The organism is Paraburkholderia sp. A1BS-2L (assembly GCF_051125205.1).
Lineage (GTDB): Bacteria > Pseudomonadota > Gammaproteobacteria > Burkholderiales > Burkholderiaceae > Paraburkholderia.
On the sequence record NZ_CP120430.1, the window covers coordinates 1 to 56108 of the forward strand.

The window sequence follows — 56108 nt, forward strand, 5'->3', positions numbered from 1 at the left end:
CCGGGCCGGAAGCTATGTCGTGCGCATCACGCGGCCCGGAAATTCATATCCGTTTGATATTCGATAAATTTTTTCTAGCTATCCCAGTCCCGAATGGGAAGACGCCATACGCGTCACTCACGCGTACGAAGGAAACGGCGATAAGCCTCGCCGAACGCTGTAGCGTGCATCGGCTCGCTGTCGCGGCTCACGTCGCCATCGTCGAAGCCGATCTGGTCGGTATTCGCCTGCGCCGTTATGAGATGATTCTCCTTTGTTTCCATTGTCTGGAATGCATTGATGCAGGCGTTCTCCCATGACGACCCACTTGATTGACAGCATTGAAAGCGAGGCCAGAAACCCGCAGCGGTTGCGCTTCGGCATCGTGCTGTTGCCCAACTTCACCTTGACGGCTTTTTCCGGTTTCGTGGACCTCCTGAGGCTCGCGAGCGACGAGGGCGACATGAGCCGGCCGGTGCGCTGCTCTTGGACCATCGTCGGAGAAAACCTCGTTCCCGTGCGCGCCAGTTGCGGGATTCAGATCACGCCGTGGACGACCTTCGCCGAAGCCGGGGAATTCGATTACGTGGTGATCGTGGGCGGGCTGCTGCATTCCGGACCCTCGGCCAGCGACGCGACGCTCGCCTTCATCCGCGCCATGGCCGATACGCCGGCCACCCTCGTGGGCGTTTGCACGGGTGCGTTCGCGCTCGTGCGGGCCGGCGTGATGAGCGGTTACCGGGTTTGCGTGAGCTGGTTTCACTACTGGGATTTCGTCGAGCGCTTTCCGCACGTGGACGAGCGCGATCTCGTTGCCGACCGGCTCTTCGTGATCGACCGGCGGCGCATCACGTGCTCGGGCGGCCGGGCATCGATCGACGTGGCGGCGGCCATCCTGTTGCGCCATGTGGAGGCCACGATCGTGCGCAAGGCGCTGCGCATTCTGCTCGTGGACGATGCACAGAAAGGCAACGCGCCCCAGCCGCATCCGCCGGGCCTCGAGCCCGCCACGCATCCCAAGGTCCGGCGCGCCATCTTGCTGATGGAGCAGCATATTGGCCAGCCGCTGAGCTTGCCGGAGCTTGCGCGCCGGCTCGAAGTGTCGGTTCGGCAACTCGAACGGCTGTTCACCTCGGAGACGGGCCGCTCCCCCGGCACCTACGCAAGGCAGATTCGCATCCGCATGGCCTCGTGGCTGTTGACGAGTTCGGATCGCACGGTGGCCGATATTGCATCGTCGTGCGGATTCTCCGATGCTTCGCACCTGGGCCGCGAGTTTCGCAAGGAGTTTGGCGAATCGCCCAACGAATACCGCACGACGCGGCTGCCGGACACGCCCGACGTGCCGCCCGTGCTGCCCGAGGTACATTGATTTCGCTGGCGCGCATGGGCCCGCGTGGCTATTCGGTCCTCATGTCAACGGGTGGACGGCGAGTCCCGGTTTGACGTATCGATGCGCCCATTTCCGCGCGTATCCTCTAAAATTCGAGGGCACGCTGCAACAAGGAGTGGACATGAACAGGGACAGAGCCGAACACATTCTGATCGAGGCTGATTCGGTTGCCGAGCTGGTGCTAGGCGGCTTCGATATGACGATTGACACTTCGGAAGGGCGCGCGTTGTACGAGCGCGCATTCACGGCTTACGTTCGCAGTGAGATTGGCGATTTGCCGATGGCGTCGCTGTATGATGCGCTGAAGGGCTCGGCGGGAACCTTGCCGTCGTAGTGCAGGCGCGGTATGGCGAGCCCGCTTCATGCGCTCGCCGCCCGCGATCACACGGGCGATTTCACGCCGCCGCTTCGGATTCCATCCGCTCGAGATAGCGCAGCAGCTTGCTCACCATCACGACGACCGTGAGCGCGAGGATCACGAAGAACACCGCAAGCGGCGTGAGCACGTGCACGGAAACAAAGCCCGCGAACCCCATCATCGCCGAAGACACGAGCAGCAGCGCGCATCCGAGTATCGCGCTCGTCAAGCCCGCAATGTGCGGAAACAGTGAATTGCCCTTGGCCATCAGCGTGGGATACATCGCGCCCGCGCACAAGCCCATCACGAGCACGGGCGCTGCGAGCGTCCAGACTTGCAGGCCCACCGTAAGCGAGAGCGCCAGCATCGTGATCGCCGCGCCCGCCATCACGCGCGAACCGAACCGCAGCCGCCACTCGGGGCTCGGCAGGCGCGGACCGTGCAGCCGGTTCGACAGGCCGCCGAGGAAATACATCATGCCGATGCCGAGCGCGAGATAGCCGAAATAGGTCGGCGGCTTGTGCAGCGTGTTCAGCACCATGAACGGCCCGACGATATTGAACACGAGCAGGATGCTGTAGCACAGTCCCTGTGCGAGAAAACAGCTCTGGAACACCGGGCTCGCCAGCACCTTGCCCGCGTTCGCCATGAGCGTGCGCGGCTCCAGATGCACGGGCTGCGGCAGCGTCTCGCGATAGCGCCAAAGCACCGCCCACATTCCGAGCGAATAGAGGAGCAGGAACACGAGGCAGGCCTGCCAGCCGAACCACGTTTGCAGGTGCGCGCCAATCACGGGCGCGACGATGGGCGCGAGCCCCCACGTGATCGACATATAGGTGTACGCGTGCATCAGCGCCTTGCCGCTGAACGAGTCGGTGATGATGGCCTTGGCGAGCAGGTTGGTCGTGGCGATGCCGAAGCCCTGCAGACAGCGGGCCAGCACGAAGGTCTCCAGATTGGGCGCGGCGAGCGACAGCACGCAGCCGATCGTGTAGATCACGAGCCCGAACGCGAGCACGCGCTTGCGCCCATATGCATCGGCGACGGGGCCGAAGACGAGCTGGCCGATCGCGTAAGCGGCCATGTAGCCCGAGACGCTCGACTGGATCGCCTGCGGCGTGGTCGCGAAATAGCGCGCCATCGCGGGCAGCGCGGGGACGTAGATGTCGATGGCGAGCTGGCCCGCGGATGCGTACAGGCAGATCATCGCCAGCAGGAAGCGCGGTGAGTTGGTTGCGCGCGCAAGCGTCGTTGCGCGCTTGGAGGAAGAGGCGGACATGAGGGAAGTAATGGGTGCGTAGCGGGCGTTTCCGGGTATTTCGATAGCGTCCCGCACGATTTCGCCATGACCAAAGCCATCGGCGGGCCATATACTAACATTCCCCCGTGGTTCGAGTTTGCCGCGCATGAATTGCAGCGCAAGGTGCGGAGTTCATTGCGGCTGTCGCGCCGGTAGACTGGATTCGTTCGATTTTCCACTGGAAACAAGATATGGCCGATGCAGAACTGGTTGCGCGAAGGGGCTGCGGCACGAATTGGGCCACGAAATGGGCTACGAATTGGACCACAAGCGGTGACGCGATCTGGGCAGACGCAATCGAGTCGCTCGACCGTTATGGCAACGCGGTGCTGCCGTCCGTGCTCCGGGTGCAACAATGCGAGCAGCTTGCTGCACTGTATTCGCGCGACGACTGCTTTCGTTCGCGCATCGTGATGGCGCGCCACAATTTCGGACGCGGCGAATACAAGTACTTCGCCTATCCGCTGCCGCCGCTGCTCGAACGGCTGCGCCACGCGCTGTACCGCCGCCTTGCGCCGCTTGCCAATCGGTGGAACCGGCAGATGGGATTCGACGTGCAGTATCCCGACGAGCTCGACGCGTTTCTCGCGCGCTGCCACGCAGCCGGACAGACGCGTCCCACGCCGCTCATGCTGCGCTATCGCGAGGGCGACTACAACTGTCTGCATCAGGACCTTTACGGTGAGCATGTATTTCCGCTTCAGGTGGCGATTCTGCTTTCGGCGCCGGGCACCGATTTCACGGGCGGCGAATTCGTCATGACCGAAACGGGAAGCCGTGATCAGCACGCTGACGTTGTCGCGCTGGAGCAGGGCGATGCCGTAGTGTTCGCCGTCAATCAGCGGCCGGACACGACGGCGAGCGCGCGTGGGCGCGCAAGCGTGCGCCGCGTGGCGATGCGTCATGGCGTGAGCGTCGTGCGCAGCGGCACCCGGCACACGCTCGGGCTGATCTTTCACGATGCGCGCGCGGCATCGACATCGGAGCCGGCATGAATGCGCACGCCATGATCGAACGTTTCGATGTTGATGCCGTGGGCGCGCAACTGGACGCCGAAGGTTACGCGGTGTTGCCACACTGTTTCGATCCGCGCGAAGCACGCGCGCTCGCGCGCTTGCTGGAGGATGGACTGCTTTCGTCCGTGCCGTCGGAACCCGGCAACGGCGAACGGTTCGACTTCAATGAGGGCCTGCCGCCGCTCTTGCATGCGTGGCGCGAAGCGCTCTATCGATGGCTGGCGCCCATGGCGAACCGCTGGCATGCGCTGGCGGGTCTCGAACCCTGCTTTCCCGCCGAATTCGAGGCCTTTTCCGAAGCTAACCGGCGCGCCGGACAGCATCGGCCGCAATCGCATCTGAGCCGGTTGCGCGCAGGCGATCGCCTCGCGCTGCATCGCCACGACGAGGGTGAGCAAGTATTTCCGTTTCAGGTGATCGCGCTGCTAAGCGCGCCGCAGCGCGATTTCACGGGCGGCGAATTCGTGATGACCGAGCAGCGCCCGCGAATGCAGTCGCGGCCCATGGTCGTGCCGCTCGCACTCGGCGACGCCGCCATCATCGCGACCGCGCAGCGCCCCGTCGAAGGCGCGCAAGGCCATTACCGCGTCAAGCTCAAGCACGCGATCAGCCGCGTGCGAGGCGGCGAGCGCTTTGGCATGGAGTTGATTTTTCACGATGCGCGTTGAAAAAGGCACGCGATTCGGTAAAAACGTTATGCCCATAAAGCCAATAAGTGGGCCGCCGCGTATTTCTGGCACTCGCCGCCGAAAATGAATATAAATGAGAATGTGCTCGTGAAAACGTTGCTGATAAAATTTAAAAAATAAATAAAAATAAATGGCCGTTGTGACCTTGCGTCGAAATTACATATGCGGCGGAACATAGGGGGTTTTCGGTGCAACGAGACGGGTTTGTATCAAACGGGGCGGGATAAATCCAATAACTGCCAACGTCAAGCGCTCCAATATATTCGGGTGGTTTGCGCTATTTGTCCCTTTATCTATCCGAATGCGGGCTCGCCGCTCATCGCAATAATATTCACATCTGGTTACAAGGCCGGACTTTACCCTGCAATCGGCCTTCCCCTATGCTCGACGCATACAAATCGCCCGCTCAGCTATCGGCTGCGAAGGCTATCTGGGAAGTCAGTCGATGGGTGACGGGTTGGCATGCCACCGCCGCCGTGATTGCAGCGGATTCCACGTCTTCCCGAGGTTAACCGGAGCGTCAGATGTTGCATGCCTTCTTTTTCGATGCAGCCGCGAGTCAACCGCATATGCCGGCGTTGTGGGCACGCGGGTGCACTTACCACTACGGCGAGATTCAAGCATGGGCTCGTCGCGTGTCGTCGGGACTGCACGCGGCCGGCGGGACCAACGACGTGCGACGGTGCTTGCTCTTCGGGCATCGCAGCGCCGCCGCCTATGCGGGGATACTGGGCATTCTCGACGCCGGGTTGGCCTATGTGCCGCTTAGCACGAGGATGCCGGCAAGGCGCATTGCCGCGATCATCGAAGAGTCCGGTGCGCCGTTGATGCTGGTCGACCGGCATGGCGCCCGGGCGCTCGAGGAGGTGTTGCCGCTGCTTGCGCAGCCGCCACGGATATTCCTGCTCGACGAAGATGCGCACGACCTCTCTTTGCCGTTGCTGCCGAGCGCGCCCTATGTGCAGCGCAAGAGCGCGGAGAGCGATGTTGCCTATGTGCTCTTCACCTCCGGTTCGACGGGGACGCCGAAGGGCGTGCCGATCACGCATGCGAACGTCAGTGCCTATATCAACGGGCAGTTGCGCATACATGGAAAATCGGATGACGCACGATATATACAGTTATGCGAACTAGTATTCGATCCGTCCGTGCATGACATGTTCGTCTGCTGGGCGAATGGCGCTTGCCTTTACGTGCCTGAGACCGTCGATCCGCTCTATAACGCGGACTTCATCAAGCGTCACGGGATCACGCACTGGAATAGCGTGTCGTCGGTGGCGGGATTCATGCAGCAGATGCGCAAGCTGACGGCGGACGCCTTTCCGAGCCTTCGGGTATCCCTGTTCGGTGGCGAGCCGCTGGCCCGCTCTCTGGCGCAAGACTGGATGCGCGCGGCACCCCATAGCCGGTTGCTGCATATGTACGGCCCCACCGAGGCGACGATCGCCTGCACGTATTTCGAGGTCGATGCCGGATTCGTCGAGGATCGGCGCCACGCTGTCGTACCGCTTGGCGGCGCGCTGCCGGACGTGGAGTGGGTGATTGTCGACGATGAACTCGACCCCGTCGCGAACGGACAGAAGGGGGAACTGCTGGTGGCGGGCCCGCAGATTGCCGAGGGCTATCTATCGCCCGACGAGGCCGGCAATAGTCGTTTCGTGGTCGGGCGCTATCCCGGCCGGCGCGCGCAACGCTGGTATCGAACCGGCGACGCCGTTCGCATAACTGAGCAATATGGCCTGGTGTTCGAGGGACGTCTGGATTCGCAGGTCAAGATTCGCGGCAACCGGATCGAACTGGAGGAAGTCGAGCGTGTCGTTCAAACGTGTAGTCAGGCTGCGCAGTGCGCGGTGATTCCATGGCCGGTGGACGAAGCTGGCCAAGCCGCAGGGCTGGTGGCCTTCGTGACCGACGCCAGCGGCGAGCCCGGGCAGATTCAGCGGGCGTGCCGCGAGCGCTTGCCGCTACACGCCGTTCCGCAACGGATCGAGGTTCTTGACGCGCTTCCGCTCAACGTGAACGGGAAAATCGACCGATCCGCGCTTGCGAGGCAATACGCGGGCGACACGATGGCCGTCTGATGCCCGTGCTCGTTCGAGGCAACGCATAGCGAGCCGTCGTCGTGCGGGAACGCGCGCACGGGATGTTGGAAAGAATGTCAGTAAGAGGGGGAATCAATGAAAGCCGCATTGCGCCGCATTATTTCGGAAACCGCATGCCTCGACGTGCCGGTCGAAACCTTGAGCGATGCCGACGATCTATACGCGGCCGGACTGTCGTCACTTGGCACGATTCGCGTGATGCTGGCTGTCGAGGAGGCGTTCGGCATCGAGATGCCGGCTGAGTTGATTACGTTCAATTTGTTCACGAGCATCGACGCGCTCGCCGGAACGCTCGCACCGTTCGTGCGTGATGGGCAGGCCGCGCGTGTGCCCGTCGCAGCCTTGCCGCGACAGCCATGAGAATGAAGCCAACCATGAGGCCCGTCACCCTGGGCGGCTGCTATGGGTCGCTGCATCTGCCTGCGGGCGGCGAGGCAGGCACTGGCGTGGTGCTGTGCAATCCGTTCGGCTATGACGCACTATGCGCATATCGCGGCTGGCGCGAGTTGGCAGAGCGCCTCGCGCACGGCGGCGTATCCGTTCTACGCTTCGATTATCCAGGCGCCGGTGATTCGACCGGCAACGAGGAAGATCCGCAGCGTTTTCGTGCATGGATCGACAGCATCAAGATGGCGACGCGCTATCTGCGCGCAGTCAGCGGCGCAACGCGCGTGATCCTGTGCGGATTGCGCTTGGGCGCGATGCTTGCGGCGCTGGCCGCCGAAGAAATGGGCGACGTGGACGGGCTCGTATTAATGGCGCCCGTAATAGCCGGGAAGCGCTATATCCGCGAACTGCGCATGCAGCATGAGAGCTGGCTCAAGACCTCCAACGGCAGCGCGACCGCCGATGAGGTGCGCGAGGCCGTGGGGGCATTCGGGTTTCAAGTGCATGCGGACACGCTCGAGCCACTCGCCGCGGTCAACCTCGCGCGACGCGAGCGTCGTCCCGCACGCCGCGTGCTGATTCAGGACGTCTGCAACAACGCATCGCTGCACGAACTCGCGGCGCGCTATCGCGATTGGGGCGTGCGCACGGACGTGGAAATTTTTCCCGAATACGACAAGTTCCTGGTCGACCCCCGGTCCAGCGTAGCGCCGCAACGCGCCTTCGACGGCGTACTGGCGTGGCTGGGATTGCAGCCCGGTATGCCTGCGCGGCCAGCGGCTCAATTGCTTGCGCCAGCCGCCGACGCCCGCATCGATTTTGCGGCGGGTAACGAGAAGCCGGTGGTATTCGGGGGCAAACGCTATGCAGGCGTATTTTGCCGGCCATGTCACGCGAATCGCCGCGCGCCCGCCGTGCTGATCGTCAATACAGGAGGCGTTCACCGCGTCGGCGACGCAAGGCTTGCCGTGCTGATGGCGCGAAGGCTGGCGGCGCAAGGCATCGCCTCGTTGCGCATGGATCTGGGCGGCCTGGGAGATAGTTTGGACCACCAAGATTCACCGACACTCGATGACACCTATGCGCGGCATGCGGTCGACGACGCAGGCGCCGGCGTGGATTGGCTCGTCGCGGCCGGATACCGGGAGGTGGTGACGTTTGGCGTCTGCTCGGGGGCGTGGGTCAGCATGCATGCGGCTTTGGTCCATCCTGACGTGGTGGGCTGCATGTCGGTCAATCTGCCTTTTTTCTTTTGGGGTGGACCGCAAACGAAACCGGGTGCCCGGCGTATCGAATCCAGCCAGGTGTATCGGCGCTCGGTCCGCAACCCGCGCAAATGGCTCCGCTTGCTGACCGGCCGCGCGAACGGACTGGCGATCGCCGCGGAGTTGGCGCGCCGCTGGTCCGTGCGCCTGACGTCGCTCGCCGGCAGTCCGTTCGAGGGACGGTTCGGCTTCAACACCTCCACGGGCGCGACCCGCAGGCTCTTGACGGATCTCGAGCGCAAAGGCGTAAAGACATCGCTGATCTACGGCTCGCTCGATGCAGGGCTCGATGAACTGGAGATGCGTTTTGGACGAAACGGAAGCGAACTCCGCACGCTGACTCATGTCACGACCGAGGTGATCGAGAGGGTGGATCACTCGTTGTTCTCGCGCACCGCGCGTGAAATAGTGATGGCGCGTTTCGAAGCATTCTTGCTCGCGATGGCACTCGACGCCGGGCACGCAGACGTTCCTGATTGCAGGGATTCGCACCTGCGTGTGTTGTGCAGGATGTAGACGATGATGATCACGATGACACGCGGTGAAGCGCGCGCGTCTGTGCGCACGGAACTGGATCGGGAAGTCCGGAAGATAGAGCGGTCGGCCTGCCTGTCGACGCAGATCGCTTGCGTCCCGGACGCCTTCACCAGAAAGACATTCGAAACGGGCCTTTGCTGGCTCGAGGACTTCATCATGAAGCCTCATGCCGACCTTGGCCGACGCGGCGCGGTTTGCCCTTTTGCGAAGCCTGTTCATCACGAAGAGTCACTGGTTTTTTGCCTGTGGGACGCGTCCGATCTGCACTACAGGGACTATTTGTCGATACTGGGCAAGTTCCCGGACCTGTACCTCAGGCTGCTTGACTCAGCGAAAGCAGATTCTCGGCTCTTTTCATTATGTGTATTCGTTCGTGGCCTGGAAGAAGCGCAGTTTTATCAATACATAGACGAAGCCCATGCATTGTTGAAACCCGCGTTTATGGACGCGGGATTGATGCTTGGCGAATTTCATCCGTTGAGCGTGACAAAAGGCGCTCATTCAGAAACGTTCCGGCCCATGCGCAGCAGTCAGCCTGCATTTGTTGTGCGCGCCATGTCGTCCCACGACGCACTCTTCATCGATCGCGAGGGTAGCGCGGACGAGGTCCGTCTTCGCGAACTGCGGAACTATCGTTCATGGGTGGGTGAAAACCTGCCGGAAGCGGAGGTCGCGCGTATCGAAAAACGGATCGCGGAACTCGGAGCGGCGGGATCGGCATGACGGTGGCGCGCGTGATTCGTGAAGGCTTTTTGCTCCGATCCCAATCGGCTGGCGGCGCGCTCAATGCCGATAAATATCTGCCATCTCACCTGCGGAATTGGGCTGTGTCGCAGCGCCAACAGCCTCGAAATCATTGCGCGTTCATGCAAAGTTATTTCTCGGAAGGAACACTGAAGCGGAAAAGCTCTGCAGCGGAGGTCGTCATCACTTTTGCTCTCGCCCGAAAGTCGGGAATCCAGTCTTCCAATGCTTCCACGGTACCGCGGTAGTCGATCAGATGACGATGCTGCGTATGCGGCCAGTCGCTGCCCCACACGAGACGTTCAGGGCCAAACGATTCGAGCAGAGCGGCGGCGAGGGCGCGCCCGTGCTCAGTGCCGTCTGAGCGGTCGGCGCTGCGATAGGCGGCAGACAGCTTGACCCACACGCTGCCGCAGGAGGCTGTGGATTGCAGATAACGAAAGCCGGCATCGCCGGGACCGAGATGCGCATCGGGCCGTCCGAAATGATCGACGACCACCGTGCAACCGTGGCCAAGCAGGGCATTGAGCACGACAGGGAGATCGGCCGCATTCGCCTGAACTTCGACATGCCAGTGCAGGGCGTTCAAGCGCGCGAGGAGCGCGGACCATCGGCGATCGCGAAACTCCGGCAGTGCAAGTCCGATCAGATTCAGTCGTGCGCCTACGATGTGCGCGGCGTTCAGCGCTTCCAGTTCGGCGTCCGTGATCTCTGGCGCGACAACGGCCACGCCACGCAAGCGTCGCGGATAGCGCTCGCATACCGCACGCAGAAACGCATTGTCGGTGCCAAGAAAGCTGGGCTGCACCAGAACGCCTTGCGACATGCCATGCGCTGCGAGTTGCGCAATGTACTGCTCGAGCGTCGCATCATAGTCCGGCGCATGACGGCGTTGTGAGGCGAGCGGAAGTCCTTGCACAAAGATGTGCGCGTGCGTATCGATGCCCGTGATGGACGTCGTGGCCCCGTCGAGCCATGTCAGGGATGCCGACGAAAGGCCATCGAACGGATCGGCCGGTAGTGCGGGCTGGAAGCGGTCCATCGTTTGTAGTGCCTGAAATTCGGTTGACATTGAGCGATGCGTCAATGCACGAGCGCGCTCAGTGGCGCGACACGGCTGGCGCGTCGTTGCGCGCGCCGCTCGGGTGCTGCGACGGGACGAGCCGGCCCCGCGTGCTGGGCAGCATCAACGCGGCGACGACGACGAGACCATAGGCAACGCCCGCGTCGATGCCCAGTGCCGCGCCCAGCGACATCGACCCGCTCATATGGCCAATGAGCACCGGAAATGCGGCCGATACGATGCGGCCGAAGTTGTAGCAAAAGCCGACGCCGGTTCCGCGCACCCCTTGCGGATACAGCTCGTTGAACAGCGCGCCAAGCGTTGCCGGAATGCCCGCCGAAAAGAGGCCGAGCGGAAAGCTCAGGATCAGCATGGTAGTGTCGCTGATCGGCAGGAACGTGTAGATGTTCACCATCACCGCGCAGCAGATGGCGAAGAGGATCACGTTCCAGCGTCGTCCGATACGGTCCTGCAACCATGCGCTCAAGAAACAGCCGACGATGAATGCCACGATGACGACTGCGAGATAACCGCCGGTTCCCAGCACCGAGAGATGGCGCTCAGTCTTCAGATACGTCGGCAGCCAGGTGGTGATTGCGTGGTAGCCGCCATGCGCGCCCAGTCCGATCAGGCCGCCGACGATGGTGGTGCGGATCACGGCAGGATCGAAAATTCCCGCGGCGATGCCGAATATGCTGCGTTGCGCGGAATCGTCGTGCGAGATCTGCGGTTCGCGCGGCGGCTCGACCACATTGCGGCGCACGTAGAGAACGAGGAGCGCGGGGACGAGGCCGATCGCGAACAGAACGCGCCAGGCCCATTGCGGCGAAACGAACGAGAACACCGCCATATAGAGCAGCACAGCGGCGCCCCAGCCGAATCCCCACGCGCTCTGCACGATGCCCATGGCCTTGCCGCGATGCCTGGGGTTCATCGTTTCGCTGAGCAGGACGGCACCAGCCGTCCATTCGCCGCCGAAGCCGATGCCTTGCAGCGCCTTCAGCACAAGCAACTGCTCGAAGCTTTGGGCGAATGCACTCAGAAACGTGAAGAGCGAGAACCAGATCACGGTGATCTGCAGCGCGCGCACCCGGCCGACGCGGTCGGACAGGATGCCCGCGAGCAATCCGCCGAGCGCGCCGGCCACCAGCGTGGCGCCGCCGATCAGTCCCGCCTGGCCTTTGCTGATGCTCCAGGTGGCGAGAAGCGAAGGAATGACAAGGGAAAAGACCTGCGTATCGACGGCGTCGAGCGCCCAACCGCCGAAGCAGCCCCACAGTGTTCGTTTCTCGATGGGCGTGATTTCGCGATACCAGCGCATGGTCGTCGTCTCCTGGTGCGTGCCGCGTGCGAAGTTCGGCGGGCGGCCGCTGTTAGTGGATTTGACGGGATTCTAGGTAAGCCTGAAACGCGTGCATACTATGGAAATGTTGTTCATTCATAGCATCTTGATATGGAAAGGCGACCATGGAGTCGATCCGCACGTTGAAGTATTTTCTCGCCATCGTCGATGCGGGAAGCGTCACCGGCGCGGCCGCCCAGCTCGGGATGGCCCAGCCAGCGCTCAGCCAGGCGATTACCCGGCTGGAGAAGGATCTGGGCGTGAAGCTGCTGGCGCGCACGCGCCGCGGCGCCGCCCTGACACCTGCCGGCGAAGCGATCGCCGAGGATATTCGTCTTAGCGTTTCGCGGATCGAAGCGGCCGAAAAGCGGGCGCGCGATATCGGCGCACAACGCGGCGGCAGGCTGACCATCGGCTTCGCGTCCGCGGCGCTGTTTGAGGTCATGCCCAGGGCGATAGCGGCGTTGCGCGCGGCGGTCCCTCATGTCGAGCTGACATTGCGCGAAATGAGCAACGCGGAACAAGCCAGCGCGCTCGAATCCGGCGAGATCGACATTGGGCTGCTGCATACGCCGGTTGCGGTGGGCGGCAGAATGCGCGAAAAGCTGATCGTGCGCGAGCGCTTGCAGGCAGTCGTGCAGGCGTCGCATCCGCTGGGCGAGGATGGCAAGCTCGGCCTCGCGGAACTGGCACGCATGGGGCTGGTGTGGTTTCCGCACGGACACTTGCCGGTGGTGCGAGCGGGCATCCTCAGCGCGTTTCGCAAGTTCGGTTGCGAAGCCAATATCGTTCAGGATGCCAATCGATCGCTGACAGTGCTCGCCTGCGTTGCCGCGGGTTGCGGCGCTTCGCTGTTGCCGCAATCCGTCAAGGCGATCCAGTTCGAAGGCGTGCGCGTATGCGAGGTGCGGGAAGGCGACGCGCTGCCGCTATTCGAACTCAGTGCGATCTGGCCGCATCGTTCACGTCCTACGCTGGCCGACAAATTTGCAGCGCTGTTAAGCACGTGTTGATTCGTGCGTCGGACTTCGAGTTGCACTTTGGACACGACTGAGTAGCCGGATAGAAACCGGTCCGGTGATGGAGCCAGGCACGGAGGTGTGGCCCAAGCTCGCAGCGCCGGTTCGCTGACAGACATACGGGCGCGGCGCATTCGAACAGAATGCGGCCCATACCCAATACAGACCCGCCTGCCAATGCGCAAGTCGGGCGCTATCAGCACACTCGGGGAAAGCACATGCACACCACTCGTTTTCGGCCATCTACTCTGGGTGGTCTGTTGGCGGCGCTCACATTTGCTGCTGCACCCGCAGCTTCAGCCCATACCAGCGCGCCAGGCAGCGAGCCCACCGTGACGGCCATCTATGGCATCGCCCTGTACAAACCCTTCACCGCGATGCCGGAGTGCCCCTTCAAGCCGAACAGCTATCCGGGCGTCCACAACTCCTACACCGACGAAACCCCGCACCCGTGCTTTGAACACGCCGACCGCTCGCTGATTGGCACGGCCCCAACAGGTACGGAGACACTCGACGTCATGTACCCCGTGGACAAGTATCCCGAGATGTACACCAGTTTGCGCATCAGCCTCATCAAGGGCGTCGTGCACGGCGTCTACCTGTTGAGGCCGGGCGTCGACACGCAGGTACATGACTATGCATTCCTGGAGTACAAGTTCGGCAAGCCCCAGGTCAAACGCTCCGTCACCGTACAAGACCGGATGCGCGGCACCTACGAGGTCATCGAGGCGCGCTGGCAACGACCGGGCGGCGTCTCACTGTCGTTCACCGGCGCGGCCGACGCGCCTAACGCCGGAGAATTCACGGCAACGACGCCGCAGGAAGGTGCGCGGCAGCAGGCCCAGGACGGCCAGCGGCAAGGCCTGCCAAAGCTGTAACGCTTTGACCAGGTTATCCATGGTCCGGCTGATATTGTCGAGTCAGAAGGCCCTGCTTCTCTGGCCCTGTCTGTCCGCGTGTTTCCGCGTGTTTCGCGGCGCAATTTGAAAGGATGTGCGGCTTTTGGCGAGCGTTTCAATCGGCTTACCTGTTTGCACCGTAAGCCTTTTGTTCTTTGCAAAAAAAGGGCCGCGCCGCATGAGCGCAGCCCGCAAATCACACACGCAGCGAGAATTTTCAGTGCCGCTAGGTCAGGATAATCTTCTGACGAAGGAAATCACTCAGGCGTTTCCCCTACAAAATGTAAGCCAACAACGATGACAACCCGGTTCGGTGCGAGTGATGGTCACAGCATCGGCGCGCTCCACCCGTACTTCTCAGACACGGACGCGCTCACTCGTAGCCCGTGTCTGCACCCAACGTGATGATCTGGGTGCGGCGCAGGTAATCGCCGGCGGAAAAAGCACCCAGCCTGCGCGTGGATTTATTCGCATATACAAGGCCGCTTTCGGGTCACGACGACGCGTCTTCAGTTTCAGGCGCCGACGCGGCCCCGGTTTCCACAGCAAAGGCTGCGCCCGGGATCAACAGGACTGGGCACGACGACATGCGCACGAAGCGCTCAGCGACACTGCCGAGCATGAGCCGCTTCACGCCGCGCCGCCCATGCGTGCCCATGACGACAAGGTCGCAATGCGTCGCGCGCGCTACTTCGAGAATGCGCTCGGGAACACTGCCCCCGGGCGCGTCGACTTCGACGACGCGCGGGGTGCCTCGTACACCGTTGAACTGCATGGCCGCAAGCGCTTCGTCCTTCAGGCGCCGGCCTTCCTTTAGCAGCGCTTCGTGCACGTGCATCGGATTGCCGCCGGGCATCTCATAGGCCGAGATCGGCACCTCGACCACAAAGAGCGGGATGAGCTCTGCCCCGCTCTCGCGCGCGATCGACAGTGCGAATTTGAACGCGCTCTGCGACGTTGCGCTGCCGTCTATCGGCGCCAGGATTCGTTCGTACATGGTCACACCTCGTTGCTGCTCTAACGTAACGTTCAATCTAGGCGTGGCCCCGGTTTTCTGACTGATGTGGATCAATCAACGCCAGGCACCCGGCCGTGCTTCACGGAAGTCGAATGGAGCGCATGGAGAAGCAGGCATGTTCGCTAGCGCAGCGACTCCTGTGTGAAGCGAGAATTTTTACGCTTGATTGGCGGGTGTTGCGTCAACCGGACTCGACCGCGGCGCGGCGCATAAGCGCCACGCGTTTCTATGACTGAGCACCTTCGAGCGCGGCACACTGTGCGTTTTCCCCATTTCGCAAGCTTTCCTTCGCTGTGCGGGACCGTGCGGCATGCTACGATCGGTCACGCGATTCCACTTCGATCTGGGCGGGCCATGGCGACGTTGTATGACTTCCTGGGCGTGCATGACGACGCGAGTGATGAGGAAATCAAGCGGGCCTACCGCAGGGCCGCGATGAAAGCGCATCCTGACCGCAATATGGGACGCGAAGCATCCGCACATGCGCAGTTTCAGGAGATCAAGGAGGCTTACGCGATCCTCTCAGATCCCGCGCAGCGTCGCGTTTATGATGCGGTTTATGCCGAGGAAATGGGGCGTCTGGCCCGTGAGCAGGAAGAAGAAGCGCGTTTGCAAGAGGCGGCACGCCAGGCGGCGTATGCGCGTTATGTAGCTGTGGCGATGCGCTTCGCAGAACAGGGCCACAACCGCGACGTCGTGTTCGGCGTGCTACTTGGTCGCGAATGTGAGCCACAAATGGCGGAGCGAATCGCAGTTGGCGCGGTCGAGTTGCATTTGTCGCGCCAGAACCGTACCTCCCGTCGCCAGCAATCTGACGATTCCACATCGCCCAACTCGAAAGAGCCACGCAGCGCAATGCCAGAATCTGCGCCAGAGAGCGAGTGCAAAAGAGAGCCGCTTGATGGCCGCTCGCACGAGAACTTCTTTAATGCGATCTGGCGCGGAATGTTCGGGTTCGTCGTGCCGGGCGATCCCCCTTCGCGTGAGGAACGCTGATGCCTGGCTGCCGGCGCTGTCCGACGGTCTCGCCGTGACAGACTGCCGGAATCGATCGCAGGCCCGTAACTAGCGAACGGCCGCCTCAAAGCGCTCCTGCTTGTTGGGTGCAAAGATCCAGCTTCTTGCTGGCGCCCGTGATCGAGTCACTCGTTCAAGCTCTCAGCTCCATTGCGTTGTTCACGCCGGACGCCGTTGGTGTCCAGAAAGGCGGGTTCCTCATGATTGGCGCGGCGCTGGGTCTCAATCCGCAAACATGCATCGCAACGGCGTTCGCGCGTCGTATTCGCGATCTGCTGGCAGGTCATGGAATGGCGCCAGTTGATCAGGCTTGACGCCAGTTGATCAGGCTTGACGCATCGACGGCGTGCATAGCACCTCGAGAAGATCGTTGCGGACACAATCGATGGCAACGATCGGTTACTGAATTTTGCTCCCCCGGCGTGAGGCTCGGTCTTCCTCTTACACGCCAGCGCCTTGCCTGACGCCAACGGTTCGGAGGCTGTGCTTTCAAGGTTGCTTTTGGCGAAGTACCGGGCCGAGCCAATTGCCGATCTCCTGCGCACTCATCAAGCCGCTTCGGCGGTCCACCTCGATTCCGCCGCGAAACAGCACAAGCGTCGGAATACTGCGAATCCGGAATTGCGTCGCAACTTGTGGGTTTGCGTCGGTTTCGATCTTTGCAAAGAGGGCGCGCGCTTTGAGCTCAGCCGCGGCGGTGGCGAACTGCGGCGCCATGGCCCGACATGGACCGCACCATTGCGCCCAAAAGTCGACGAGCACCGGCAGATCATTTCGGCCGACATAGGACGTGAAGTTGCTCGTGTTCAGATGGACCGGTTCATCGCCAAGCAACGGCTCGCCGCAGGCCCCACAGACGGCGGAAGCGTCGAGTCGTGCCGCATCGATGCGGTTGACCCGCATGCAATGGCTGCAAACGATGTGCATTTTTCTCTCCTTCGTTTCCATGTCGAGCCCGAGGCGCGGCCTGGAGAAACATCAGTTCGCGTCCTTGCCGCTTGCTTCCGATCTTGACGCTGAACTCGCGGGAGTCCGCGGACTCCGTCCGGATTCGGACCGCGGCTTCGGGGCGACAGTTTCGTCCGTTGCGCCCGGGGTGGAACCGGAGGGGGACGCTGGGGCGGACATCACTGATGTGGCCGGTGTCGGAATAATGTCGAAGAGCAACCCAGCCGATACAACGAAGATCGCGGCTGATAGTATGAATATCATGGCATCCACCTCACGCTCGTAAATAGCCTCGGCGGCCGGACGGCTCACATCGCTTATCCGCCCAACGCAATAATCGAAATCGTAAGCAGCCCACAGCGACCATCGCGAGGCAGGCTTTCATTGCCCCCCGCCGCGGTATAGCGCGCGAGCGCAGATCCTGCGGTGGGTACGCATATCGTCTCGGCTGAAGTTCGACAAACTCATTTGCGCCGACTGCCAGCGCGAATCGCCGCTACAAAAGGTATACGAACGATGTGCTGATTACTTGATTTCCGTCAATCGCGAGCCCTCGCACTGAAGATCGCGATGAGCGGGCGGAGAATCCCTTTTAGCGATCAGACCGGCGATATTGAATTACATCGCGCACAGTGAAGTCGCAAGGCGAAATCGGGACCGTGAGCTCATCAAGCTCGGACACACTGTTCGACTGATCGCCCCACAGTTCGTCCGGCCTTACTTGCTGAGCAACAAGACCGACGCGGCCGAAACCTGGAAACCGCGTGATGGGGAGGCTGTGATCCAGGTCAATCGTTGAGGATTTTTCTTCACTACTGTCTACACAACGGGTGGTTCTCGCGGGCACACGGAGCACCGAAACGCTGAAACACGCAAGGAAAAGACGCCATGGATAAAGCTTTTTCGCGCAAGGCCGCGCACGCCGCGAACCCGGCGCCAGTAGCTTACCGCACGCCTGACGAGCGGGCTGCCGAGGGCCGGGTCATTCGCGATCACGTACCCCGGGCGTCGCAGGCGGGATGGCGGCTGCCCGAGCAGCGCCGCAATGTGATCGAACTGCTCGAAGAGTCCAACGCGGGCCGCTTGCCGCACCTGATCCCCATCCGCTTCGGTCGAATGTCCGCCTCGCCGTTTGCGTTCTATCGAGGCGCCGCCGCCATCATGGCTGCGGACCTTGCCACGACGCCGACGAGCGGCTTGCGCGTGCAGGCGTGCGGCGATGCGCATCTGATGAACTTCGGCGGGTTTGCGACCCCCGAGCGCAACGTGATCTTCGACATCAACGATCTCGACGAGACACTGCCGGCTCCCTTCGAGTGGGACCTGAAGCGGCTTGCCGCGAGCGTGGTGATTGCGGCACAGCATCTCGAGCTGCCTTACAGCGACACCGTGCGTCTCACGACCGATCTCGTGCGCCAGTACCGCGAACGTATGCACGACTATGCCTACATGCGCGCGCTCGATGTCTGGTACGACCGGATTGATTTGCAAAAGTATGAGGACAAGTCAGGCGATCCGGATATCGTCGAGTATGCGCGCAAGCGCCTTGCGCAACGGATCGAAGTCGAGCGACGAAAGACCGTGCCGGATCACCTCTATCCCAAGCTCGTTACCGAGGAGGGCGGGAGGCCGCGTATCAAGGACGAGCCGCCGCTCATCTTTCACCCTGATGCGGAACTGGCGCCTGGCCTCGAGTCAGGCTATGCCGAGTCGCTGGCCTCGTATCGCGAGAGTCTCGCCGAGCATGTGCGCGTGTTGTTCGATCGGTTCCATCTGGTTGACCTCGCGGCCAAGGTAGTGGGTGTGGGCAGCGTCGGCACGATGTGCAGTGTGGGCCTCCTCATGGCCTCCGATAACGACCCGCTATTTCTGCAGGTGAAGGAGGCCAGAGCTTCGGTCCTGGAGCCGTATGCGGGAAAGAGTCTGCATTCCAACCATGGTCAGCGGGTGATTGCGGGCCAGCGCATCATGCAGTCCGCAAGTGACGTGTTTCTCGGCTGGACTCGCGGACAGAACGGGCGCGACTTCTATATCAGGCAACTGCGCGACGTGAAGATGTCTGTCGTTATCGAAGCACTGGATGCCAGAATGCTCCGGCAATACGGACGCATGTGCGCGCATGCGCTTGCGCGGGCTCATGCGCGCTCCGGGGATGCCGCGATGATTGCCGGATACATGGGTTCGGGCGGGGCTTTCGACGACGCCATCACTGAGTTCGCAACGGAATACAGCGGGCAGAACCGGAACGATTATCGAGAGTTCATTCGGGCAATTCGTGAAGGTCGGATCGAGGCGGTAATGGATGACTGAGCCGCGAACGCCATGCCGGCGTCTCTAGTCAGCTCTGGCCGGCTGGCGGCGTGCTCAATGCCGATAAATATCGGCCATCTCACCCGCGGAATTAGGCCGTGTCGCAGCGCCATACCTTAGCCGCTCGGCATGAGCCCGATGCCGATGCGCATGCAGGACGGGCCGCTTCGATTCCGGCGGCATGGTGGAGACCTCGCGCACATTGTGTGCATTTTTGGGAACCCATCCGCCCTTGACCATGGCCTGCGAGAGCAGCGCTTTGGTTTCCGGCGTATTGCCGCGTTGCGCGATGGCGCTGCTGGTCGTTTCGATCACGCAATCCCATTGGGCCGCAGCCGCGCATTCGCGCGCCTGCGCGAGCAGGGTATCGTAGGCATCGGGCTGTGGCGTGGGTGTTGTCGCGATGGCGGGTGTTGTCGCGATGGCGGGCGCGGACGCATTCGCGATCACATAGCGATCGGGTTCGGCGGGCGCCTCACGCTGCGGTGTGGCCACGTGATACTTCACGCCAATCGCGACCATGAGCAGGAAGAAACAGAAGCTTACCGCAAGGCTGAACCATGCGCCGCCGGTCAGGCGCGCGGGATCGTTGCTTCTTGCGGAGGCTTCGGGGCCGTTGACGTGGTCCGGCTCCCGGTCTTCGCATTCCCCTGGCTCTGGCTGGGGCGGCATCGTCATGGAACGATTCTCCTCTTGCTTCGCTTCTCGAAGGCCGCCACGATCGATCATCCCTGGCAGATGCAAAAAGCATAGAAATCCGCGGGGCGAAAGGCAACTCTCCTGGAAAGGGCCAGTGCGCGGATGGAAAAATGGCACAAAACGAATAAGCGAATGAGACAGAACAAGCGGAACAAACGGGCAGTTTTTCTTTGTTCAGAAGAAAATTGCCAACAAGATTTCCGATTGCCATTTCCAGTTAAACGTTGTGCACCCAGCGGCTTTGCAAAGACGCAAAAATAGCGCCCGCCCAGGCATTCATGACGCTTGTGTTCTGTCACGATGCCGCTCGCCTTCTATGGCATCGGATTTTGTTCACGTCTACTGAAACGAACGGCTGTGTCACGCCCCGTGGCGCAGCTTTTTCCATCAGAGGACGCCATGCGCAACGCTTCCGTTTCCACGTCGCCCAAATCGCGCGCGACCGCCGCCGCACGGCTCGAACGCTTGCCGTTTTCCGGCTATCACAAGCTGATTTTCCTGATCATCGCACTCGCGTTTTTCTTCGACTCGGTCGATCTCGGCACCATGACTTTCGTGCTCGGCTCGATCAAGAAGGAGTTTGGCCTGTCGAGCGCGCAGGCCGGGCTCGTGGCAAGTGCGAGCTTCTTCGGCATGACGATCGGCGCCGCGGTGGCGGGGCTGCTCGCCGACCGCTTCGGCCGCCGTCCGGTGTTTCAATGGAGCATGGTGCTGTGGGGCATCGCATCGTATCTGTGCTCGACCGCGCACGATGTCAACTCGCTCATCGTTTACCGGATCCTGCTCGGCTTTGGCATGGGCATGGAGTTCCCGATCGCGCAGGCGTTGCTTTCCGAGTTCGTGCCCTCCGCGCAGCGCGGCCGCATGGTTGCGTTGATGGACGGCTTCTGGCCGCTCGGCTTCATTACCGCAGGCATCGTCGCGTACTTCGTGTTGCCCGCGCTCGGCTGGCGCGCCGTGTTCGCGCTGCTCGCGATTCCCGCGGTGTTCGTGCTCGTCGTGCGCCGGATCGTGCCGGAGTCGCCGCGCTGGCTCGAGCATCGCGGGCGCCTCGTCGATGCCGACCGCGTGGTCTCGGACGTCGAGGCGCGCGTGATGCGCTCCATGAGGCTGACGCGCTTGCCCGCCCCGCAGCCGCTCGCGCAACCCGCATCGTCGCGCGGGCGCAGCGCATTGCGCGAGATCTGGAGCCCTGCTTACCGCCGCCGCACGACGATGGTGTGGCTGCTGTGGTTCTTCGCGCTGCTCGGTTTTTATGGGCTCACTTCGTGGCTCGGCGCGCTGTTGCAGCAGGCCGGCTTCGCGGTCACGCAGTCGGTGTTCTACACGGTGCTGATCTCGCTGGGCGGGATACCCGGCTTTCTGTGCGCGGCGTGGCTCGTCGAGCGCTGGGGCCGCAAGCCCACCTGCGTTGCGTCGCTCGTGGGCGGCGGCGCGATGGCGTTCGTCTACGGGCAAACGGCGCTGCATGGCGCGAGCATCGTATTGCTGGTCGGCACGGGGCTCGTGATGCAGTTCTTCCTGTTCGCGATGTGGGCCGCGCTCTATACCTATACGCCCGAACTCTACGGCACCGGTGCACGCGCGACGGGCTCGGGGTTCGCCTCGGCGATCGGGCGGGTCGGCTCGCTGATCGGCCCCTACGTGGTGGGCGTCGTGCTGCCGTTGTTCGGCCAGGGCGGCGTGTTCACGCTCGGCGCGCTGTCGTTTGTGGTTGCGGCGCTGGCCGTGTGGGTGCTCGGCATCGAGACGAAGGATGCCTCGCTCGAAGCGCTGGAATCGTCGGATGCCGGCGCCGGAATGGCGGCGGCTGCCCGCGAGAAAGCCTCGCTGAATTAAGAGGCCGAGGCGCGCTGGCGCGCGGGCAAGGAGCCGATCGGTATTTCGCCTTGAACTTTATTGCTCAGATCAATGACTATTCGGATCGTCGCAACGCTTGTGATCATCGCAAGCGTTGCTTCGAGCCGCGCAGCCGATCAAGCCTCGCGGTAGGTGCCCTTTGCCTTCGCCGCATGTGTGGCCAGGATGTCCATCAGCGCGGGACTGAGACAATCATAGGGTTCCAGGCCCTTGTCGCGCAGGGTTTGCCGGACTTGCTCCATCTTTGAAGGCGGCGTGCCGCTTTCGATGATCGACGAAACGAACGCCGCGAAGCCCGGGCCATCCCAGCCGGTATCGGCGGACAGTTCCGTATGGATGAAATCGAGCCCGTAGAACGCATGGTCCTTATTCTCGATGCGGCCATACAAATGCGTGCCGCAGGCGGTGCACGCATGGCGCTGGATCGGCGCTTTCTCGTCGACGACCTTCAACTTTTCGCCGTGCGCAACGACGGACAGCTTCTCGCGCGGCACGACCCCCACGACCGAGAACAGCGCGCCCGCGGGCTTCCAGCACTTGCTGCAACCGCATGCGTGGTTGAACAGCACCTGTGAAGCAACCTGCACTTCAACCGGGTTATCGCTGCACTTGCAACGCAGCGTGCCTCCCGCGAAATTCTCGGTGCCTTTTTTGATGCCCCGATCGACGGTCGGATGTAACGCGATGGTCATGATGTGTCTCCGTGATGGCTTGTGAAGTGAACAGTCGCGTGGACTGGTTTGCCCGTGCTTTGCTGGGCGAAAGCGGCTGCTGAGGATACTGGGCACGAGTATAGGTCAAATACTGCCGGGGAGTATACGAGGGAACCCTGCGAAACAACGCTGCGAACGGCCGTGATGTGCCCCTGCATGTCTGGCGGGCACGGGACGCTCCGGCATGCAATACGTTTTAGAAAAACTTAAGCATCGTGCACTAGCACACCTCTATTCTTCGATTTTTTGAGTCCATATGCTTGGGGCCTTGTTGTTATTGTTCGCCCCGAACACCACTCCTTTAGAACAGGAATGCCCATGATTGCCATGAAGAAGACGCTGGTGTGCGTCGCGCTGTCCGTTGCGGCGCTTTCCGCCCACGCGAAGGAATTGACCGAGTTGAAGTTTGGCGTCGATCCGACCTATGCCCCGTTCGAGTCCAAAGCGCCGGACGGCAAGCTCGTGGGTTTCGAAATCGACCTCGGCAACGAAATCTGCAGGCGGCTTCGCGCAAAGTGCATCTGGGTCGAAACCGCGTTCGACGGCATCATTCCTGCACTGCAGGGCCGCAAGTTCGATGCGATCATGTCCGCGATGTCGGTGACGCCGCAGCGCGAAGCGCAAGTGGCCTTCTCGACCATGTTGTTCAAGACGCCGAGCGCGTTGATCGGGCCGCGCGGCGTGCGGCTCGAACCAACGGTCGCGTCATTGAAGGGCAAGAATATCGGCGTGGCGCAAGGCTCCACGCAGGAGGCCTATGCGAAGGCTTATTGGGCGCCGGCGGGCATCAACGTGACCTCGTACGCGAATCAGGAAGTGGTCTACACCGATCTGCGCGCGGGCCGCCTCGACGCCACGCTGACCGACATGATTTCCGGCAGCAACGGCTTTCTGAAAACGCCGCTGGGCCGCGATTACGCGTTTCTTGGCGCGCCGGTCAACGACGCGAAGACGCTGGGCGCCGGCGCGGCAATCGGTTTTCGCAAGAGCGATAACGCATTGCGCGAGATGATCGATCAGACGATTGGCGAGATGATCAAGGACGGGACCTATCAAAAGATCGCGCGGCGTTATTTTGATTTCGACGTGCTGGCGAGTTGAAGTTTCCGGAGCCTCAAGCGATCACGCTCAGCAGGCTCTCGTTGCGCTGCTGCTGCTCCTTGCCACGGGTGACGAGCCAGCGGTGAAACTGGCGGCAATGCGGCCGGTCGAATGCGTTCGGCTTCCACTTGAGAAAGTAGGGCGACGGCAACGCAAGCCCGAGCGCGAAAGGCATGACGAGGCGGCCTGCGGCCAGGTCGTCGGTAATCATCGAGCCTTGCGCGAGCGTGAACCCGTAGCCGTCGATGGCCGCCTGAATCGCCACGCTCGAAAGCGAGAACACGAGGCGGTTTTCGTCGAAATCGGCGCAATCGACATCGTTGGCGGCGAACCATTCGCGCCATGACGGCGGCGAGGCGAACTTCGGCTGCCAGTCCACCGTGATTAACGGGTAGGCGAGGAGACCGGCCGGCGTCTCGAGCGGCGTGCCCGACTCCAGCAGACGCGGGTTGCACACGGGCACCACGCAATCGCGGAACAGTTCAACCGCATTCTCCGTATTCAGGCCGCGCTCGCCATAGCTGATGCGAAAGTCGATTTCGTAGCCGTCCGGCGACGGCTCTGTGTGCGTGCCATCGAGATACACACTCAGTTCGGGATGCTGACGCTGCCATTCGAGCACGCGGGGCGCGAGCCATTTCGACACCAGCGAAGGCAGCGCGCTGACACTCAGATTGCGCGTGTTCTTCGCGCGTTCTATTTCGGCATGCGCCACGCGCAGGCTTTCGAAGGCCGCAGCGCAACTCTCGTGGTACTGCCGGCCGATCGCGGTGAGGCGCAGCCGCTTGCCGTCCTTTTGCGTGAGATGCATTCCCAGCGTGTCTTCCAGCAGTTTGATCTGCTGGCTGACCGCGCCCGCGGAAATGCCTAGCCGCCGGGCTGCTTCGGTGATGCCGCCGCATCGGCCGACGGCTTCGAAGATCTGCAGCGCGCGCAATGGAGGAAAGCTGTTCGTCGTCATTTCGTTATCGCTCGAATCGCTGGCGGGATTTCACGGTTTAGAAACTCTAAACGAACAGGCAGGTTTTTACATCTATTCTTTTGCTTTATGGCTTTTTATCCTTGGAACCCAATACACGAAATCGTCAAGGTGGAGGCAACGGAATGTTTTTGAGGAATGCATGGTACGTCGCGGCATGGGACGCGGAAGTGACGCGCGAACTCTCGCCAGTGACGCTGTTGGGCGAGTCCGTGGTGTTGTACCGGCGCGAGGACGGCACGCCTGTCGCGCTTGAAAACGCGTGTCCGCATCGCAAGCTGCCGCTTTCGATGGGCCGGCTCGTCGGCGATCAAGTCGAGTGCGGTTATCACGGTCTCACGTTCGATTGCGAGGGCGCGTGCGTACGCGCGCCGGGCAGCGCGAGGATCCCTTCCGGCGCGAAAGTGCGCAGCTACCCGCTGGCGGAACGTTACGGCCTGCTCTGGATCTGGATGGGCGATCCCGCACAGGCCGATCCCGCGAAGATCGTGCAGATCGACGAATGGGGCGATCCGGCGTGGGGCATGAATCGCGGCGATGCCATGACGGTGGACTGCCACTATCTCTATGTCACCGACAATCTGCTGGACCCTTCGCACGTTGCGTGGGTGCATCGCTCGTCGTTCGGCAATGCGGCCTGCGAAGCGGAACCGCTCAAGACGGAGGCGACCGCGCACGGCGTGACCGTGTCGCGCTGGATGCGCGATGTGGAGGTGGCACCGTTCTACGCGCAGTTCGTGCGCTTCGCAGGACGTTGCGACCGCAAGCAGCATTACGAAGTGCGTTTTCCGTCGCACGCGATCATCAAGGCTGTCTTCACGCCGGCCGGCACGGGCGGCGACGATGCACCGCTTCATACCGATGTGTTCCTGATGAACTCGTATAACTTCATGACTCCGGTGGACGCATCGCATACGCGCTACTACTGGTTTCAGACGCGCAACTTCGCGCCCGACGAAGAACAGGTGTCGCGTCAGTTCGACGAGGACGTGCGCCATGCGTTCGAGGAAGACCGCGCGGTGTTGACGGCCGTGCACGCGGGCATGCAGAACGCGCGCACGCCGAACATCGACCTCGCCATCGACGCGGGGCCGCTGCGCTTCAGGCGCGCGCTCGCGCAGATGATCGAGCGCGAGCAGCAGACGGAAAATCTTTCGCTTGCGCCGACTCACGTCGTGCAACGCGAGCGCGTGGAGCCATGAAATGAGTGACGCTGGCAAGACCGCGGCGGAACTGGCGAGCCGTGCGCCTACTGGCTTTCGCCGCTTGCGCGTGAGCGCGCGCACGCGCGAAAGCGCATCGATCGTTTCGTTCGAACTCGTGCCTGCCGATGGCGAGGCGTTGCCTGCGTTCGTGGCCGGGCAGTTCGTGACTTTGCGCTTGCCCTTGCCGGGCGGCGAGCCTCTGCTGCGCACCTACAGCCTCTCGGGCGACCCGGCCGATACGGCGCGCTGGCGGATTTCCGTCAAGCGCGAACCGGCCCCGGCAGGGCGCGAGGACCTGGCGCCGGGCCGCGGCTCGTCGTATCTGCACGACGCGGTGCAGGTTGGCGACGAACTCGAAGCGGCGGGCCCGTCGGGCGCGTTCGTGTGCGGCGACGACATCACGCGGCCCGTCGTGCTGATGAGCGGCGGCGTGGGTTTGACGCCGCTCGTCAGCATGCTGCATCGGCTTCGGGCGATGGCGGGCGCGCGGGACCGGCGCGTGTATTTCATTCACGCGTGCGAGAACGGCGCGGTGCATGCGTTCGGCCGCGAAGTGCAGGCGGTGGCGGCCGAGTGTCCGAACGTGCGCGTGCACGTCTGCTACCGGCAGCCCGCCGCGCAAGATCGTCGGGCACAGACCTTCGACAGCGAGGGGCTGATCACGCGCGAGACGCTGCAAGGCTTGCTGCCGCTCGACGACTACGAAGTGTATCTATGCGGGCCGCCCGCGTTCATGCAGGCCAACTGGCGGCTCCTGCGCAGCCTCGGCGTGGCGCGCGAGCGCATTCATTACGAGTTCTTCGGCCCTGCAACCGTGCTGGAAGCCGATGCCGATGTGGAACCTGCGCGCGAAACATCGCCCGATGCGGTCCCGCGCACGGAGACGATCCGGGAAATCGATGCGCACGCAACCACTGTTCGATTTCATCCGGACGCTGCGCCCGTGGCGTGGGATGATCGCTGCGAGTCGCTGCTCGAACTGGCGGAGCAACATGGTTATGCCGTGCCGTTCAGTTGCCGTGTCGGCATCTGCAATACTTGCGTGACGCGGCTGGCGCAAGGCAACGTCGAGTACGCCACTGCGCCACTCGACCCGCCCGCTGAAGGTACGGTGCTGCTTTGCTGCGCGAAACCCGCGGGACACGTTACGCTCGCGTTGTCCGAGGCGTGCGCGCAAAGCGGCGCGGCGCGCTCCCCACAACCCGCTTGATGGCTCGCAGAGGATTTCATGAAGATCGGCTTTCCCGTCGAACCGGATTTCGCGGCCCAGCGCCAACATTTTCTTCACGCCGCGCAATTGGCGGGGGCAACGGTGACGAGCTACGCGCATCCGCTCAAGGGCCCCAACGGCGAGGCGCTCGCGACCGACGTCGCCTGGCTGGGCAACGCCGCCGCGCGCCGCGTGCTGGTGGCCGTGTCGGGTACGCACGGGGTGGAGGGCTACTACGGATCGACGTGCCAGACGCAATGGCTGCATGAGTTGGCCGCGCGAAGCCTGCCCGACGATGTCGCGGTGATGATGGTGCACCTGATCAATCCGTGGGGCACCGCGTGGGTCAGGCGCGTGAACGAAGACAATGTCGATCTGAATCGCAACTACGTCGACTTCGACGCGCCATTGCCGCTCAATCCGCGCTACGAGGAACTGCATGAGATTTACGTGTGCCCCGATATCGACGGTCCGCAGCGGCACCACGCCGATACGCTGCTGGAGCGGCAAGTCGAGTCGCTCGGCTGGTCGGGTGTGCAGGCGATCGTGGGCGCGGGCCAATATCGCCACGCGGACGGACTCTTTTATGGCGGCCATGCTGCAACATGGTCCAACCGGACCTTGCACGAGATTGTGCAGCGCTTTCTCAAACCGGCCCAGGTGGCGATTTCGTTCGATCTGCATACCGGGGCGGGCGCGTTCGGCCATCCGATGCTGATGGCGATTGCGCAATCGACCTATCCCGCGCTGGCCGACGCGCAGCGCCTTTACGGCCCCTGGCTCTACACGCTGCTCACGCACGCGGATGCCGCCATCAGCGAAACCGGTGTAGTTGCGCGCGCAACGGGCTACGCCTCGCAGGCGCTGCTGGACGCGTTGCCGGATACGCATCTGATGCAGCTCGTGATCGAATGCGGCACGTACCCGGAAGCGCCCATGCACACGGCCTTGCGCGACGACCACTGGCTGCACCTGTACGGCGACCCGCGCGACGCGCGAGGCCGCGCGATCAGCCGCGCGCTGTTCGAAGCGTTCATGCCCGCCGATGCCGATTGGCGCGAGCTCGTGTGGCTGCGCACGCGGCAGATCTGGGAGCGCGCGCTGGCGGCGCTGCCAGGCATTGCGCCCACGGCAGCGCCTCGAAACGTGGCCTGATCTGCTGGTATCGCCGCGTGAACGTCCACGCCCGCTCCATTCGCTACTTCGACATGATCTGCCGCTGCGGATCCATTCGCGAGGCCGCGCGGCGTTTGCATGTGGACGGCTCGGCCGTCAACCGGCAACTGCTCAATCTCGAGGAGAAGTGGGACGGCGGCGGCGTGAAGTACTCGCTGTTCGAGCAGAACGTGGCGATTGCCGAGTGGTTCCGCAGCACGTGGCAATCGATCGAGGCCGGGCACGACGCGTGATCGGGGCAGCGGAGCCGATGCGCGATTCGCGCTCCGCCGCCGTCATGCTTCAATGCAGCTTGATCGAGGGCCGGTTGTAGCGCTGCAGAAACTGGCCCAGCGTCTGGAGCAGCGTGTGCCGGGTGCCGTGCACGCCCAACAGGTGCTTGCGATACAGCAGCCGGTACAAGCCCGACGCAGCCAGGCCGTTGACGATCACGGAGCGCTCGCGCAAGCGCAGGTCCGCCTGATAAAGCGCGCCGGACTCGCCGAGCGAGACTACCGTGCCGGCGTCGCGAAACACGAAGCCCGCAACCGCCCTGCCCGCGATGCGCCGCGCGAAAGCCTGGCTCAAGTAGACCGCCTGCTGGTGGGCGACCTGGGCGCGCGGCGGCAGGTAACGGCTCGAACCGCCGACCGGGCAGGCTGCGCAGTCGCCGAACGCGAACACGTGCGCATCGTCAGGCGTTTGCAAGGTATCCGTCACGATGACCTGATTCGACGCGCTCAGCGCCAGTCCCTCGATCGAGCGCAGCATCGCGGGCCCGGCCACACCGGCGGCCCAGATCGTCATATCGGCGGGCAGTACTGCACCGGTCGAAGTCACGATGGCATCTTCCTCGACGCTCGCCACGCGCGTGTCGGTCAGCACTTCGATATGCAGACGCTCGAGTTGCGCCTGCGTGCGCGCCGAAATGCGCGGGTCGAGCACCGGCAGCACGCGCGGCGCGCCTTCGATCAGACGAATCTGGACATCGCGGTCGGGATCGAGCGCCCGGAAGCGGTACGCCGCGAGTTGCCCCACTGCGTGCCGCAGCGCGGCGGCCAGCTCCACCCCGGTTGCGCCCGCGCCGATCACGTTGATGCACACCGGCCGAACGAGCGGCGCGCCGGGCGCATCGGCGAGGTGATTGACCTTCGCGCAGGCCGCGAGGAACTTCTTGCGGAAATCCTCGGCGTGCCCCACGTGTTCGAGCGGAAGCGCGTAGCGCGCGGCGCCAGGCACATTGAAGAAGTTGGTCACGCTGCCGACGGCCAGCACGAGGTCGTGGTACGGCACTTCCCGTGGCGGCACGATCTGCGCGCCGTCGTGGTCGAGCACCGCGCCGATGGTGGCGATGCGGCGTGCGCGATCGACCGATTGCAATTCGCCTTGCACGAACTCGAAACCGTGGCGCTTTGCCTGCGCCGCATATTCGATCGTATGCGAAGCGGGGTCGCGGTGGCCCGATGCGGCTTCGTGCAGAAGCGGCTTCCAGAAGTGCGTCGGCAAGCGGTCGACGAGCACGATGTGCGCTTGCCCGCGGCGGCCGAGCGTGCTGCCCAGGCGCGTAGCGAGTTGCAAGCCGCCGGCGCCGCCGCCGACAATCAGGATGCGGGGCAGATTAGCCGCGCGCGCCTTCGCGAGAATGCCAGGGATGAGTGCCATGGTTGTCTTCCAGAATGAAATCGGTTTGAATGTCGCGCGACTGGATTTCACGATATCGTTTCGCGAACCCAAGAACAATTTAATGTTTATAGGCGACCCATATGCTTTCACTAATAGGTAAGGCGGCCACGTTCCGGCAGCTCAAGGCGCTCGACATGGTCATGCGCCTCGGAAGCGTGTCGCGCGCGGCGCAGGAGCTGCATCTGACGCAGCCGGCCGTCTCGCTGCAGATCCGCCTGCTGGAGGAAGCGGTGGGCGCGGCGTTGCTGCAGCGTGTGGGCCGGGGCGTGGAGTTGACCACGGCGGGCGAAATCGTGGGGCGCTATGCGCGCGAGATCTTGCATCTTTGGCAGGAAGCGGGCGACGAAGTGGCGGCATTGAAGGGAGATTTGGGCGGCAGCTTGCGCATCGGCGCGATCACCACCGCCGAATATCTGATACCGCCGCTGCTGGTCCGATTCACGGCGACGCGCCCGCATGTAAAGACCTACTTCAAGGTGGGCAATCGCGAAGAGATCATTCGCATGCTCGCCACGCATGAAATCGACCTCGCGGTCATGGGCAGTCCGCCCAAGGAACTGCGCACGCATGCGGCCGAGTTCGCGAAGCATCCGATGGTGTTCGTCGCTGCGCCCGACCATCCGCTCATGCAGCGCAAGCGTATTTCAATGAAGGACCTGGAATCGGCGCATTTGCTGGTGCGCGAGCGCGGCGCCGGGACGAGAACGACTGTCGAGAGTCTGTTCAAGACATCGGGTCACCGATTTCATGTGGGATCCGAACTATCTAGCAACGAGGCCATCAAGCAGATGGCCGAAGCGGGGCTCGGCGTGGCGTTCCTGTCGCGTCATGCATGCGCGCTGGAACTGCGCGCGGGGCTGCTGAAGGAACTGCCGTTCGCGGGCAATCCGGTCGAGCGCGAATGGTATGTGGTGACGCTGGCCGACCGGCGCATTTCGCAGGTGACCGGGTTGTTTCGCGATTTCCTCGTCGAGCAGGGCGCGCCGGTGATCGATCTGGCGATGTTGTCTTCCTCTGGCGCGCGGCGCAGGAAGTAGGGAGCCAGGCGCGCTCGCGCGCTCAAATGCCCCGTGGCTGCCTGCGCTTGAGCGCGACGATGTTGGCGTCGATCCAGCGGCGCGCGCTGGCGAGCATGATGGCTTCCTGTTCGCGGCCGTTTCTCATGCCTTCGACGGTGACGAACTCGACATTGCGTATGCCGATGGTCGCGAACACCGCGCGAATGTAGCCCGTGAGGTAGTCGGGCTGGCGTGCCGCGCCGCCCCAGGTAAAGAGACCGCCCGACGAGACCGCGACCATCACGGGGCGATCCCTGAGCAAGCCGATCTTGCCTTGCGCGGTCATGGTGAAGGTGCGCCCGAGGCGCATGACGTGATCGAGCCAGGCCTTGAGCCCTGAGGGCGGCCCGTAGTTGTGCATGGGCGTGCCCATCACGACTACGTCGGCCAACTCGAGTTCTTCGATCAGTTGTTCCGAAAGCGCGAGTGCGCCGTGTTGCGCGGCGCTGCGCGCGTGGGGCGCGACCAGCATGGCATCGACGAATTCGGCGCTCAGGTGCGGCGGCGGAGCGTTGCCCAGATCGCGCCGCTGCACACGTGCGTCCGGGTTTTCACCGAGCAGCGACTCGACCGCGTAGCGCGTCACCTGGCTACTGACCGAGGCGTCGCCGCGCGGGCTGCACTCGATATGCAAGATCTGGTTCACGCCTCGATGGCCTCCGATTCCATGCACCGATCCAATCCGGGAACGTTCGTGAAGATCGATGTTCGCGAGGCGAGTGCGGTTTTTGCGCTATATGCGTTAAGGAACGATCCTATCAAGCCACGCGCGCGGCGGCACCATCGGGTTGCACATGTCGTTCATACCACGGTGCTGATAAGCCTTTGGCCGGCGAGATCGCTTCGACTTTTTTCCATACGTCGTCACTCAGCAGATTTCGGCAAATGTAAGCAGACATTGGCCGCCGATTAATCGAGTTCAAATTCTATCCCTGGGGTGCTTGGGCTCTTTCTGGGAACGTAGTGAGACCAAAGCCCCGGATCTGTCCGCCAGGGCGGCTCGCAACATACACCGTTCAGCCAGAACTGAACGTGCTCCCGGACTTGCGGCAAGACCTTGTTACGGTAGATCCAGCGTAATTCGGCGTGAGTGATCGTCCTGGTTTTTTGCGAACTTGGTGTTCCCGAAGGGGTATCCCGACCATGCATTGGCCCGGTGGTGTGAGTCTTGTGAACAACCTCATCCATGTCGATGCCATCTAGTATGAAATGCACGTGTTTATGCACATCGATGGTGGCCCAGTAGAGCGATCCCTTGGACTTGATGCGCCAGTCCCGATTGTTCTTCACGTCGCCGGGCTTCAAGCCATCGAGTGCAGGTGCGCGAATGCCTCTCTCCGAATCGCTGATAATGGCGGAGAACTTTGGGTGTTGCTCCAGCGATTTCAAAAACGACTCCTTGTCTGCTGCTTTGCCCTTTCCATTCAAGGCTTCCGAGCGGTCCGTAGAAAGCACCTGAATCTTGTCCTCGTTCGAGGCGCCTTCGCTTTTATGCGCCTCCACAAATCCCGTGATCGTATTGGCATAGCCAAATATGTAATCGCCGGGCTGGAACACGCTTCTCCACGGTCTTTCCATTGGCATGACTTTCCCCTTGCTTCTGTCGACTGTCGGGTGGCACGTATAGGGCGAATTCGGGAATCGTCTAACAATACTAGGACAAACGCGTCGTACATGTTGGGGGAAATCGTGATGTCCTGACTTCTACGGGCTGCGCGAATCCGAACGCCTATTCAAGCCCGGCGTGCCATGTCCATGGCGCGCGGACGCTCGCGTTCCGGATTCGAGGCTATCCGGTGACTTCGCTGCTGGGGGCGGGGCTCATGACGGCCGTGCTGTTGACGACCTTCGTGACGTGCGAATCCGCATGACCTTGCTGCGCGGCGTGCAGTTTCTCGTGGCGTTGACGCTGGCTTACTGCCCTTGGTATCGCGGGCGGACGCAGGAGGCGGAGGCGGTGCGCGCACCGGGGCATGGATTGCGCTTATGCGCGGCGGCGTTTCTTCGACAGATCGGCGAGCGCCGGAACGAGTTGCTTGAATTGCTGGAAAGCGGCGTCGCGGTGCGCCCGTGCCGCCGCGTGAAGCTGCATCTCATCCTCGCGGGTCCAGCTTCCGATCGCGGCAATCTTGTCGGCTTCGCGGCGCATCCATTGCGCCTGCGCGATATTCATGGACCGCCCGCAGACGGTCGAGCGCAGCCGCCAGTAATCGAACTCCGCATAGAACCGCCGTGGGCCGCGCGCGCCCGCCGGGCGCTGCCGGCGCAACCACCATTCGAATTTTCCGTCGCTCCAGATCCGATGCGTGAAACCGGCGGGCCATTCGAGCCCGTCCGGAATCAGTGATTCGGCAGCGAGTTGCTCCATGGTGCCGAGCACCTCGAAATAACCGAGCTCGGGGCAAACATTGAAAACCGGGGCGTCGGGGATCTTGACTTCGATAGCGTGTCCTCGCGCTGTGTCGCTGGTAATGGTCATGGGGATGGCCTCTCGACTTGTTGGTCTGCTCATGGTGGGACGTGCGGCCCCATTCATTATCGAGATAGCACGTGCCTGCGCTAAGTGACGAGGTGACGCCCTGGACGGCTTGTCGCAGTCAGTCGACCTTGATGCGCTTCAGGAATGGCGAGGATATCCATAGCAGATTTCCCATCGGCCCAAAAGGGGAGCAGACGATGTTTCATCGTCAGCAGCCCAAACCCGTAACGACGCGGATTCCCTTTGGGTATTGCAGGCAAGCCGCTGCCCAAACCGGTTGCCACATTCGCACTGATCGTTGACCGGACGAAGAACGAAGCGAAACATCGTGCTGATGTCGTTTACTGGCCGATTCTTGACGGTTTATTTGCGGTTCGATTTCGTGCAGATAAATAGAATCGTTTGAAATAACGTCGCCTGGTGCCAAGCAGTTGGATTCTAACGTAGTCCGCCTTCGCATCACTATGGCACTCAAAGAATTCGCCGGCGCCATCAACCCTGAAAGCGCACCCGATCAGTGCATGACTGATCGAAGGTGTGCACGGGGCGGATTCGTTGTGCAATATCCGGAGACAGTCAGTGGAATCGTTTGCGAATGGCGCACTGTGGATGCTCTATCCTCACTCTCGCCCACCATTCTCGCGGACATCATCGCTTGACGATGCTCTGCTCAAGCGCGCCACCGGCGCCGCGGCGTTCGGCAGCGCGATGGGTGGGTGAATGGCGTAGCAATACCTGCGCCGCAACGTCTGGTGGCTCGCCCAAAAATTTCATCGCTAGCCAATGCGTCGATTGCATTTTTGATCTGCGCGGCTAGTTCGAACGTGGAGTCTGGCCTGACGCCATTGCACGCCTGCCCACCGCCATTTTCATCACGAACCGGCCAGTTGCCCGCTTGTGGCGAACCGCTCGAGCGGCGCTGTACGGCATTGAGGCGTCGCTGATGCGTGCCGCAAAAAATGGAGAGATACGCATGACCTCGCTAGAAAAGGCTGCTGCGGTTTCCGCCGTCGCGATGGAGGAAGAGACATCTGCAGCGTTTAAACGACGCTTCATGATCAGAATGATCATCGTGCTTACCGGCGGCACGTTCCTGGACGGCTATATTCTCGGGATTGTCGGCCCGGTGTCCGGCAAAATGACCGCCGAACTCGGCATATCGGCGGTCTGGGAAGGCCTGATCGCGGCGGGCGCGCTGTTCGGCATCCTCATCGGCTCGCCGTTGGGTGGGTGGGCTGGCGACAAGTTCGGTCGCAAACCCCTGTTCATGCTCGACATGGGGTTGTTTGTGATTGCGTCGGTCATGCAGTTCTTCGTCGGATCCACGCAGTTATCTATCGCGTTACCGCTGCAACTGTTCGTGGTGCGGCTGCTGATGGGCATCGCAATCGGCGCGGAGTACTCGGTTGGTTGGCCACTGTTGTCGGAGTTCTCGCCAGCCCGGATCCGTGGACGGCTCATGGGCTTGACGCTGATCGCGTGGTATGCCGGCTTCATGTTCGCCTTCGTCGTGGGCTACTGTCTGGACCGGTATACGGATCTCGGCTGGCGAAACATCCTCGGCACCAGCACCTTCATCGCGATGGCATTGTTCCTTGGCCGGATTGGCATGCCCGAGTCACCGCGCTGGCTGTGGAGCAAGAATCGTACGGACAAGGCCCGCTCCATCGCTTATCGGTATATGGAAAGCGCCTCCGATATGCTCGACATGGAGCGCGAGGCGCCCCATTCGGGCGGTGGCTTCGGGATGTTGTTTTCCCGCCAGTACTGGCGGGTCACACTGTTCGTGTCGCTCTTCTTTTTCTGTGTCGTCACGCCGTACTTTGCGATCGCCACATTCGCCGACAGTGTCTTGCAGAAGTTCGGCCTCGGTGGCGGGCTCGCCGGAGGAGTGGGATTGTCCGCCGTTGCTTTGGCCGGAAGTGTCGCGACGGTCCTGCTGATCGACAAGGCCGGCCGCCGTGCGCTGACGGTGCCGCCGCAGTGGATCATCACTGTGATCCTCGTTATCCTCGGCGTGTGGACAGATGCACCTGGCGTGGCCGTGTTGGGCCTGTTTCTCGCATTCTCGTTTTTTAACGCGGGCTGCGGCACGCTAACCTGCATCTACCCTGGCGAGGTTTTCCCCACAGAGATCCGCGGGATCGGGACGGGCTTCGCTGCCGCGTTCAGCCGGATCGGGGCCGGCCTCGGCACCTTCCTGATGCCCTGGTCCATCGCTAATCTCGGCCCCTCAGTGACCATACTGATTGCCGCCGGCATCGCCGCTGTCGGTGCCGGCGTATCGCAATGGCTAGCCCCTGAAACCCGGGGCAAGAGTCTCAGCGAAACGGCCTCCGGGTTTTCGCACTAGCACCAGCGGGAGCTTGCGGAAAATCCTGGCTCGGGGCAGGTCCAGGCGGGCGCAGTGAGAAGTAAAAGTCACGGCGCAGCCGGTGGTGGGCGAGGCGCGTTCGGTCGGCGTGATCGTCGGCGCGCTAGAAGAAGTGATGAATGCCGGCCAGCACGACCGTCTGCGAGCCCGAAGACGACGCGCCTATCCCCATCGTGCTGGCAACCGCGCCCGATGAGGCCCGTTCCACCATCACGTCCATATAAAGCTGGGTGCGCTTCGAGAGCGAGTACACATTGGCGAGCGTTGCCTGGGTCCAGCGCTTGCCGGCGAGCGTCGTGGTCCACGCGCCCGCGCCCACCATATAGGCGGACGTGACCTGGAAATTGGCGCCGCCGTCGATGGTGCGGTAGTCCTGCGCCTCGCCATGCCGCTCGATGCGCACCTGCGTGTAGAGCGCATGCAACTGGACTCGCCCCCACTGATAGCTGCCGCCGATGCCCGCATTGCGCACGCGGTCGGCCACGACCGGCGCGCCGTTGGACAGGTTCACGCCCTCGAACGCATTCAGGCCCAGCCCGCCGGCCAGGTTGAGCGCGCGGTCGTGGTACTCCGACCACGCGGCGGCCAGCTTTAGCGGTCCGTAGCCATAGTTCGCGCCGAAGCTGATGGTGTGTCCCGTCGTGCTGCTGCTTGAATTCGTGAAGCCATAGAGCGCGCCAATGGTGAGGCCTGCGAACGGCTGGCTCACGAACTTGGCGGTATTGGACAGTTCGACGGGCACGGTATTGGCCAGCCCGTCGACGTCGCCCGGATGAAAGGCGGAGAAGTCGCCGAGCGACTGGGCGGTCGACAGCGGGCCGAGCATTTCGAAGTGGAAGTCGGTCTGGCGGCCAAGCGTGACGGTGCCGATGCCGCTCTTCGCAAGACCCACCCAGGCCTGGCGGTTGAAGAGCGTGCCTGCGCTCGACATTGCGCCGCTCAGCGTGGAGAAGCCCGACTCCAGCTTGAACACGGTCTTCAGCCCCGCGCCCAGATCCTCGGTGCCCGTGAGGCCCCAGCGGTCGGCCTGGAAAGTACCCTGTTCGGCGATGAACGCGTGCGAGCCATGCAGATTGCTGACGTAGCCCACGCCCGCGTCCAGACTGCCATACAGCGTGATGCTGCTTTGTGCATATGCAGCAGAAAAATTAGTCATGCCAAGCGCCATGCACACGGGCGCCAACAAACACTTCTTCATTGGGGGTCTCCTCGCGATGCTCGATTTGCTCTGTTGAACGAGCCGGCCCGAACCGGGCCAGCTGTGCCTGCATTTACTTCATGGATTCACTTCAAGGTCTGATACAGGATTGCCGCGCCCGAAACGATCGCGAAGCCCATCACGCTGATGCGCAAGACTTTGCTGTTCAGTCGCCGGTGCACATGCTGGCTGATGAAGGCGCCGAGAATGACGGGCGGCACGAGCAGCAGCGCGGAAACGAACCGGTCCAGGTTGATCTGGCCGGTGAAGCTGAGCATCACCAGCGAGACCGCTTCGCCGATCGCGAAGCACAGCGCGATGGTCGAGCGCAGCGCGGGCGCGCGATAGTGCTGGAAGACCATCGCCAGCGCGGGTCCGCCAATTCCCGTCGCGGTTTCGGTGATGCCCGTCACGGCGCCTGCCGTGATCAGCGCGTTGCGGCCCGGCGCGAAAGTCGGCGCGCACAGTGTCGCGACAGCGGCGGCAATCGTCGATGCGCCGATGAACAGGTTCAGGTCGTGCGCCGAGATGCGCGAGATGATCAGCACGCCGCCCACGGCGCCCACCGTGCGCCCGACTGTGATCCATAGCGTGCCGCTCGAATCGAGCGCCGGGCGCTCGCGCCACGCGAGATAGACGTTGAGCGGAAGCATCAGGATCAGGAGCGACACGGGCAACAGGCCCGGATCGATCAAGCCGATCACGGGGGCGCAGATGAGCGCGAAGCCCACTCCCACTGCGCCCTGAATGAACGCGGCAATCGTCACGGTGGCGGCAAGAATGAGGAATACGGTCAGACTCACAGAAGGGTTCTCCTAAGGATGGACAGCTATGCGCGGGGCGGATCGAACGGCGTCACGCGCCCGCGTGTTTCAACGACTCGATACCAGTGGCGCCAGGGTTTGCGCGGCGGGCTGCGCCTGCAGGGCGCCGCGAGCCGTGGGGGCGGCCGGTGTGGCCGACAAGGGCGCGGCGTGCACCCGCTGGATAGGTGCGCGCGCAACGACAGCGGCAGCGGCTTCTTCGACTTCGCGCAGCAGCGCGCGCGCGTCCCAGTCGATGGGCCAGCCGTGCCACAGGCGCAGGCGCCCCGCGACGAACACCGCATCGATCTGGCTGCGATTGGCGAGGCGCACGAGCTCCCATTCGAGATCCCACGAGGGCCGCATTTCCGGCACATCGAGGTCCACCAGCAGAAAGTCCGCTGCCTTGCCCGGCGCGATTTCGCCGGTCAATGCGCCAAGGCGCACGGCGTCGGCGCCGCCGCGCAGCGCGTGATCGAGCCAGAGCTTGCCCGCGCCGCACGACGAGTCGCCCGTTGCGAGGCCGAAGGCGAAGCGCTGCGCGGTCTCGGCCGCGTCGAGCAGCCGGAATGCGTCGCTGCGCGTGCCGTCGGTGCCGAGGCCGAAGCGGATGCCGAGCGCGGCCATTTGCAGCGCCGGGGCCACCGCATTGCCCTTCCATGAACTCGCGACGGGGTTGTAGCTCACGGCCGCGCCCGTGTCGCGTAGCAGGTTCAGCTCGGAAGGCGTAACGAGCGTGGCGTGCGCAATCAGGGTTTGCGGCCCCAATGCGCCCGCATGGTGAAGGTGCTCAATGGGGCGCATCTTGCGCGCGACGATCGAGCGCTCGACGGCGGCGAGGTGCTCGTTGGCATGCGTCTGGAACACCGCGCCGGCCTCGGCGCACAGGGCGGCCACGGTTTGCAGCATGCCGTCCGAACCTGCTTCGGGCACCGAAATAGCCAGCGACGGATGCACGAGCGCGTGGCCGCTCCAATGCGCCAGATGGGCCTGCGCGCGGGCGACGATGGCGCCGCGCTCGCGGGTGTCGATATGGTCGGCGAGGTCGTTGCAGATCTTGCCGAGCACGCAGCGCACGCCGACTTCCTGGGTGGCCGCCGCGATCGTCGAGATATCGCTGTCCGAGCGCGTGCCGGCGTCGCAGACGGTCGTGAAGCCGCCGCGCAGTGCTTCGAGCGCGGCGAGTTTGGTCGAGAGATACAGCAGGTTTTCGTCGAGGCAGTTCTCGAGCGGGACCCAGATGCGGCGGTAGATCTCCGAGGGCTCGCCGAACGCGAGCGCCTTGCCGAACGACTGCGTGAGATGGTGATGCGCGTCGACGAAGCCGGGCATCAGCAGTTTGCCCGGCAGCGCGAGCGGCGTCAGCAGCGGGTAGCGCGCCACCAGTTCGCCGGCGGGGCCGATGTCGCGAAAGCGCCCGTTGGCGACCACGACCGCATGCTCGCGCACCGGACCATCGGCGAGCAGCAGCGTTTCGGGTAGCAGCAGCAGTTCATCGGCGCACAGTTCCGTGCGCGAAAGGGAGCGGGGCGAAGCGGCTGTGGAGCGAGTTTGCATGATGAAGAAGTTGGGCTGTATGGGGTTCAGTGGCAGGAGGGGGTTTCGTTGACGGCTGCATCGAGCGCGCCGGCCGCATGGGGCGCATGGGCTGCATGGGCTGCATGGGCTGCATGGGCTGCATGGGCCGTGCGGTTTGCGCGCGGCCGCCAGCGCAGGCTCAGGTGTTCGAAGATCAGATTGACGATCACGGCGGTGAGCGCGCCCATCGCGAGCCCGTTGCCGAGCACGATTTGCAGCGTCGCGGGAAAGCGGCTGTAGACGCCGGGCACGACGATCGGCAGGATGCCCATCGTGAGCGCGGCGGCTAGCGTGTACATGTTGGCGCGCGCGCGCAGGTCCACCTGGCGCAGCAGGTTGATGCCCATGACGCCGATGATCGAGAACACGATCAGCGCGGTGCCGCCCACCACCGCGGCGGGAATGGCGTTGGCGAGGCGCGAGAGCGGCGCGAGCAGCGCGATCACGATCAGCAGCGCGCCGGCCATCGCGGTGACGAAGCGCGAGCGGATGCCGGTTGCCTCCACGATGCCGATGTTCTCGCTGCTCGTGATGATGAGCGAGGTGCCGAAGAATCCGCCGACCATCGACATGAGCGCATCGGCGCGGATGGTCCGCGGCACGGCCACGCGCGGGTCGATTTCCTTGCCCACGATCTCCGCGATCGCCACGGTCTGGCCGGTGGCCTCCGCCATCGAAATCACGCTGAAGATCAAGAGCGGCAGCGCGGCGAAGAGGTCGAAGCGCGGCATGCCGAACGGCAGCGGCGTGGGCAGCGTGACGAGCGCGCCGCTCCAGACGCCGGCAAAACTCATCAAGCCCAGCACCGAGGCGAGCGCCGCGCCCGCGAGCAGCCCCAGCAGCACGGCGAGCTGGCCGAGCATGCCCTTGAAGAGCTTGGCGAACAGCACGGTGAAGGCGACCGTGGCGAGTGCGAGGCCGATTCCGGCCGGGCTGCCGAACTCGGCGGTGCCGGGCCGCCCGACGATCACCACGCCGTAGATGCGGATAAGGTTGACGGCGACGAGGATCAGCATCGTGCCGATCACGATGCGCGGGAAAAAGCGCAGGCAGCGCCGGAACACCGGTAGCAGCAAAAAGTAGAACAGGCCTGTGAGGATGGTCGCGCCGGCAGCCGTGCGCAGATCGGTTTGCTGCGCGATCAGCACGAACAGGACCACCGGCGCGCCGCCCGGCACCATGATGAACGGCAGGCGCGCGCCAAAGCGCAGCGGGCCGAACGACTGCAGCAGCGTGCCGATTCCGCAGACGAGAAAGGTCGCGCTGATCAAGTCGACGGTCAGCGCGGGCGGCAGGCCGAGCGCCTTGGCGACCAGAAAGACCGCCGTGATGGGGGAAGCGGCCACCACCAGCACGTGCTGCAGGCCGAACAACATCAGTTTGACGAGCGGCAAGCGCTCGTCGACAGGGTGAACCTGCTGGGCTTTCGTCATGACTGCGTGTCTCCATGTGCCGCAGACCGCCTCACGTCTGCGAGGGTGTGTCGTTGTTCTGGCGAAGCTGCTCTACAAAAACCGTCTCCCAAATCGATTTGGGATCACGTGCAAAAAATTGGGCGGACGCCCCAAATCGATTTGCTATCGTAGAATGGTGCGTCCTGAAGGCCTTGTCAAGCCGGATTATTTATCGACCGATTGGTCGCGATAGCCCACGAACCCCGGACTCAAGCGAGAGAAACAGCATGCAAAGTCCAGTGCCGCCAAAGCCGCGGCCGACCATTGCCGACGTCGCCCGCGCAGCGGGCGTCTCCACGACCACCGTTTCGCATGCGTTGAACGACAAGGGCTATGTCGATCCGCAAACGCGCCAGCGCGTCAAGGATGTGGCGCGCGATCTGGGCTACCGCCCGAGCGTGCGCGCGCAGCGGCTGCGCACCGGCGAGGCGCGCACCATCGCGCTGCTTTCGTCGATGCCGTTCGAAATCGCCGGTGGCGCGTCGCGGCTCGGGTTTCTGATGGAGGTGGCGGCGGTCGCGGCCGCCGCCGCCCTCACGCGCGGACTTGCGCTGGTGCTCGTGCCGCCCATCATGGCGGGGCGGCTGCCGCTCGAGCAGCTCGACATCGACGGCGCCATCGTGATCGAACCCACCGCCGACGATGCGAACGTGGCCCATCTGCAGGCGCGCGGCTTGCCGGTCGTGTGTCTCGGCCGCATGCCCGGCAACGACGCGCTGCCCTATGTCGACATCCACTCGTTCGCCACCACGGCGCTGTTGCTGCGCCATCTGCATGAGCAGGGCAGCCGGCGGATTGCGCTTTTGATCGGCGCGCAGCAGCGTAATTCGTATGTCGAATCGCGCGCTGCGTACGAGCAATTCTGCGCGGAGCACGACATGCCGCCCGTGATCGCGGTGGCCGACGAAGCGGGCGGCGAGGAAGCGGGCCGCGAAGCGTGCGCTGCGCTGTTGCAGCAGCACCCGCAACTCGACGGGCTGTGCGCGCTGGTTGACGCGTTTGCCGTGGGCGCCGTGCAGGGCATTGCCGACGCAGGCCGGCGCGTGCCCGAGGACATCAAGATCGCAACCCGTTACGACGGGATTCGCGCGCGCAGTTGCAGGCCGCCGCTCACGGCCGTCGATCTTCATCTCGACGAAATGGCCTCGCAAGCCGTGGCGCTGCTGTTCGATCATCTGGCGGGCAAGGGCGGGGCGGACTTCGCCACGCCGCCCGATCCATCTCTCGTGGTTCGCGAGTCTTCGGTTGCCGTCCGGGACGATGCCTGAGGTTTGGCGCGCAACACGGGTTATTGACGGCTCCAGGCAATTCCTGAGCCGCAAATCAGGAAAACCTGATTTCCGCTCTGTGTCGGCATGGCTATTCTGCCTTTACACGAAGACACGTAGCGCAGGATTCGTGACCCGTTCGGAAGACGTCACCGATACGCCTGGAGAGATCGAGACGAAATAAGACCGGGCATTAAATGAGTGACTTGCCTAAGACTGGCTTCGACTGTCTCCGTCGGGCGAGCCTTAGGCCTTTTTCATAATAAAAAAGCGGATGCCGATAACGTTAGATATCGTTTAAAGGCTTGCCCCATTTCATCCAGCCGTATTTCCCCTTGCGCCGAAAGATATTCCGATTGCATATTCTAGTTTTCGATTTTCGATAAGATATCAGCGGGAACGCATTATGGGTTTCCATCGGGGTGCGGGGTCGAGCGAAACGGCGTTTTCGCTTGGGAAAAAATGAGAATGCGCTTCGCGAAAGCTTGAAGCAGCATCGAATAAGTTGGCGAAATGAGGCGACGCTTCAATACGGTCGTTGGCCGGCTCATCCGGGGCGGAGGCACTCGCCGCCGCGTGGGCAGATGGGTCACGCCGGCGGCTTTGGCCGTCCTGTTGATGTCTTTTTTCTGGGCGCATACGCTCGCGGATTCTCACGGCCCGAAGCAGTCCGTGCTGCGCGTGCTGGCGTGGCCCGGCTATGCGGACGAGGACTGGGTCCGCGCATTCGAGAAGCGCTTCCACGCCAAAGTCGAAGTCACGTTCGTCGATTCCGACGAAGCGCTCTGGGCCCGCATGCATGGCGCGGAGCCGCAGCCGTTCGACGTGCTGGCGGCCAATACCGCCGAGATCGAGCGCTATGCGCACGCCGGCCTGCTCACCGCGCTCGACCTCTCGCGCATTCCGAACCGCCGCTGGCAGCAGCCTTATTTCCAGCACGTAGCCGAGATTCGCGGGCTCGTGAGCGCAGGCCGCACCTACGCGATTCCGTTCACCTATTCGTCGATGGGGCTGATCTACGACCGCAAGCAGATTGCCGAGCCGCCGCATTCCATGCGGGCGCTATGGGATCCGCGCTATCGCGGCAAAGTGCTCGATTTCAACAGCGCGCAGCACAACTTCTCGTTCGCCGCGCTGGCGCTCGGCTATCCCGACCCGTTTCACCTGACGCCCGGGCAATTGCGCACCGTCACGCGCGAACTCGTGCGCCTGCGGCGCAATCTGCTCACGTACTACACGTTGCCTGAAGAGGCCACCGAGCAGTTCGTGCAGCATCACGTGGCGCTGATGTTCGGCAATTACGGCACGCAGCAAGTCGAGCAACTGCGTCATGCCGGCGTCGACGTGGGCTACGTGATTCCGGATGAGGGCGCGCTGGCGTGGCTCGATTGCTGGGCCATCACGCGCAACGCGACCAATCCGGCGCTGGCCTACGACTGGATCAACACCATGCTGGAGCCCGATATCGGCAAGCAGCTGACGCAACGCCAGGGGCTTGCCAACACCATGACGCCCGTGTCTGGCGTTGCTGCCGGTGCCGGTGCCGCCGCCGGCGCGGGGCCGCGCCTCGTCTGGATCCAGGGCGTCGAGAGCACCGGCGAGCGCGAAGCGCTGTGGCGCCGAATCAAAGCGGGCGATCCGCTGGAGCGCTTCGCGCCATGATCAAACTCGGGCTGACTTCGCGGCTTTCGATCCTGCTGGTGTGCATCGGCGTGGCGGCGTCGGGCGCAACGGGTTATTCGACCTATCGCGCCAATCGCAAGATGCTCATGCACGAAGCGGAGCGCAGCCTGCTCACATCGACGCAATTGCTGAGCCAGCGTTTTACCGCCGCGCTCGGCGACGTCGCCGACGACGCGCTCGTGCTCGCGACCCTGCCTTCGTCGATGGCGGTCGCGCAAGGCGACGCGCCGCGTCCCGCCGATGTGCGGCTCAAGCAGGTGTTCAGCGGCTTCATGCTGCATCACGCCGAGTATCTGCAGATACGCCTGATCTCGCGTGGGCAAAACGGCCTGGAGCGCGTTCGCGTCGAGCGCGAAGCGAGTGGCATCGTGGTGGTGCCCGATGACCAATTGCAGGAGAAGGGCCAGTTTCCGTATGTGTACGACGCGCTGGCGGCGAATGCGGAGCGCGTCTACGTCTCGCCCATCGGCCTGAAGGCCCAGCCCGGTTCGGACCGGAGCTCGACGCTGCCGGTAGTGATGGTGGGTGCGCCGATTGTCGATCAAAGCGGCGACAAGGTGGGCGTGCTCGTCATCGACGTCGATCTCACCAAGGTGTTCGAGCGTATCGAACGCGATTTGCCGGCTGACTACGCGGTGTACATGGCCAACGAGTGGGGCGATTTTCTGCTCCATCCGGACCCGGGCCAGACCTTCGGCTTCGAGCGCGGCCATCGCGTGCTGCTGCAAAAAAGCTTTCCCGCCACCGCGCCGCTCTTCACGAACGGGCCGCCGAGCCTGACATTCAACGGCTATGCGCGTGGCAACCAGCCGCCGGCCGAAGTGTTCGCGTTCGTGCGCTCGCCGTTCGGACTCGCGGGCGGCAAGCGCTTTATCGCGCTCGGGCTCGCGAGGCCGCTCACCGACGTGCTCGCGCCCGCCAACGAACTCGGCGCGCAAATCGTGCGTCTCGTGCTGATCTCCAGCACCGTCGCGATCGTGCTGGCGGTGTTGTTCGCGCGCGCGTTGGCGCGGCCGCTGCGCACGCTTGCCTACGCGGTGACGCACATCTTCGACGAGGACGCCATCGAGCGTTTGCCCGTCGCGCGCTCGGACGAGATCGGCGTGCTCGCGCGCTGCTTCGACCGCATGCGCATGGAGATCCGCTCCCAGGTGGACGCGCTGCATACGCGGCAGCAGGAGCTGGCGCACCGGGCGGGGCACGACCCGCTGACCGGCTTGCCGAACCGCACGCACTTCATGGAGCAACTCGATCTGGCGCTACGCCGCGCGGCGCTGAGCGACGAGCCGCTGGCCGTGATGTTCGTCGACCTGAACGATTTCAAGCAAATCAACGATCAATTCGGGCATTCGGCCGGCGACCAGACGCTCGTGGTCGTGGCGCAGCGCTTGCGCGCGGCGTTGCGCGGCTCCGATGTCGTTGCCCGCTATGGCGGGGACGAGTTCGTGATTCTGGTGGGCGGCGTGCATTCGACCGACGCGCTGCGCGTGGCGGCGGGCCGCGTGCAGCTGGCGATGGAGGCGCCCGTGTCGCTGGGCGAGCATCTGATGACGGTGGGCGTGAGCATCGGCATCAGCGAATTTCCCGCCGACGGCAAGCATGCCGAAGAATTGCTGGCTAAAGCCGATACCGCCATGTATGCCGCGAAAGCCGCGACGGGTTCGCACTTCGTCCGCTATCAGGAGCTGGCGAGCGCGTCGGATGGCTGCAGCACGCGCTGATCGAGACGTTTTCACCTGCCGGGCTGGCCAACACGGGATACGCCGCGCTCGACGTCGGCGCGTCGCGCTGCGTTCGCGGCCAGGAACCGGCACACCTCGCGATGCATCCATTGCGCACCAGGGCTCGTCGCCAGCGCACGCCATGAGCCGTGCACAAGGCCGGCGCCGACGGGCGCGTGCGCGTGGCCGCCCGCCGCGCGAATGCGAGCGGCGAACACCCGCGCGTCGTCGCATAGCGGATCGTGCTCGACGCCGATCGCGAGCGCGGGCGGCAACCCGTCATAGCGCGCGGCTTCGAGCGGAATGGTCCATGCTGCTAGCGCCCGATTCTCGATGTCCGCGCCCCAGTAGAGCGCGCCGTAGCGTCTTACGTCGGCGAGCGTGAGCATCGGCGCGTTGGCTTGCGTGTCGCGCGCGGGCAGCTGGGGCTCGATACCGAGCAGCGGATAGACCAGCGCGATGCCATCCACGCCTGGCACGCCTTCGTCGCGCAAACGCATCGCCACGCTCGCGGCGAGCGTGCCGCCCGCGCTGTCGCCTGCCAGTTGCAGCGGCCGGGGGAGGGGGCCGAACGGCAAGCGAGCGTCGAGCGCCGCACGCGTGACGGCGAGACAATCGTCGTGGGCGGCAGGCGCGCGATGTTCGGGCGCCAGCCGGTAGTCGACGGCGACGACGCAAAGGCCCGTATCCGCCGCGATGCGCGCCGTGATCAGATCGTGGCTTTGCAGCGATCCGACGACAAACCCGCCACCGTGAAAATACAGCACCGTGCCTTTGGACTGCACGCGCCCGGCGGGCGCGTACAGCCGCAGCATCACCGTCTGTCCATCGGCGCAGGCGAGGGGCGCGTCGTGCGTGCGCACGCCATCGGGCAATGGCGGCGTGAACGCAGCGGCAAACCGCTCGTATGTCGCGCGCTGATCGTCCACGGTCTCAGCCGGGTGATCGCTCGCATAAAATGCATTGGCGCGCTCGACGAACGCGGCGATTTCAGGTTCGAGCATGACGCGTCGCTCCTGGTGTGCTTGCCATTGCTCGCATGTCACTTGCGGGCTTGCGCAGGCAAAGCAATTACACGCCCGGCATATTGGGCAACGGGCAGCGCTGCCTGCTGGTCGACGAGCGCGTGCACGCGCGTTTGCACGTCGCTATCGAACGCCGCAGAGCGCGGTCCGCTCGTATCGACGTGCAACAGCATTTGCTCGCTGGCAGCGACGGCTTGGTCGCCATCGTCCGCGAACATTTCGAGGTACAGATGAATCCGCTTCGCATCGTGAGCGAGCACGCGCATTTCGACACGCACCTGTGCGCCCTGCTTGATTTCCTGCAGATAGTGGATATGCGCTTCGAGCGTATAGATCGAACGGCCGCGCGCTTTTCGCACGCTGTCGTCGAGGCCGATCTCGTCGATCAGCGCATCCACGGCAAAGCTGAAGATCAGCATGTAGAACGCGTCACGCAAATGGCCGTTGTAATCGACCCATTCGGCGCGCACGACGTCGTGATACGCCGGCAATTGCGCGTGTCGCGGCATGGTCAATGGCTCCGTTATGTTGAATGAGGGTTGGCGCTCGCGGGGCATCGTGCTTCAACGCCCCGCGAGGGTCCAGATAGCGCGCGGCGCTATTCGTCGGCGCGCAGGCCATGGCGCGCTTTCGTGTCGGCAATCGCCGACAGCACGTTCGTGATGCATTCGTCGCGATAGCGTTCGAGTTGCTTGATCGACCGCGGCCCGACCTGCTGCGCCGTACCGTCGACGACGCGATCGATGAGCTCGTCGGTCAGCTTCGGCGCGACGAGCTTGGTCCACGGCAATTCGAGCGCGGGGCCGAACTGCTGCATGAAATGGCGCATGCCCGCGTCGCCGCCCGCGAGCGTGTAGGTGAGGAAGGTCCCCATGAACGACCAGCGGATGCCCGCGCCAAAGCGGATCGCGTCGTCGATCTCGCCCGTGGTCGCGACGCCTTCGTCGACCAGATGCAGCGCCTCGCGCCACAGCGCTTCGAGCAGCCGGTCGGCGATAAATCCCGGCACCTCCTTGCGCACATGCAGCGGCCGCATGCCGAGCTCGTGATAGATGCGCATCGCGGCATCGATAGTCGCGGGCGATGTGCGCTCGCCGCCCACCACTTCGACCAGTGGCAGAAGATAAACGGGGTTGAACGGATGGCCGACGATGCAGCGTTCGGGATGCAGCGCGCGTGCATAGAAGTCGGTCGGCAACAGGCCCGATGTCGACGACGCGATGATCGCATCGGGCTTCGCGGCGCGGCTGACCTGTTCATGCAGCGCGAGCTTCAGCTCTTCGCGCTCGGGCGCGCTTTCCTGAATGAAGTCGGCCTGCGCGACGCACGCTTCGATCGTATTCACGAAGCGCAGACGCTCCTGCGAAGCCCCTTGGGCGAGCCCGACGCGCTCGAGTGCGTGCCAGGCGTTCGCGACGTTGTCGCGCAACTGCTTTTCCGCGCCCGGGGCCGGGTCCCACGCCATAACGTCGAGCCCGTGCGCCAGCGCGCGCGCGACCCAGCCGCTGCCGATCACGCCCGAGCCGATGGCCGCGAATGTCTTGATGCTGGTGATTTCTTTCATTGCCGATGATCGTCTGAAGGGTTGAATGGGTTTTAAAGCGATCGATGCGCTTCGGCGCGTCACGCGTACTGTTCGACGGCGCGCTTGTCGAGCAGCCGTTCGCCGCGCGCGGGCAAGCCGAGTTTCCTGCGGCCTTCGGCGGGCGTCAGCGCGCGGCCGCCGAGGCGCTCGATGATCTCGATGGCGCGCGTGACTAGGGAGCCGTTGCTCGCGGGCACGCCCTTGTCGAGCCAGATGTTGTCTTCGAGGCCGACGCGCACATGGCCGCCCAGCAGCATCGCCTGCGCGACCATCGGCATTTGCATGCGGCCGATGCCGAAGCCCGCCCACTGCGCCCCAACCGGCAGGTTGTCGGCCATTGCCTTCATCGTGGTCGTGTCAGCGGGCGCGCCCCAGGGAATGCCGAGGCACAGCTGGAACAGCGGCGGCGCATCGAGCAAGCCTTCCTTCAGCAATTGCTTTGCGAACCACAGATGGCCGGTGTCGAAGATCTCCAGTTCGGGCTTGACGCCGAGCTCCTGAATGCGCTTCGCACCTGCTCGCAGCTGAGCCGGCGTCGACACGTAGATGTAGTCGCCATCGCCGAAATTGAGCGTGCCGCAGTCGAGCGTGCAGATCTCCGGCAGAAGCTCTTCGACATGCGCAAGCCGCGTCAAGCCGCCGACCAGGTCGGTGTTCGCGCCGAAACGCATCGGATCTTCACCGGGGCCGATTTCGAGGTCGCCGCCCATGCCTGCCGTCAGGTTGATGATGACGTCCGTATCCGCCGAGCGGATGCGATCGACGACTTCGCGATACAGGTTCGGGTCGCGGCTGCCGCGTCCGGTTTTGGGGTCCCGCACATGGCAGTGCGCGACGGTCGCGCCGGCTTTCGCGGCCTCGATGGCCGCGTCGGCAATCTGCTTCGGCGTGACGGGAATGGCGGGGTGCTTGCCGACGGTGTCGCCTGCCCCCGTGACGGCACAGGTCACGATCACTTCAAGGTTCATGCTTGCAATTCCTGTTAGACGTTTCAAATGAAAATATGGAGTCCTGCTGGAGACACGAGATCAGAGACCGAGATACGCCTTGACAGCGGGTAAGCCGTCCTTGCCGTCATAGGTCTTGACACCGGCCAGCCATGCATCGAGCACCTGCGGATTCTGTTTCAGCCAGGCCTTGGCGACGTCGGCGGGCTTCTCCTTCTTCATCACCGACTGCATGACGACGTTTTCGATTTGTGTCGTAAAGCGCAGATTGCTGACGAGTTTTCCAGCGTTCGGGCAACGCGTCATAAAGTCGGTCGACGTTAGCGTGTAGACGCGCGCTTCGCCGTCGTTGGGACCGAATACGCCATCGCTGCCGGTCAGATATTTCATGTCGAGCTGAATGTTCATCGGATGCGGCTGCCAGCCGAGAAAGACCACCCATTTCTTTTCGCGCACCGCGCGCTCGACGGTGACGAGCATGCCCGCTTCGCTCGATTCGACCAGCTTGAATCCGCCGAGACCGAACTGGTTGGTCGCGATCATTTTCTGGATTGCGGCATTCGCGCTGCTGCCCGGCTCGATGCCGTAGATCTTCCCGTCGAGTTCGTCGCGATGCTTGGCGATGTCGGCGAAAGTCTTCAGGCCCGCGTCGTATTCGTAGGTCGGCACCGCAAACGTGGCTTTCGCGCCGGTCAGATTGGGCGGCTGCAACACGTTGATCGACTTGGACTCGATGAACGGCGCAATTGCCATTTGCTGCACGGGCCACCAGTAACCCAGCGATACGTCGAGCTGCTTGCTCTTCAACCCGGCGAACGAAATCGGCACGGAGGCAACCGTCGTCACGGGCTGATAGCCGAGTCCTTCGAACACGGTCGAGGCGAGCGCCGTTGTCGACGTAATATCCGTCCAGCCGATATCCGCGAAATGGACGGCCCGGCAGCTTGCCGGATCCTGCGCGAATGCGGGCAAGGACATGGCCGCGAGAAGCCCGGCCAGGCCTGCGGTAATGGCTTTGATGCGCAACTTCATGAGAATCCCCCTGGACGCGTTATATGGCGAGCCTGCATTGCGGGTGGCGAATCGGATGACCTGAACCGATCCGGTGTGCAATCAAGGTACCGGTTCATATCGCGCCCAAATCGACCCTCAGCGACCCGTTCTTGCTTGCGAGCGACCATGAGGGAAAACCACAGTGCGGGACGAATGGCTCGCCGGGCGCGGCTTGTGCACGGCTTGTGGACGGCTTGTGCACTGCGTCATCGGGCCGGTTATTTTTGGCGTTGCTTGCCGCGTCGCATGGCGCTTGCTACGCTCGCCGGATTCGACGCATCCGCTTCACGTGACCTCCCGAGCATCAAGTGATGCCCCAAGACATCTCGTTCCTGCTGCTGCCGGGTTTTTCGGCCCTCGGTTTCATGTCGGTCATCGAGCCTTTACGCGTCGCGAACCGCTTTCGCGAGAACCTGTACCGCTGGCACATCGTGAGCGTGGACGGCGCGCCCGTGCCCGCGAGCAATGGCATCTCGCTGAACGCCGAAGCGGCGTTCGCGGACGTCGATGACGTGCAGAGCGTGTTCGTGGTCGCGGGTTTCGAACCGCTTGCGTGCTATACCCGCGCGCTCGGCGACTGGCTCAAGCGCCTCGACCGCGCGAACGTCACGCTTGGCGGCATCGACACGGGCGCATTCATTCTTGCCGAAGCGGGACTGCTTCGCCCGACCGATAGCGTCACCTTGCATTGGGAAGCGCTGTCCGCGTTTCGCGAGCGTTACCCGTCCGTGGCGGCGAGCGGAGATCTATTCGAAATCGGCGAACGGCGCATTACGTGCGCGGGCGGCACCGCTTCGATCGACATGATGCTCGATCTGATTGCGCGCAGTCACGGCGCGGCGCTTGCCTCGTCGATCTCCGAGCAGTTCGTGTTGAGCCGCATCCGGCAGCGCTCCGATCATCAGCGCATGGAAATCGCCGCGCGCTATGGCGTGCACAATCCCAAGCTGATCCAGGTGATCGGCGTGATGGAACAGAACATGGAGGAGCCGCTCGCGCCGGCCGATCTCGCACAGGCAATCGGCGTCACGCGCCGGCAGCTCGAGCGGCTCTTTTGTTCGCTGCTCAAGGACACGCCGACGCATTTCTATCTGCAATTGCGGCTCGATCGCGCGCGGGAGCTGCTGCGCCAGACCGATATGTCGATTACGGCGATATGCGTGGCATGCGGGTTCGAATCGCCGTCGCATTTTTCGCGGACCTATCGCGCGAGGTTTGGCGCGAGCCCCAGGCGCGACAGGAGTCCGGCAAGTTCGGAGGCGCAGGCGCGACGGCACTGATTAACGGCGATACCGTTGCGCGCGCAAGCATCGCGTCCAACTTCAGGCATGCTCGCGTGCGCCAAGTTCGCCTGGTTCACCCAATTCATTGAACAGCCATCGCCGGAAAAGCGGCACCGCGGCGGGTGCGGGACGCGCGGGCGGACAGACGAGGTAATAGCCGCGCCCGGTCGTCACGGGTGTGTCGAGCAGGCGTACCAGAAGCCCGGATGCGATCAGTTCGTCGGTCAGCGGCGTCCAGCCCAGCGCGACGCCCTGGCCCATCAGGGCGGCCTGCACGACAAGCGAATAACTGTTGAACATGATCCCCTGGCTTTCTTCCGGCGCGGCGAGGCCATGGGCGGCAAACCATGTGTCCCACGCGAGCCAGCGCTCGGGTTCGGTCGGTTGCACGTGCAGCAGCGGCAACGCGGCGAGATCGGCGGGGTGGGTCACGGCGCGGGTCACGGTGCAATTCGCGTCGCGGAACGCAGGTGAGCAGACCGGCGTGACGGCTTCGGCGAACAGCCGCGTCGAGGTGCAGGGCGGCCAGTGGCCGTCGCCGAATGCAATCGCAATGTCGGCGTGATCGCGGTGAGGATCGTAGCCAAGCTGCGACGTGACGATCTTCACGTTGACACCCGGCATCGACGCTTTCAGGCGCGCGAGGCGCGGCATCAGCCAATAGGTGGCGAAGCCCGCGTCGGTGAGGATCGTCAATGCGCCCGTCGCGCGGCGCGCGCGAATGCAGGCGGTCGCCTCGCGAATCGTGTCGAGACCGCTGCGCACGGCTTCGTAGAGCAGCGCGCCTTCGGCCGTGAGCGTCACGCCGCGATGCCCGCGCTCGAACAGCGGCGCGCCGAGGTCTTCTTCCAGTTGCACGATGCGCTGGCTGACCGCGGGCTGGGTCGAGCCGAGCTCGCGCGCGGCGGCCGTGAAGCTCGCGAGGCGCGCGGCCGATTCGAAAGCCGAAAGCGTCTGCATCGGCGGAAGACGGTCTGGACCAGGCACAGGCATAACATCCCCTTATGGGCCGATAAGCGTACGCCGCCTTCACAAAGGTTTCGCAGGCGGCAATAGTGAAGTCCACGCGGCGAGTCACAACGATGCCTGCATCGCCGCGCAACGACGCATAACCGTACGATTCTAATCCGCCCCGCCCATGAGCTCTGTCACAAAGCAGAATATCCTCGTCCTGATGGCCGACCAGATGACGCCGTTTGCACTGCGCGCGTATGGCAATCAGGTTTCGCTGACGCCGCGCATCGATGCGCTTGCGAAAGAAGGCGTCGTGTTCGATGCCGCGTACTGCGCGAGCCCGCTGTGCGCGCCGGCCCGCATTTCGATGATGACGGGCAAACTGCCCGCCGCCACCGATGCATACGATAACGCCGCCGAATTGCCCGCACAAACGCTGACGTTCGCGCACTACCTGCGCGCGGCCGGTTATCGGACGATCCTTTCGGGAAAGATGCACTTCTGCGGCCCGGACCAATTGCACGGCTTCGAAGAGCGGCTCACGACCGACATCTATCCCGCCGATTTCGGCTGGGTGCCCGACTGGGACCGCCCCGATGTGCGTCCCAGCTGGTATCACAACATGAGTTCGGTGCTGGATGCGGGCCCCTGCGTGCGCACGAACCAGCTCGATTTCGATGATGAAGTCACCTACACCGCGCGCCAGAAACTTTATGACATCGCACGGGAGCGGGCTGCGCAACGGGATGAGCGTCCGTTCTGCATGGTCGTGTCGCTCACGCATCCGCACGATCCGTATGCGATTACCCAGCAGTACTGGGACCTGTACCGCGATGAGGACATCGACATGCCGCGCATCACGCTCACGCGCGCCGAGAGCGATCCTCATTCGAGGCGCCTGCGCGATCTCTACGAGGCGGACCTGACGCCACCGACCGACCAGCAGATTCGCAATGCGCGGCACGCCTATTACGGCGCGCTGTCGTATGTCGACGCGCAGTTCGGCGCGCTGCTCGATACGCTGAAGGCAACCGGTCTTGCCGACGATACGATCGTGATCGTCACGTCGGATCACGGGGAGATGCTCGGCGAGCGCGGGCTCTGGTACAAGATGACCTGCCTCGAAGGCGGCGTGCGCGTGCCGCTGATCGTGCATGCGCCCGCGCAATACCGCGCGCGGCGCGTGGCGCAGGCGGTCTCGCATGTCGATCTGCTGCCGACGCTGGTCGAGATGGCGACTGGCACGCGCCGCACGCAATGGCCCGACCCCGTCGACGGGCGCAGCCTGTTGCCGCACCTTCAGGACGACGGCGGCCACGACGAAGCGATCGTCGAGTACTTTGCGGAAGGCGCGATTGCGCCGATGGTGATGATCCGCCGCGGCAAGTACAAATTCATCCATACGCCGGTCGATCCCGATCAGCTCTATGACCTCGCGAACGATCCCGGCGAATGCGTAAACCTCGCGCCGGATCCGCAAGCCGCGAGCCTCGTCGACGCGTTTCGCAATGAAGTCGCGCGGCGCTGGGATATCCCGGCATTGCATCAGGCGGTGCTGACGAGCCAGCGCCGTCGGCGCTTTCATTTCGAAGCAACGACGCAGGGCGCGATCCGCTCATGGGACTGGCAACCGTTCAACGACGCGAGCCAGCGCTATATGCGCAATCACATCGAGCTCGACACGCTGGAGGCCATGGCGCGCTATCCACGCGTTACGCGCTGAATCGCATCAATACGGGAGTACACGATGAACAAAAGCTGGAGAAGTTCGCTTGCGAAGACGGTGCTGGCAGTCGCGACGCTTGGCGCGGCCCTGACGGGGATCTTACGTGCTGCCGATGCTGCCGAACCGCAAAGCTGCACACAGGTTCGCATGGCCGATCCGGGGTGGTCGGATATCGACGCGACCAATGCCATGGCGGGCGTATTGCTGAAAGCGCTGGGCTACCAGCAGAACGTGTCGAACCTGTCGGTGCCGATCACGTATCAGGGCTTGAAGAAAGGGCAAATCGACGTGTTTCTAGGCAACTGGATGCCCGCCCAAGGTCCGCTCGTGAAACCGTTCGTGGACGAGCGTTCAATCGACGTGCTGCACGCGAACCTGACCAATGCGAAATTCACGCTGGCGGTGCCAGACTATGTGGCGGCGGCGGGCGTGCACTCGTTCGCGGACCTCGTCAAGCATGCGGACCAGTTCAACGGGAGGATCTACGGTATCGAGCCGGGCGCGCCGGCCAATCAGAACATCAAGAAGATGATCGCGGAAAAGGCATTCGGGCTTGGCGACTGGAAGATCGTCGAATCGAGTGAAACGGGCATGCTCACGCAAGTGGAGCGCGCCGTGCGCGACAAGCAGTGGATCGTATTCCTCGCGTGGGAGCCGCACGTGATGAACACGAAATTCCGCTTGAGCTATTTATCCGGCGGCGATGCATTTTTTGGCCCGAACTATGGCGGCGCGACCGTGAATACGGTGACACGGCCGGGCTTTGCCGGCCAGTGCGGAAATCTTGCGCGGCTTTTCCAGCAGATGACATTCAATGTCGATCTGGAAAACCGGATCATCGCGAATGTGCTGCTAAACAAGATGGATGTCAATGTGGCGGCGCGCAATGCACTGAAGAGCAATCCGGGATTGCTCGATGCATGGCTCAAGGGTGTGACGACCACGAGCGGTGCGGACGGATTGCAGGCAGTGCAGGCGCAACTCGGCATTCACTAAATACCAGACCGCAAGCGGCGTCAACGATATGTAATGAGGCGCGCGCAGTTTTGCCATGAACTGCGCGCTTCTTCTTTTATTGCCCGTGTCGCTGCAAGGCCAAAGCGTGTCGCGTCTGGTCGGTTTGCCCGAAATATGGATTTGTACTGTGCGTGGACCGTGATGCAGGTCGCGCACGCGGCGAAGTCATCTTCGCGTTCCCCTACCTTATAGCCTGGCAAGAGAGAGCTCAATGAAAAAACTGAATGCCGCAGCATTGACGGGCGTCGCACTGGCGCTCGCCGGGGTCTCCACCGCGAGTCACGCACAAAGCAGCGTGACGTTATACGGGATTCTCGATGCGGGTATAACCTGGGTGAACAACACGGGCGGCTCGCACGTCGTGAAGTTCGACGATGGCATCTCGTACGGCAACCGTTGGGGCATCAAGGGCACCGAAGATCTGGGCGGCGGCCTGCAAGCGGTCTTTGCGCTGGAGAGCGGCTTTCACCTGGGCAATGGGCAGTTGGGTTTTGGCGGTTCGATGTTCGGTCGCCAGGCGTATGTGGGACTGCAGAACCAGTGGGGCACATTGTCGTTCGGCAATCAGCTGGATATGACTGAAGAGATGGTGTACCTCTACAACGTCTCGGCATGGGCGAGCGGTTATGCGATTCATCAGGGCGACTTCGACCGGTTCAACGGCGACCGCCTGCCCAATGCGGTGAAGTTCCTGTCGAAGGAATTCGGGGGCTTCATGTTCGGCGGCATGTATTCGTTCGGCAACGTCGCGGGCGACTTCCATCGGGACAGCGCATGGAGCGTGGGCGCGCACTATGCGAACGGATCGTTCACAGCGGGCGCCGCCTACACGCAGTTGAACAATCCGCATGGCATCTACGCGTTCGATCCGTACGCGATGCTCGGCGTGCACACGTTTCTCGGACAACAGG

Annotated in this window: 53 protein-coding genes (1 of these 53 running past the window's edge); 28 read left to right on the forward strand and 25 right to left on the reverse strand. The window is 63.2% G+C overall.

Annotated elements, in window-relative coordinates; translation table 11 throughout:
* Window positions 1-113: 113 nt before the first annotated feature.
* Window positions 114-263 carry a hypothetical protein gene (locus P5W98_RS24530; protein ID WP_421027369.1) on the reverse strand — a complete coding sequence of 50 codons (150 nt, stop codon included), beginning with the start codon at window positions 261-263 and terminating at the stop codon, window positions 114-116.
* A 32-nt stretch (window positions 264-295) separates the two neighbouring features.
* On the opposite strand from P5W98_RS24530, the gene P5W98_RS24535 reads away from it, so the two are divergent.
* Window positions 296-1351, forward strand: coding sequence for a GlxA family transcriptional regulator (locus tag P5W98_RS24535; protein WP_421027370.1), 1056 nt, complete (start codon window positions 296-298; stop codon window positions 1349-1351).
* A 142-nt stretch (window positions 1352-1493) separates the two neighbouring features.
* On the forward strand, window positions 1494-1706 hold the full coding sequence (locus P5W98_RS24540; RefSeq protein ID WP_421027371.1) for a hypothetical protein: 213 nt from the start codon (window positions 1494-1496) through the stop codon (window positions 1704-1706).
* 61 nt (window positions 1707-1767) lie between these two features.
* Here the strand turns inward: P5W98_RS24540 and P5W98_RS24545 are convergent, their stop codons facing one another.
* Window positions 1768-3009: a multidrug effflux MFS transporter gene (locus P5W98_RS24545; RefSeq protein WP_421027372.1), complete on the reverse strand. Its 1242-nt coding sequence runs from the start codon at window positions 3007-3009 to the stop codon at window positions 1768-1770.
* Between the two features lie 212 nt (window positions 3010-3221).
* Here P5W98_RS24545 and P5W98_RS24550 point away from each other — a divergent pair, with 212 nt between their 5' ends.
* The 6 genes from P5W98_RS24550 (at window position 3222) to P5W98_RS24575 (ending at window position 9749) form a co-directional block, all read left to right on the forward strand.
* Window positions 3222-4025 carry a 2OG-Fe(II) oxygenase gene (locus P5W98_RS24550; protein ID WP_421027373.1) on the forward strand — a complete coding sequence of 268 codons (804 nt, stop codon included), beginning with the start codon at window positions 3222-3224 and terminating at the stop codon, window positions 4023-4025.
* The gene (locus P5W98_RS24555) at window positions 4022-4714 is read left to right on the forward strand and encodes a 2OG-Fe(II) oxygenase (protein WP_421027374.1); all 693 of its coding nucleotides are present in this window, start codon (window positions 4022-4024) and stop codon (window positions 4712-4714) included. Before P5W98_RS24550 ends, P5W98_RS24555 begins: the two co-directional genes overlap by 4 nt.
* Before the next feature lie 545 nt (window positions 4715-5259).
* Window positions 5260-6816, forward strand: coding sequence for an amino acid adenylation domain-containing protein (locus P5W98_RS24560; RefSeq protein WP_421027375.1), 1557 nt, complete (start codon window positions 5260-5262; stop codon window positions 6814-6816).
* A gap of 96 nt (window positions 6817-6912) precedes the next feature.
* Window positions 6913-7197, forward strand: a complete 285-nt coding sequence (locus P5W98_RS24565; protein ID WP_421027376.1) for an acyl carrier protein — start codon at window positions 6913-6915, stop codon at window positions 7195-7197.
* Window positions 7198-7211: 14 nt separating this feature from the next.
* On the forward strand, window positions 7212-9005 hold the full coding sequence (locus P5W98_RS24570; protein WP_421027377.1) for an alpha/beta fold hydrolase: 1794 nt from the start codon (window positions 7212-7214) through the stop codon (window positions 9003-9005).
* Between the two features lie 3 nt (window positions 9006-9008).
* Window positions 9009-9749: a DUF6875 domain-containing protein gene (locus tag P5W98_RS24575; protein WP_421027378.1), complete on the forward strand. Its 741-nt coding sequence runs from the start codon at window positions 9009-9011 to the stop codon at window positions 9747-9749.
* 151 nt (window positions 9750-9900) lie between these two features.
* Here the strand turns inward: P5W98_RS24575 and P5W98_RS24580 are convergent, their stop codons facing one another.
* On the reverse strand, window positions 9901-10812 hold the full coding sequence (locus tag P5W98_RS24580) for an amidohydrolase family protein (protein WP_421028009.1): 912 nt from the start codon (window positions 10810-10812) through the stop codon (window positions 9901-9903).
* Between the two features lie 58 nt (window positions 10813-10870).
* Window positions 10871-12154: an MFS transporter gene (locus P5W98_RS24585; protein WP_421027379.1), complete on the reverse strand. Its 1284-nt coding sequence runs from the start codon at window positions 12152-12154 to the stop codon at window positions 10871-10873.
* A gap of 146 nt (window positions 12155-12300) precedes the next feature.
* On the opposite strand from P5W98_RS24585, the gene P5W98_RS24590 reads away from it, so the two are divergent.
* Together P5W98_RS24590 and P5W98_RS24595 are read left to right on the forward strand one after the other, a co-directional pair.
* Window positions 12301-13188, forward strand: coding sequence for a LysR family transcriptional regulator (locus P5W98_RS24590; RefSeq protein WP_421027380.1), 888 nt, complete (start codon window positions 12301-12303; stop codon window positions 13186-13188).
* A 338-nt stretch (window positions 13189-13526) separates the two neighbouring features.
* Entirely contained in the window at window positions 13527-14072 is a 546-nt protein-coding gene (locus P5W98_RS24595; protein WP_421027381.1) for a hypothetical protein, read from the forward strand.
* A gap of 514 nt (window positions 14073-14586) precedes the next feature.
* On the opposite strand, the gene P5W98_RS24600 is transcribed toward P5W98_RS24595, so the two are convergent.
* Window positions 14587-15090 carry a universal stress protein gene (locus P5W98_RS24600; RefSeq protein WP_421027382.1) on the reverse strand — a complete coding sequence of 168 codons (504 nt, stop codon included), beginning with the start codon at window positions 15088-15090 and terminating at the stop codon, window positions 14587-14589.
* 375 nt (window positions 15091-15465) lie between these two features.
* Here P5W98_RS24600 and P5W98_RS24605 point away from each other — a divergent pair, with 375 nt between their 5' ends.
* Together P5W98_RS24605 and P5W98_RS24610 are read left to right on the forward strand one after the other, a co-directional pair.
* Complete coding sequence (locus P5W98_RS24605) at window positions 15466-16107, forward strand: J domain-containing protein (RefSeq protein ID WP_421027383.1); 642 nt, start codon at window positions 15466-15468, stop codon at window positions 16105-16107.
* Between the two features lie 125 nt (window positions 16108-16232).
* Window positions 16233-16442, forward strand: a complete 210-nt coding sequence (locus P5W98_RS24610) for a hypothetical protein (protein ID WP_421027384.1) — start codon at window positions 16233-16235, stop codon at window positions 16440-16442.
* Between the two features lie 175 nt (window positions 16443-16617).
* Here the strand turns inward: P5W98_RS24610 and trxC are convergent, their stop codons facing one another.
* Complete coding sequence (gene trxC, locus P5W98_RS24615; RefSeq protein WP_434665383.1) at window positions 16618-17055, reverse strand: thioredoxin TrxC; 438 nt, start codon at window positions 17053-17055, stop codon at window positions 16618-16620.
* A 909-nt stretch (window positions 17056-17964) separates the two neighbouring features.
* Here trxC and P5W98_RS24620 point away from each other — a divergent pair.
* Complete coding sequence (locus P5W98_RS24620) at window positions 17965-19386, forward strand: DUF2252 domain-containing protein (protein ID WP_421027386.1); 1422 nt, start codon at window positions 17965-17967, stop codon at window positions 19384-19386.
* A 54-nt stretch (window positions 19387-19440) separates the two neighbouring features.
* Here P5W98_RS24620 and P5W98_RS24625 read toward each other — a convergent pair whose 3' ends face one another.
* Window positions 19441-20064 carry a hypothetical protein gene (locus tag P5W98_RS24625; RefSeq protein ID WP_421027387.1) on the reverse strand — a complete coding sequence of 208 codons (624 nt, stop codon included), beginning with the start codon at window positions 20062-20064 and terminating at the stop codon, window positions 19441-19443.
* A gap of 47 nt (window positions 20065-20111) precedes the next feature.
* Window positions 20112-20384, reverse strand: a complete 273-nt coding sequence (locus P5W98_RS24630) for a hypothetical protein (protein ID WP_421027388.1) — start codon at window positions 20382-20384, stop codon at window positions 20112-20114.
* A 100-nt stretch (window positions 20385-20484) separates the two neighbouring features.
* Between P5W98_RS24630 and P5W98_RS24635 the strand changes: the two genes are divergently transcribed.
* Window positions 20485-21924 carry an MFS transporter gene (locus P5W98_RS24635; RefSeq protein WP_421027389.1) on the forward strand — a complete coding sequence of 480 codons (1440 nt, stop codon included), beginning with the start codon at window positions 20485-20487 and terminating at the stop codon, window positions 21922-21924.
* A 137-nt stretch (window positions 21925-22061) separates the two neighbouring features.
* Here the strand turns inward: P5W98_RS24635 and gfa are convergent, their stop codons facing one another.
* Complete coding sequence (gene gfa, locus P5W98_RS24640; RefSeq protein ID WP_421028010.1) at window positions 22062-22637, reverse strand: S-(hydroxymethyl)glutathione synthase; 576 nt, start codon at window positions 22635-22637, stop codon at window positions 22062-22064.
* Between the two features lie 348 nt (window positions 22638-22985).
* On the opposite strand from gfa, the gene P5W98_RS24645 reads away from it, so the two are divergent.
* Window positions 22986-23759: an ABC transporter substrate-binding protein gene (locus tag P5W98_RS24645; protein WP_421028011.1), complete on the forward strand. Its 774-nt coding sequence runs from the start codon at window positions 22986-22988 to the stop codon at window positions 23757-23759.
* A gap of 13 nt (window positions 23760-23772) precedes the next feature.
* On the opposite strand, the gene P5W98_RS24650 is transcribed toward P5W98_RS24645, so the two are convergent.
* Window positions 23773-24720, reverse strand: coding sequence for a LysR substrate-binding domain-containing protein (locus tag P5W98_RS24650; RefSeq protein WP_421027390.1), 948 nt, complete (start codon window positions 24718-24720; stop codon window positions 23773-23775).
* A gap of 143 nt (window positions 24721-24863) precedes the next feature.
* Here P5W98_RS24650 and P5W98_RS24655 point away from each other — a divergent pair, with 143 nt between their 5' ends.
* The 4 genes from P5W98_RS24655 to P5W98_RS24670 are packed head-to-tail and all read left to right on the forward strand — an operon-like array spanning window position 24864 to window position 28562.
* Window positions 24864-25940 carry a Rieske 2Fe-2S domain-containing protein gene (locus P5W98_RS24655; RefSeq protein ID WP_421027391.1) on the forward strand — a complete coding sequence of 359 codons (1077 nt, stop codon included), beginning with the start codon at window positions 24864-24866 and terminating at the stop codon, window positions 25938-25940.
* Window position 25941: 1 nt separating this feature from the next.
* The gene (locus P5W98_RS24660; protein WP_421027392.1) at window positions 25942-27153 is read left to right on the forward strand and encodes a 2Fe-2S iron-sulfur cluster-binding protein; all 1212 of its coding nucleotides are present in this window, start codon (window positions 25942-25944) and stop codon (window positions 27151-27153) included.
* An 18-nt stretch (window positions 27154-27171) separates the two neighbouring features.
* The gene (locus P5W98_RS24665) at window positions 27172-28308 is read left to right on the forward strand and encodes a DUF2817 domain-containing protein (protein WP_421027393.1); all 1137 of its coding nucleotides are present in this window, start codon (window positions 27172-27174) and stop codon (window positions 28306-28308) included.
* 17 nt (window positions 28309-28325) lie between these two features.
* Window positions 28326-28562 carry a helix-turn-helix domain-containing protein gene (locus tag P5W98_RS24670; RefSeq protein ID WP_421027394.1) on the forward strand — a complete coding sequence of 79 codons (237 nt, stop codon included), beginning with the start codon at window positions 28326-28328 and terminating at the stop codon, window positions 28560-28562.
* A gap of 49 nt (window positions 28563-28611) precedes the next feature.
* Here P5W98_RS24670 and P5W98_RS24675 read toward each other — a convergent pair whose 3' ends face one another.
* Entirely contained in the window at window positions 28612-29970 is a 1359-nt protein-coding gene (locus tag P5W98_RS24675; protein WP_421027395.1) for an NAD(P)/FAD-dependent oxidoreductase, read from the reverse strand.
* 101 nt (window positions 29971-30071) lie between these two features.
* Here P5W98_RS24675 and P5W98_RS24680 point away from each other — a divergent pair, with 101 nt between their 5' ends.
* Entirely contained in the window at window positions 30072-31028 is a 957-nt protein-coding gene (locus P5W98_RS24680) for a LysR family transcriptional regulator (RefSeq protein ID WP_421027396.1), read from the forward strand.
* 22 nt (window positions 31029-31050) lie between these two features.
* Here the strand turns inward: P5W98_RS24680 and P5W98_RS24685 are convergent, their stop codons facing one another.
* The 4 genes from P5W98_RS24685 to P5W98_RS24700 form a co-directional block, all read right to left on the reverse strand.
* Window positions 31051-31695: an FMN-dependent NADH-azoreductase gene (locus P5W98_RS24685; RefSeq protein ID WP_421027397.1), complete on the reverse strand. Its 645-nt coding sequence runs from the start codon at window positions 31693-31695 to the stop codon at window positions 31051-31053.
* Between the two features lie 263 nt (window positions 31696-31958).
* Window positions 31959-32606 carry a hypothetical protein gene (locus P5W98_RS24690; RefSeq protein WP_421042748.1) on the reverse strand — a complete coding sequence of 216 codons (648 nt, stop codon included), beginning with the start codon at window positions 32604-32606 and terminating at the stop codon, window positions 31959-31961.
* A gap of 427 nt (window positions 32607-33033) precedes the next feature.
* Window positions 33034-33528 carry a hypothetical protein gene (locus P5W98_RS24695; RefSeq protein ID WP_421027399.1) on the reverse strand — a complete coding sequence of 165 codons (495 nt, stop codon included), beginning with the start codon at window positions 33526-33528 and terminating at the stop codon, window positions 33034-33036.
* Window positions 33529-34176: 648 nt separating this feature from the next.
* Window positions 34177-34326, reverse strand: a complete 150-nt coding sequence (locus P5W98_RS24700; protein ID WP_421073373.1) for a hypothetical protein — start codon at window positions 34324-34326, stop codon at window positions 34177-34179.
* Between the two features lie 175 nt (window positions 34327-34501).
* On the opposite strand from P5W98_RS24700, the gene P5W98_RS24705 reads away from it, so the two are divergent.
* Window positions 34502-35881, forward strand: a complete 1380-nt coding sequence (locus P5W98_RS24705) for an MFS transporter (protein WP_421027400.1) — start codon at window positions 34502-34504, stop codon at window positions 35879-35881.
* 124 nt (window positions 35882-36005) lie between these two features.
* Here P5W98_RS24705 and P5W98_RS24710 read toward each other — a convergent pair whose 3' ends face one another.
* From P5W98_RS24710 to P5W98_RS24725, 4 genes are all read right to left on the reverse strand, one after another.
* A complete protein-coding gene (locus tag P5W98_RS24710; protein ID WP_421027401.1) occupies window positions 36006-37058 on the reverse strand; it encodes a porin in 1053 nt (350 codons plus the stop codon).
* 128 nt (window positions 37059-37186) lie between these two features.
* A complete protein-coding gene (locus tag P5W98_RS24715; protein WP_421027402.1) occupies window positions 37187-37903 on the reverse strand; it encodes a sulfite exporter TauE/SafE family protein in 717 nt (238 codons plus the stop codon).
* Window positions 37904-37972: 69 nt separating this feature from the next.
* Entirely contained in the window at window positions 37973-39460 is a 1488-nt protein-coding gene (locus tag P5W98_RS24720) for an amidohydrolase family protein (protein WP_421027403.1), read from the reverse strand.
* Window positions 39461-39486: 26 nt separating this feature from the next.
* The gene (locus P5W98_RS24725) at window positions 39487-40914 is read right to left on the reverse strand and encodes a uracil-xanthine permease family protein (protein WP_421027404.1); all 1428 of its coding nucleotides are present in this window, start codon (window positions 40912-40914) and stop codon (window positions 39487-39489) included.
* Between the two features lie 248 nt (window positions 40915-41162).
* Here P5W98_RS24725 and P5W98_RS24730 point away from each other — a divergent pair, with 248 nt between their 5' ends.
* The 3 genes from P5W98_RS24730 to P5W98_RS24740 all read left to right on the forward strand — a co-directional run bounded on the left by P5W98_RS24730 (window position 41163) and on the right by P5W98_RS24740 (window position 45607).
* Window positions 41163-42203: a LacI family DNA-binding transcriptional regulator gene (locus tag P5W98_RS24730; protein WP_421027405.1), complete on the forward strand. Its 1041-nt coding sequence runs from the start codon at window positions 41163-41165 to the stop codon at window positions 42201-42203.
* Window positions 42204-42716: 513 nt separating this feature from the next.
* Window positions 42717-43865 (forward strand): extracellular solute-binding protein, encoded by a 1149-nt coding sequence (locus P5W98_RS24735; protein ID WP_421027406.1) that lies wholly within the window; start codon window positions 42717-42719, stop codon window positions 43863-43865.
* Window positions 43862-45607: a diguanylate cyclase gene (locus tag P5W98_RS24740; protein ID WP_421027407.1), complete on the forward strand. Its 1746-nt coding sequence runs from the start codon at window positions 43862-43864 to the stop codon at window positions 45605-45607. Before P5W98_RS24735 ends, P5W98_RS24740 begins: the two co-directional genes overlap by 4 nt.
* A gap of 11 nt (window positions 45608-45618) precedes the next feature.
* On the opposite strand, the gene P5W98_RS24745 is transcribed toward P5W98_RS24740, so the two are convergent.
* The 5 genes from P5W98_RS24745 to P5W98_RS24765 all read right to left on the reverse strand — a co-directional run bounded on the left by P5W98_RS24745 (window position 45619) and on the right by P5W98_RS24765 (window position 50196).
* Entirely contained in the window at window positions 45619-46611 is a 993-nt protein-coding gene (locus P5W98_RS24745) for an alpha/beta hydrolase (protein ID WP_421027408.1), read from the reverse strand.
* A 38-nt stretch (window positions 46612-46649) separates the two neighbouring features.
* The gene (locus P5W98_RS24750) at window positions 46650-47141 is read right to left on the reverse strand and encodes a thioesterase family protein (protein WP_421027409.1); all 492 of its coding nucleotides are present in this window, start codon (window positions 47139-47141) and stop codon (window positions 46650-46652) included.
* An 89-nt stretch (window positions 47142-47230) separates the two neighbouring features.
* Window positions 47231-48196, reverse strand: a complete 966-nt coding sequence (locus tag P5W98_RS24755; RefSeq protein WP_421027410.1) for an L-carnitine dehydrogenase — start codon at window positions 48194-48196, stop codon at window positions 47231-47233.
* A gap of 59 nt (window positions 48197-48255) precedes the next feature.
* Entirely contained in the window at window positions 48256-49185 is a 930-nt protein-coding gene (locus tag P5W98_RS24760) for a 3-keto-5-aminohexanoate cleavage protein (protein WP_421027411.1), read from the reverse strand.
* A gap of 60 nt (window positions 49186-49245) precedes the next feature.
* Entirely contained in the window at window positions 49246-50196 is a 951-nt protein-coding gene (locus P5W98_RS24765; protein WP_421027412.1) for a choline ABC transporter substrate-binding protein, read from the reverse strand.
* Between the two features lie 332 nt (window positions 50197-50528).
* Here P5W98_RS24765 and P5W98_RS24770 point away from each other — a divergent pair, with 332 nt between their 5' ends.
* Complete coding sequence (locus P5W98_RS24770) at window positions 50529-51497, forward strand: GlxA family transcriptional regulator (RefSeq protein WP_421027413.1); 969 nt, start codon at window positions 50529-50531, stop codon at window positions 51495-51497.
* A 42-nt stretch (window positions 51498-51539) separates the two neighbouring features.
* Here the strand turns inward: P5W98_RS24770 and P5W98_RS24775 are convergent, their stop codons facing one another.
* Window positions 51540-52493: a choline sulfate utilization transcriptional regulator gene (locus P5W98_RS24775; protein ID WP_421073374.1), complete on the reverse strand. Its 954-nt coding sequence runs from the start codon at window positions 52491-52493 to the stop codon at window positions 51540-51542.
* A gap of 145 nt (window positions 52494-52638) precedes the next feature.
* On the opposite strand from P5W98_RS24775, the gene betC reads away from it, so the two are divergent.
* The 3 genes from betC to P5W98_RS24790 form a co-directional block, all read left to right on the forward strand.
* Window positions 52639-54177 carry a choline-sulfatase gene (betC, locus tag P5W98_RS24780; protein ID WP_421027415.1) on the forward strand — a complete coding sequence of 513 codons (1539 nt, stop codon included), beginning with the start codon at window positions 52639-52641 and terminating at the stop codon, window positions 54175-54177.
* Window positions 54178-54201: 24 nt separating this feature from the next.
* A complete protein-coding gene (locus P5W98_RS24785) occupies window positions 54202-55176 on the forward strand; it encodes a choline ABC transporter substrate-binding protein (RefSeq protein ID WP_421027416.1) in 975 nt (324 codons plus the stop codon).
* Window positions 55177-55408: 232 nt separating this feature from the next.
* A protein-coding gene (locus P5W98_RS24790; protein WP_421027417.1) for a porin crosses the window boundary here: on the forward strand, window positions 55409-56108 show its 5' portion. The gene runs 443 nt beyond the window's last position; only the first 700 of its 1143 coding nucleotides appear in the window; it begins with the start codon at window positions 55409-55411; the stop codon falls past the right edge of the window.

What these genes read in the sequence shown, in the direction of transcription:
- P5W98_RS24705 (WP_421027400.1), top strand. Translation starts at nt 34,502, where the DNA reads ATGACCTCGCTAGAAAAGGCTGCTGCGGTTTCCGCCGTCGCGATGGAG.
- P5W98_RS24535 (WP_421027370.1), top strand. Translation starts at nt 296, where the DNA reads ATGACGACCCACTTGATTGACAGCATTGAAAGCGAGGCCAGAAACCCG.
- P5W98_RS24675 (WP_421027395.1), bottom strand. Translation starts at nt 29,970, where the DNA reads ATGGCACTCATCCCTGGCATTCTCGCGAAGGCGCGCGCGGCTAATCTG.
- P5W98_RS24650 (WP_421027390.1), bottom strand. Translation starts at nt 24,720, where the DNA reads ATGACGACGAACAGCTTTCCTCCATTGCGCGCGCTGCAGATCTTCGAA.
- P5W98_RS24625 (WP_421027387.1), bottom strand. Translation starts at nt 20,064, where the DNA reads ATGACGATGCCGCCCCAGCCAGAGCCAGGGGAATGCGAAGACCGGGAG.
- P5W98_RS24530 (WP_421027369.1), bottom strand. Translation starts at nt 263, where the DNA reads ATGGAAACAAAGGAGAATCATCTCATAACGGCGCAGGCGAATACCGAC.
- P5W98_RS24620 (WP_421027386.1), top strand. Translation starts at nt 17,965, where the DNA reads ATGGATAAAGCTTTTTCGCGCAAGGCCGCGCACGCCGCGAACCCGGCG.
- P5W98_RS24700 (WP_421073373.1), bottom strand. Translation starts at nt 34,326, where the DNA reads ATGCAATCGACGCATTGGCTAGCGATGAAATTTTTGGGCGAGCCACCA.
- P5W98_RS24555 (WP_421027374.1), top strand. Translation starts at nt 4,022, where the DNA reads ATGAATGCGCACGCCATGATCGAACGTTTCGATGTTGATGCCGTGGGC.
- P5W98_RS24760 (WP_421027411.1), bottom strand. Translation starts at nt 49,185, where the DNA reads ATGAACCTTGAAGTGATCGTGACCTGTGCCGTCACGGGGGCAGGCGAC.
- trxC (WP_434665383.1), bottom strand. Translation starts at nt 17,055, where the DNA reads ATGCACATCGTTTGCAGCCATTGCATGCGGGTCAACCGCATCGATGCG.
- P5W98_RS24720 (WP_421027403.1), bottom strand. Translation starts at nt 39,460, where the DNA reads ATGCAAACTCGCTCCACAGCCGCTTCGCCCCGCTCCCTTTCGCGCACG.
- P5W98_RS24755 (WP_421027410.1), bottom strand. Translation starts at nt 48,196, where the DNA reads ATGAAAGAAATCACCAGCATCAAGACATTCGCGGCCATCGGCTCGGGC.
- P5W98_RS24570 (WP_421027377.1), top strand. Translation starts at nt 7,212, where the DNA reads ATGAGGCCCGTCACCCTGGGCGGCTGCTATGGGTCGCTGCATCTGCCT.
- P5W98_RS24740 (WP_421027407.1), top strand. Translation starts at nt 43,862, where the DNA reads ATGATCAAACTCGGGCTGACTTCGCGGCTTTCGATCCTGCTGGTGTGC.
- P5W98_RS24665 (WP_421027393.1), top strand. Translation starts at nt 27,172, where the DNA reads ATGAAGATCGGCTTTCCCGTCGAACCGGATTTCGCGGCCCAGCGCCAA.
- P5W98_RS24600 (WP_421027382.1), bottom strand. Translation starts at nt 15,090, where the DNA reads ATGTACGAACGAATCCTGGCGCCGATAGACGGCAGCGCAACGTCGCAG.
- P5W98_RS24770 (WP_421027413.1), top strand. Translation starts at nt 50,529, where the DNA reads ATGCCCCAAGACATCTCGTTCCTGCTGCTGCCGGGTTTTTCGGCCCTC.
- P5W98_RS24565 (WP_421027376.1), top strand. Translation starts at nt 6,913, where the DNA reads ATGAAAGCCGCATTGCGCCGCATTATTTCGGAAACCGCATGCCTCGAC.
- P5W98_RS24635 (WP_421027389.1), top strand. Translation starts at nt 20,485, where the DNA reads ATGCGCAACGCTTCCGTTTCCACGTCGCCCAAATCGCGCGCGACCGCC.
- P5W98_RS24590 (WP_421027380.1), top strand. Translation starts at nt 12,301, where the DNA reads ATGGAGTCGATCCGCACGTTGAAGTATTTTCTCGCCATCGTCGATGCG.
- P5W98_RS24550 (WP_421027373.1), top strand. Translation starts at nt 3,222, where the DNA reads ATGGCCGATGCAGAACTGGTTGCGCGAAGGGGCTGCGGCACGAATTGG.
- P5W98_RS24695 (WP_421027399.1), bottom strand. Translation starts at nt 33,528, where the DNA reads ATGACCATTACCAGCGACACAGCGCGAGGACACGCTATCGAAGTCAAG.
- P5W98_RS24680 (WP_421027396.1), top strand. Translation starts at nt 30,072, where the DNA reads ATGCTTTCACTAATAGGTAAGGCGGCCACGTTCCGGCAGCTCAAGGCG.
- P5W98_RS24545 (WP_421027372.1), bottom strand. Translation starts at nt 3,009, where the DNA reads ATGTCCGCCTCTTCCTCCAAGCGCGCAACGACGCTTGCGCGCGCAACC.
- P5W98_RS24580 (WP_421028009.1), bottom strand. Translation starts at nt 10,812, where the DNA reads ATGGACCGCTTCCAGCCCGCACTACCGGCCGATCCGTTCGATGGCCTT.
- P5W98_RS24605 (WP_421027383.1), top strand. Translation starts at nt 15,466, where the DNA reads ATGGCGACGTTGTATGACTTCCTGGGCGTGCATGACGACGCGAGTGAT.
- P5W98_RS24660 (WP_421027392.1), top strand. Translation starts at nt 25,942, where the DNA reads ATGAGTGACGCTGGCAAGACCGCGGCGGAACTGGCGAGCCGTGCGCCT.
- P5W98_RS24745 (WP_421027408.1), bottom strand. Translation starts at nt 46,611, where the DNA reads ATGCTCGAACCTGAAATCGCCGCGTTCGTCGAGCGCGCCAATGCATTT.
- P5W98_RS24725 (WP_421027404.1), bottom strand. Translation starts at nt 40,914, where the DNA reads ATGACGAAAGCCCAGCAGGTTCACCCTGTCGACGAGCGCTTGCCGCTC.
- P5W98_RS24785 (WP_421027416.1), top strand. Translation starts at nt 54,202, where the DNA reads ATGAACAAAAGCTGGAGAAGTTCGCTTGCGAAGACGGTGCTGGCAGTC.
- P5W98_RS24560 (WP_421027375.1), top strand. Translation starts at nt 5,260, where the DNA reads ATGTTGCATGCCTTCTTTTTCGATGCAGCCGCGAGTCAACCGCATATG.
- P5W98_RS24540 (WP_421027371.1), top strand. Translation starts at nt 1,494, where the DNA reads ATGAACAGGGACAGAGCCGAACACATTCTGATCGAGGCTGATTCGGTT.
- P5W98_RS24575 (WP_421027378.1), top strand. Translation starts at nt 9,009, where the DNA reads ATGATGATCACGATGACACGCGGTGAAGCGCGCGCGTCTGTGCGCACG.
- P5W98_RS24775 (WP_421073374.1), bottom strand. Translation starts at nt 52,493, where the DNA reads ATGCCTGTGCCTGGTCCAGACCGTCTTCCGCCGATGCAGACGCTTTCG.
- P5W98_RS24655 (WP_421027391.1), top strand. Translation starts at nt 24,864, where the DNA reads ATGTTTTTGAGGAATGCATGGTACGTCGCGGCATGGGACGCGGAAGTG.
- P5W98_RS24765 (WP_421027412.1), bottom strand. Translation starts at nt 50,196, where the DNA reads ATGAAGTTGCGCATCAAAGCCATTACCGCAGGCCTGGCCGGGCTTCTC.
- P5W98_RS24585 (WP_421027379.1), bottom strand. Translation starts at nt 12,154, where the DNA reads ATGCGCTGGTATCGCGAAATCACGCCCATCGAGAAACGAACACTGTGG.
- P5W98_RS24645 (WP_421028011.1), top strand. Translation starts at nt 22,986, where the DNA reads ATGAAGAAGACGCTGGTGTGCGTCGCGCTGTCCGTTGCGGCGCTTTCC.
- P5W98_RS24750 (WP_421027409.1), bottom strand. Translation starts at nt 47,141, where the DNA reads ATGCCGCGACACGCGCAATTGCCGGCGTATCACGACGTCGTGCGCGCC.
- P5W98_RS24735 (WP_421027406.1), top strand. Translation starts at nt 42,717, where the DNA reads ATGAGGCGACGCTTCAATACGGTCGTTGGCCGGCTCATCCGGGGCGGA.
- P5W98_RS24730 (WP_421027405.1), top strand. Translation starts at nt 41,163, where the DNA reads ATGCAAAGTCCAGTGCCGCCAAAGCCGCGGCCGACCATTGCCGACGTC.
- P5W98_RS24710 (WP_421027401.1), bottom strand. Translation starts at nt 37,058, where the DNA reads ATGACTAATTTTTCTGCTGCATATGCACAAAGCAGCATCACGCTGTAT.
- betC (WP_421027415.1), top strand. Translation starts at nt 52,639, where the DNA reads ATGAGCTCTGTCACAAAGCAGAATATCCTCGTCCTGATGGCCGACCAG.
- gfa (WP_421028010.1), bottom strand. Translation starts at nt 22,637, where the DNA reads ATGACCATCGCGTTACATCCGACCGTCGATCGGGGCATCAAAAAAGGC.